Source organism: Candidatus Methylomirabilota bacterium, assembly GCA_035936835.1.
Taxonomy (GTDB): Bacteria; Methylomirabilota; Methylomirabilia; order Rokubacteriales; family CSP1-6; genus AR37.
Window position 1 is genome coordinate 1 of the sequence record DASYVT010000069.1, and the last position, 56948, is coordinate 56948.

Consider the following 56948-nt stretch of genomic DNA (forward strand, 5'->3'; position numbering starts at 1 on the left):
GCTCGGCCAGGACGAGCCACTCGAGCCCGCGGCGGCGCTCGGGCGAGACCGGGGGAGGCCCCGCTTCGACGATCTCGAAGAAGGGATCGAGGGCGGTCTCGATGCCCGGCCGGGAGACCGGGAAGGGCGGGCCGTCCGTACCATCCTTTAAAGGGTAGAAGCAGGCGAGGAGCGTGCCCCCCGGCTTGAGGATGTCGTGAAGCGTGCGCGCGTACTCCGCCCTGCGGTCGGGGTCGATGGCGCAGAAGCAGGTGTACTCCCAGACCGCGTCAAAGAGACCGCCGTGGTCGGACGCGAGCGTGAAGACGTCGCGCCGCTCGAAGGCGGCCGCAAGTCGCTCGCGCGAAGCCAGCTGCCGCGCTTCCGTCACGGCGGCCTCGGCGAAATCGAAGCCCGTGACGGCAAAGCCGTGCCGCGCGAGCAGCCTCGCGTCATGGCCGCGCCCGCACCCGGGGACGGCGACGCGCGCGCCGGGCGTGAACGGGCGGCCCGAGGCGAGGCAGGCCTGGAGCGAGGGAGCGGCTTCGCCGAGCTCCCAGCCGTCCTGCCGCTCGGCGTAGAGCCCTTCCCAGTAGGCGGCCGCGCTTACCCGGCTGCGAGGCTCTTCCATTCGAGACCCTCGAAATCGGCGATGGCTCGCTCGGCCCCGGCCTCCCGCAGCTCCGTCTCGCTGTGGGCGGTGGTGACACCGACCGCGCGCATGCCCGCGCGCCGCGCCGCCTCGACGCCGACCAGCGAGTCCTCGAAGACGATGCAGGCGTCGGGCGGGACCCTGAGCCGCGCGGCCGCCAGCTCGTAGACCTCCGGATCGGGCTTTCCCAGCGTTACGTCGTCGGCCGTCACGATGACGTCGAAGTGGCGGCGGAGCCCCACTCCCACGAGCAGCCGATCCAGGTCGAAGCGCGAGGCCGAGGTGCCGACCGCGCGCGGGATGCCGAGTCGCGAGAGCGCCGCGACGAAATCCCGGACGCCGGGCACCGAGACGACACCGCCGCGCGAAAAGTCCACGTAAAGGTCGCGCTTGCGCCGCGCGAGCCGCCGGGCCTCGTGCTTCGGGACGCGGCGGCCGAGGAGCAGGGGCACGGCCTCCTCGCTCGGGCGCCCGATGGTGAGGCGCCAGTACTCCGGGTGCGCCGGCTCCTCGCCGAGCTCGGCGAGCAGCGCCTGCCACGCGGCGCGGTGGTGGACGCCCGAGTCGATCAGGACGCCATCCATATCGAAAATGGCGGCCTCACTCATCTGCCTGGGTCGCGGATGACATCACTTGAGCCGGTACAGCGGCGCGAGCAGTTGGAACGTCTCGCGCGCGGCGCGGACGTAGTCGCGGGGCTTCCACCCTGCGGCCTCCTGGGCCGGCACCGCGCGCCCCAGCACCACCTGGCCGTCGCGCGTGCGCGTGAGCTCGTCGCCCAGCCGCGCGACGTGCTCGGGCGGCAGGTCGGCCAGAACGGCCGCCGGCGCCTCGTCGTGCTCGTTCTTGAACCACGCGAGGCCCTTGGCGCGCCTCAGGACGGGCGCGAGCTTGGGCCCCTGGCGCTTCCACGCCGCCGCCCAGCGCTTCTTGCCGGCGTGCTCGGGACCCGCTTCGAAGAGGAAGCGCACCGCGCCGCGGGAGACCGCCACCTTGAAGTGGCAGTGCTTCTTGTAGCCCCGCTTGTCGAGCGCGAAGGCGACCCACGTGTCATTTGGAGGATTGACGGTCCGGCGCGCGTGTCTGGCGACGTGGGCGAAGGCCTGATCGCCCGCGATGCGCGCCACGTCGGGTAAGAGGTCACGGCCGATCGCCTCGAGCTTGGGGCGGATGCGCGACTTGATGGCCTCCATGCGCGGCTTGATGCCCTCGATGTCGAAGACCTTGAAGTCGGTCGGGGTGAAGCCTGGGAACGCCATGCCGGGGCCTCCTCAGCGGTACGTCGTGTCCGGATCCAGCGGGAAGATCGGCCGCCGGATCCGCTTGAAGTCGAAGCGCGCGAGGTTGGAGGAGGACAGTCCCGGGGCGTCCACCTCGATGATCTCGCTGGCGATGGGCTCGAAGGCGGCCCGGTAGTGGATCGTGGACTTGACGACGAGGAGCTTGTGATCGAGCGGGTCGATCCCGACGAAGCGGATCATCTCGGGGTCGAGCGTCTGCCAGCGGTACGAGATCAGGATGACCTTGACGTCGTTGACGTCGAGGACGGCCGTCGTGCCCAGCCGGCCGGGCAGGCCGCGCGCCATGGGCCCCTTGTGGACGAAGCGGCCGTCGGAGAGCGTGCGGACCCCGCCCGTCACGCGGAGCGGCGCGCCGTGCCTGTCGTCCACCTTGCCTCCAACGTCGAGCGTCACCGAGGCGCCGACACCCGCCTTGGCGCACAGGGCGACGGCCTTCGGGTCCCAGAGGCAGGCGACGACCGCCGAGCGGGCGCCGACGCGCACGAGCTCCCGCAGGATTTCCGTGCCGTCGCCGGCGGCGCCCCCGCCGGTGTTGTCGGCCATGTCGGCCAGCACGATCGGCTTGCCGGGGGCGGCGAGCGCCTTGGCGACGGCCTCGCGCACGGGCAGCGCCGTGTGGATGAACTCGTGCCGGTGCGTCCATGCGGTGTCCGCGAGCCGGTCCGCCAGGCGGTCCGCCAGCGCCTGGTCGTCGTCGGTGAGGACGTAGACGCCGAAGCCCGCGTCCGGGATGTCGGCGTGCGGGAACCCGGCGAAGATGGAGATCGAGATGACCTTCGGGTCCTTCTCCATCTCGGCCGCCAGGTCATAGAGGCGTCGCATCGGCCCGCGCGCCGTCCCCTGGTTGCCGAGCGGCGGCAGGAGGGGCGGCTTGCGGAGCGCGGCCGTGGGCTTCAAGCGCTTGCCGATGATGTCGATCAGCTGTTCGGTCGCCTCGACCCCGCGCTCGGCCATGTCCACGTGCGGGTAGGTCTTGTAGCCGTTGAGCAGGTCGGCGCCGCGCACCATGCTCTCCGAGAGGTTGCCGTGGAAATCGAGGGTGACGGCGATCGGCACGGCCGGACCGACGGCAGCGCGCACGGCCTCGATGAGGTCGCCCTCGCCGTCATCCATCCCCTCCGGCACCATGGCGCCGTGGAGATCGAGCAGGACGCCGTCCACCTTCCCGGCCGCCTTGAGGTCACGGAGCATCCGTTCTTTGACGTGCCCGTAGATGTCCTTCGTGACGAGCCCGGCCGGCGAAGCGGCCGCGGCGACCGACGGGATCAGCGTCGCCCCGCGGCGGGCGGCCGCGTCGATCATGCCGCCGATGCAGGTGCCCGTGTCGCGGAACGCCTCCAGGATCTCGCCGCCGTAGTGGAGGTTGCGCGCCTCGAACTGCGCGCGGTCGGTCGGGAGGTTGCTGAAGGTGTTCGTCTCGTGGGACATCATCGCCAAGAACAGTCTCACCGGGCTCTCCTGTACAATGTCTGCCTCTGGCGTCGCAACCTATCCGACAAGGAGCGTGTCATGGCCGACAGCGAGCACTTTCACAACCTCAAGCGGGGCGGCATCCCGCGCCAGCTGGCCGAAGGACTCTCGGCGCGCGTCTTTCCCGGCGAGCACCTGATGCTCTCCGTGGTCGAAATCTCGCCGGGCTCCGTCTCCCCCGTGCACGCGCACCCCAACGAGCAGTGGGGCGTCTGCCTCGAGGGCGAGTGGGTCCGCATCCAGGACGGCGCCGAGCATCACGTCAAGGCCGGCGACTTCTGGCAGACGCCCCCGAACGTGCCGCACGGCGGGCGCGCGCTGCCGGACAAACGGGCCGTGGTGCTCGACATCTTTTCACCGCCTCGCGAAGAGTACAAGAAGGCAGGGTCTGGGTACAAGTGAGCATACGCGCCCGCGATCCGGCGCGTTTGACAACTTCCCCGGGCGGCCACCATAATCGGGCGCTCGCTATGCCGTCATCCTCTATCTACCTCGTTACCGGCGGAGCAGGCTTCATCGGCTCGCACGTGGTCGAGCGCCTGCTCGCGCAGGGGCACCGCGTCCGCGTGCTCGACAACTTCTCGACGGGCAGCCGGGCCACGCTCGCCTTCGCGAAGGGGAACGGGCGGCTCGAGATCATCCGCGGCGATCTCACGAGCCTCGCGACCGTCGAGCGGGCCGTGCGCGGCGTGACGGCGGTGTTCCACCAGGCTGCGATGCGCTCGGTCCCGCGCTCCGTCGCCGACCCGCTCGGCGCCAACGCCTCGAACGTCACCGGGACGCTCCACGTCCTCGTCGCCGCGGCGCGCCAGAAGAAGAAGCCGCGCGTGGTGTACGCGTCCTCGTCCTCCGTGTATGGCGAGAGGACCGATCTCCCCAAGCGGGAAGACCAGGCGACCGCGCCCATCTCGCCCTACGCCGCGTCCAAGGTCGCGGGTGAGCTCTACGCGTCCGTCTGGAGCCGGCTCTTCGGTGTCGAGACGGTGGGCCTGCGCTACTTCAACGTCTTCGGCCCGCGACAGGACCCCAAGAGCGAGTACGCGGCGGTCATCCCGCGCTTCATCCTGTGGGGCAGGCAGGGCAAGCCGCTCCAGGTCCACGGAGACGGGACGCAGTCGCGCGACTTCACGTACATCGACAACGTGGTCTCGGCCAACCTCCTGGCGGCCGCGGCGCCTGCGGCGGCGGTCTCGGGCAACTCCTACAACGTCGGCTGTGGCAGCCGGACAAGCCTGCTCGAGATCATCGCCTCGTTAGCACGTCTCCTCGGGCGCCCGCTGACGACGAAACACCAGCCGACGCGGGTCGGCGACGTGCCGCACACGCTGGCCGACATCAGCGCGGCCAAGCGCGACATGGGCTACGAACCCCTCGTGGATTTCGGCGAGGGCCTGAGGCGGACGGTGGACTACTTCACGGAGGGGACACGATGACAATGCTGCGCGGCCTCGCATTGACCCTGCTGGCGCTCCTGTTCGCGGCGGCGCCGGCGGCGGCCCAGGGCGCACTCACGGTGCAGGTGACGACCGAGCCGCCGGGGCTCGACCTCACCACCAACCCGTCCTCGGCGATCGCCACGGTCGTCTTCTACAACGTCCAGGAAGGGCTGGTGAAGGTGGACCGGCACGGCAAGCTCGTGCCGTGGCTCGCCGAGCGCTGGTACACGACCGACAGCAGAAACTACACTTTCTTTCTTCGCAAAGGCGTCCGTTTCCACAATGGCCGCGAGATGAAGGCCGCGGACGTCAAGTTCGCGCTGGACCGCGCGGTTAACCCGGAGACCAAGCACCCCTACCGCGTCCAGTACGAGAACATCCAGGACGTCATCGTCAAGGACGACTACACGATCAGCGTGACGCTCAAGCGGGTCGAGGCGAACTTCCTCTGGACCGTGGCGCGGCAGGGATCGGTCATCTATCCGAGGGAAGCGGTGGACAGTCTCAAGGCCCAGCCGGTCGGCACGGGCCCCTTCACGGTCGCCGATTGGGCGCGCGGCGACCGCATCGTGCTCGTGAAGAACAAGGACTACTGGCAGAAGGGGCTGCCCCGCCTCGACAAGGTCACGTACCGCTTCATCCCCGACCCCAACTCGGCGCTCGCGGCGCTCAAGTCGGGCGACATCGACGTCTCGGCCTTCGGCCTGGGCCCGGAGAACGTGGATGCGCTCAAGAAGGACGGACGCTTCCAGGTCATCCTGGGCGACACCACCAACGACGTCACGCTCAGCATGAACAACTCCAAGAAGCCCTACTCCGACAAGCGCGTGAGGCTCGCCATCACCCACGCGATCAACAAGGAGGAGGTGCTCAAGGGAGCCATGTTCGGGTACGGCAAGATCCTCGGCTCCAACGTGGACCCGCTGAACCCGTACTACGTGGACGTCTCCAAGCGGGAGCCGTACGACCCGGCCAAGGCCAAGAAGCTCCTCGACGACGCCGGCTACCCGAACGGCTTCGAGGCGACGTTCAAGGTTGCGCCGCAGTACTACTACACGGTGCGGAGCGCCGAGGTCGTCGTCAACCAGCTCGCCAAGGTCGGGATCCGGGCCAAGATCCAGCAGATCGAGTGGGGCCAGTGGCTCGCCCAGGTCTTCTGCCTCAAGCCCTGCGAGAACCCCGACTACGACATGTCCATCATTGGCCACGCGGAAGCCTGGGACATCGGGAACTTCGCCAACCCGAAGTACTACTTCCGCTGGGACAACGCCGACTTCCAGGCGCTGTTCAAGGAGTCCGAGGTGACGGTGGACGACAAGAAGCGGCGGGAGCTGTACGTCAAGATGCAGCAGATGCTGGCCGACGAGGCGCCGGCCGTGTGGCTGTACATGCACCCGCGCCTGGTCGTCACCAAGAAGGGCGTCACGGGCATCTGGAAGGACCTGCCGATCCCGTCCCTCGACCTCTCCGAGGTCGGCTGGCAGAAGTAAGAAGAGCGGGTTGCGCCGCTACGTCCTGAGGAGGGTGGCCGCGATGCTGCTCACCCTCCTTTTCGTGTCGCTGCTGGTCTTCATGGTCGTGCGCGTGCTACCGGGCGACCCCGCGCTGATCATGCTGGGCATCGAGGCCAGCCCGGACTCCGTCGCGAAGCTTCGCGAGGGCCTCGGCCTCAACCGGCCCGTGCCGGTCCAGTATGCGGAGTGGGCGGGCCGGGCCGTCCTGGGCGACCTTGGCCGCTCGATCCAGTACGACGTCCCAGTGGCCGGACTCATCGTGTCGCGCCTCTCGGTGACGCTGCCGCTCACCCTGATGGCGGCGGCGCTCATGGTCGCGGCCGCCATTCCCCTCGGCGTCTTCGCCGCCACGCGCCACCGCCGCTGGGGCGACTACGCGGCGATGACGCTCTCCCAGCTCGGCATCGCCGTGCCGGGCTTCTGGGCGGGGCTCCTGCTGATCCTGCTCTTCTCGGTGAAGCTCGGCTGGTTCCAGGCCGGCGGCTTCGACGGCTGGGGGCGGGGCGTGGGCCACGCGCTCAAGTCGCTCCTCCTGCCGGCCGTGGCGCTCGGGCTCTTCCAGTTCGCCGTCCTCGCGCGCACCACCCGTTCCGCGCTCTTGGAGGTGCTCCGCGAGGAGTACGTCAAGACGGCGCGCGCCAAGGGCGTCGCCGAGCGCGCCGTGATCTTCCGCCACGCGCTCAAGAACGCCATGATCCCCATCCTGACCGTAGCCGGCGTCCAGCTGGGCCAGCTCATGGCGGGCAGCATCATCCTGGAGTCCGTGTTCTATCTGCCGGGGCTGGGCCGGCTGGCCCTGGGTGCCATTAGCGCGCGCGACCTGCCGGTGGTCCAAGGTGTCGTGCTCTTCGTCGCCTCGGCAATCGTCGTGATCAATGCCGCCGTCGACATGCTGTACGGGGTACTGGACCCCCGCATTCGCTATGAGTAGGCCCCTGCGGCGCGCCCTGAGACACGTCACGTTCAGCGTGGGCTTTGCGATCACGGCGCTCTTGCTGCTCACGGCGGCGCTGAGCCTGGGCTACACGCCGCGCGACCCGCTCGAGATGTCCATGGAGGCGCGGCTCCAGGGCCCGTCGGAGGCGCATCCGCTCGGCACGGACCAGTTCGGCCGCGACCTCCTCTCGCGGATCATGGTGGGAGCCGTCACGGCCATCCTGGTGGGTGTCATCGCCGTCGGTATCGGCGTGGGGCTGGGCGCATTCCTGGGAATGCTTTCCGGCTATTTCGGCGGCTGGCTCGACGAGGTCTTCATGCGGCTTATGGACGCGGTCCAGGGCTTCCCGGCCATCCTGTCGGCCCTGCTCATCGCCGCCGTGTTCACGCCGGGGCTCGCCATCACCATGGTCGCCATCGGCGTCAGCTTCCTGCCGATTTTCGCGCGGCTCACGCGCGCCGCCTTCCTCGAGCTGAGGGGCCGGGAGTTCGTTCTGGCCGCCCGCGCGCTGGGGGCGGGAGATGCCGCCGTCATCGGGCGCCACATCCTGCCGAACACGCTCGCTCCGCTGATCGTCCAGGCGTCCATCAGCTTCCCGATCGCGATCCTGGCCGAAGCGGCGCTGTCCTATCTCGGACTCGGCACCCAGCCGCCGAACCCTTCGTGGGGGCTCATGCTCAGGGAGGCCCAGGCCTTCCTCGGCATGTCCCCCTGGTTCGCCGTGTTTCCGGGTACCGCAATAGCTTTGACTGTGCTAGGGTTGAACCTGCTTGGCGACGGGCTCAGGGATCTCCTCGATCCAAAGATGATGAGCTAGCGCAGGCTCTTGACCTCATTGCAAAAGGAGCCCCTTCGTGCTGAAAGCGATGCTGGCAGTAGCTCTCACGGTGGTCGTGACCCAGGCCGCCGTGCTGGCGACCTCGATCTACCTGCACCGGGGATTGGCGCATCGCGCGCTGACCCTGCACCCGATCGCTGACTTCTTCTTCCGGATCATCCTGTGGATCACCACCGGCCAGGATCGCCGCCAGTGGGTCGCCGTCCACCGCAAGCACCACGCCTTCACCGACACGGAGAAGGACCCGCACAGCCCGCTCGTCCACGGCTTCTGGAAGATCCAGCTCGGCAACGTCTACTACTACATCCGCGAGGCGCGGAACGCGGAGACGCTGGCGCGCTGGGCGAAGGACATCCGCGAGGACTGGTGGGACCGCCGGATCTTCTCCAAGGGAACGCTTGGCGGCATCCTCGGACTGATCCTGGCGATGCTGGTCCTCGGTCCCGCGTGGGGCATCTTCGTGGTCGCCGTCCACCTCGTCCTCTACGTCTTCGTGCTGGCGCCCTCGATCAACGGGCTCGGTCACTGGTGGGGGCGGAGGAACTTCCTGGGCAACTCCGCCACCAATATCCGGCTGCTCGCCTGGCTCACCGGCGGCGAGAGCCTGCACAACAACCACCACGCCTACCCATCGAGCCCGAAGTTCAGCGTGCGGCGCTCGGAGTTCGATCCTTCGTGGTTGGTGATCAAGGTGTTGACGGCCGTGCGGCTCGTCACCCTCGTGGGCGACAAGGTCAAGCTGACGTAGGTCGCGACCCCGTTCGAATACCCAAGGTCCGAATATCCAAGAGGCCCCGGTAACGCCGGGGCCCTTGCTTTTTCACCGACACGCGGTGCCGGCTCACTGCATTCCGGCGAGGGCAGGCCCACCAATCTCGATGCGGCCCGGTCTGATCCTGATCGGTTCCACCGTCACCGGCACCGGCAGTCGCTTGAGCGCCAGGGTCGGATCGAAATGCCGGACGACCCAGTTCGCGAGGACGTCAGGGACAGGCAGGGGGCCCACGCGCACGTCTGCGACCTCCATACCTAGCGGCCGGTCTCCCGCCGGCGCGACGAACCTTACACGCGCCGAGACCCTCAGGCCCCCCCGTTGAATGGTGGCCTCCGCGAATCCATCGCGCAGGCGGAGCGTCACGCCTTGGCCGGCCGGCTGCCCCTGGAGCAATTCCCGGAGGTCGTCTTCCGTAATCGTAAGCTGACGGATCCTGATGACTCCGACATCCAGAAGCTGAAGCTCGCCATTCTCCACGAAGCGCCGAGGATCGAAGAGCAGGCCCTCGATGTCGATGCGGATGTTCCGCACGCGCAGGGGAGCACGATCGCGCCGGGCCATCTCTCCCACCAGCGCCGAGTCCGCCAGGATCTCCAGCCGCTCCGCTTCACCCCTGAGAAGCGCTTCGGGCTTGTAACCGACACGGGTGCGGAAGTCGACTGCCTCGGCGAAGTTGGCGGCCAGGAGCTTCTCAGGCGCGCTCTGGAGCAGCGATGCCACGCGCGCCGCCGGCACCCCCGTCAGCGGCTGGATGCGTCGGGCTCTCAGAATGCCGCGGCTGCCGTCCGGCAGCGCGTATTCACCGATCACGGGATAGATCGCCGCCAGGTACGGATCGCCGCCGGCGATGGCGCCGCTGAGCCTCTCGAGCTTCTCGGCGGTCCAGCTCGGACCCTGCGAGCCCGTCTTGAGGATGACGAAGTCCACGCCGAGCGGCGGCCCGTTCCAGGCGCGCGTCATGCGTAGGGGCAGCCCAAGGCGGGCCGCCTCGTAGCGGAAGTTCGAGACCGAGAAGAAGTTGTAGTTCGGGACGACCGCGACAGTGGCGGGTTGTCCACCCGAAGCGCGAACGAGATCGGCGATGACGGCCTCGTGGCGCCAGTCGGCCCGGTTCGGAGGATGGTAGAGGGCCACCGAGATCCCGACACCGGGCACGCGGGGCGGGACAGGCACGCCGAAGGCTGTCATGGAAATCTGGAGGAGCCCGACGAGCACGCAGGTCCAGAGGCCGCCGCGCCGCCACGCGGGCGGCAGGCTGCGGGCACCGACCGCCGCCAGGAGCGCCGCCGCGGGGAGAATGGGCAGCGTGTAGCGAAGGTTCCGGTTCTGGATCAACGAAAACATCACGAAGGGCACGACGCCGGCAAGCCAGAGGAACGCCCGCGATTTCCGGTACCGGCGGGCGGCCCAGGCGCCCGCCACGAACAGCAGGCTCGCGAGCGCGCCGAACTGCATGGGCAGGACGCGCGGGTAGTAGAGGAGGGATTCGGCGGACAGGTACCCGGCCTGTCCCGCCTCTGCGGCCTGCTTGAACGACCGGTTGGCCGCTTGCATCGGGAGGCCCACGATGCGCGGCCCGTACCAGGGCAGCGCGATGACGACGCCGACGACCAGGGCGACCCCAAGCCACGCGAGTCGCCGCCGGCGGTCGACCGAACGGAGCGCCTGCCAGAGCGTCCAGCAGAACGCCGGCAGCACGTAGCCGGCGAACGGCGGCTTCGTCACCATGCCGAGTCCGAGCGTCACCCCCAGCGCCACGCACCAGCCGGGGCGCGAGAAGCCCTTGCTGCGCACCAGCGCATAAAGAGCCGCCGCGACCATGGATGCCAGCGGGAGGTCGAGCTGGAAGTTCGTCAGCGAGAAGATGACGAATGGCGCGGTGGCGAAGAAGAAGGCGGCGAGGAGACCCGTCTCCGAATCGAAGAGCTGGCGGCCGAGGGCGAAGACCGCCGCGAGCCCCAGGGCCATGAAGCCCAGCATGACCGCCTGCGCCGTGAGGGGCACGATCGGGAAGACGAAGTAGAGGAGCCCTGCCGCGCATGCCGTGATGGGCGGGTAGAATGACGACACGTCGAGGATCTCCCGCAGCCGGTCGTGACCGGGCTCGGAGAGGATGCGGTAGCACTCGACGGCGCGCTCGAGATGGTTGGCGTGGTCCCACTCGGGCGGGCGCCGGTCGACCGAGACCCACACGGCCGTCACCGCGCACAGCAGGGCGAAGAGCGCGCCCACGGCCAGCCAGGGGTGCCTTGGCATCGCCGCATTATATATAAGGAGGGGGCCAGGTCCCCCCACACCAGATCAACACCGCCTCGGAATATCTCCAAGGAATCCTGTTAAATTAGACAGTTGGAACGATCTCTGGCGTTAGGATTTCGCTTGACCGTCGGGGTCCATCCATGTTCAACTCTTGAACATTAATAAACCCATGGAAAAGAACCTCGAAAGAGACCTCGAGATCCTCACCGCTATCAGCGAGGGCCACCCGCTCACCCAGCGGGACCTGGCTGAGCGCATGGGGGTCGCCCTCGGCTTGGCCAATCTCTATCTCAAGCGCCTGGCCCGGAAGGGTTTCATCAAGATCACCGACTTCCCGCGCAAGCCCGCTGCGCGGAAGCGTCTCCGCTACCTCCTGACGCCGCAGGGCATCAGCGAGAAGACCCGGCTGACCTACGAGCACGTCGCCTACTCGCTGAGCCTCTACCGGCGCGCACGGCAGACGCTGCGCGAGTCGCTGAGCCAGCTGCCTGAGGGCGGCATGAAGCGTATCGCGCTGTACGGAACGGGCGAGGCCGCTGAGCTCGCCTACCTCACGCTCAAGGAGCTCGGGCTCGAGCCCGTCGGGGTCTTCTCGCGGGATGGCGCCGACGCCTTCCTGGGCTTTCCGGTTCGGCGGCTGGCAGAAATTACCGGCGAGGAGATCGACGGCGTGGTGGTCGCGACCTTCGAGCCGCCGGAGGGACAGGTCGCCGAGCTCCTGACCATCGGTGTGCCGGCGGAAAAGGTCCTCACGCTCCGGCGCAGCAGCGTGCTCGCGACCTCCGAAGGGGAGCAGCCGTGACGCGCGCCCGGGATCTCAGCCGTTTCGCCTGGCTGCTCCGCACCTACCTCGCGCCGCACTGGGCGGCCGTCCTTCTGCTCGTGATCACGAGCTTTCTCGCCATGGCGCTGGCCGCCCTCTTCCCCGTGCTGATGGCGCCGATCCTGGACCTGGCCCTGGGCGCCCCGGCCACGGGCGCCTCCGGCACCTCCGGCGGCTTGAGCCTGAGCAACCTGGGCGCTCTCGTGCTCCAGTGGCTCGGCACGGGCGCCGGCGACGACCGCTTCCGCGCCATCGTATGGCTCTGCGCCGCATACGTCGGCGTCGGGTTCGCTAAAGGGTGGCTCGACTTCGGCAACTTCATCCTGGCCCTGTGGATACGGGTGCGGGCCGGCGCGGCGCTCCAGATGGACCTCTTCCGCCATCTGCTCGGACTCTCGATGCGGTTCTTCACCACACACCGCACGGGCGAGCTGGTCTCGCGCCTCGAGTCCGACACGCGCGCCGCCACGGGCGGGCTCGAGACCATCGTCGGTACCGTCCTGACCGCCCCGCTCCTCATCGCCTTCTACGGCTGGCTGATGGTCCGCACGAGCCCGAAGCTGGTCCTGGCCGCGCTCGGGGCCGCGGTTCTGCATTTCGGCACCGTGCGCCTGCTGCGCGGACCCATCCGGCGCCTGGCGATGGACCAGTTCTCGAGCTTCGCTGAGCTTGCGGCGCGGCTTCAGGAAGCCATCCTGAGCATCCGCATCGTCAAGTCGTTCGGCGCCGAGGCCTTCGAAATCGGGCGCGTCGCCCGCACGGTGCGCGAAGTCCTGCGCGTCAACGTCAAGTTCGGGGTCTACAAGCACGTCGAGGAGCCCGCGCGCGCGTTCGTCAACTACCTCGTCGAGGCGAGCATCCTGCTCCTCGCGGCCTGGGAGCTCCTGGCCGGGCGGCTCGGCGCGCCGGCCTTCTTCCTCTTCCTCTACGTCGGGCGCGCGGTGATGATGCAGATTGGTCTCCTGGCCGGGGCCTACACGCAGATCCAGGCGACGCTGGCCGCCTCGAGCCGGGTGATCCAGCTGCTGGCCCTTGCGCCCGAAGTCCGCGACGGAGCCGGGACGGTCGGGTCCTTCGAAGACCGGATCGCCGTCCGCGACGTCTCCTTCAGCTACGGCGGCGAACCCGTTCTCGAGCAGGTGAACCTCGAGATCCGCAAGGGTGAGGTCGTGGCGCTGGTGGGCCCGAGCGGTGTCGGCAAGTCCACGCTCGCCGACCTGATCCTGCGCCTCTACGATCCGGTCCAGGGCGTGATTACCATCGACGGGCGGGATCTGCGCACGCTCCGGCAGGACAGCTATCGCAAGCTCTTCGGCGTGGTGTCCCAGGAGGCCCTGCTCTTCAACGCCACCATCCGCGACAACATCACGTACGGGCGGGAGGGCATCGCGGAAGCCGAGGTCGTCCGCGCTGCGCGCGTGGCCAACGCCCATGACTTCATTCAGGAATTCCTTGGCGGCTACGAGACCGTCGTGGGTGACCGCGGCATCCGGCTCTCCGGCGGCCAACGCCAGCGCATCGCGATCGCGCGCGCCGTGGTGGGCCGCCCGCCGATCCTCATCCTCGACGAGGCGACGAGCTCGCTCGACAGCGAGTCCGAGCGGCTGGTGCAGCAGGCCATCGACCGCGCCGTCCAGGGCGCCACGTCCGTGGTCATCGCCCATCGCCTGTCGACGGTTCTGCACGCCGACAAGATCGTGGTGCTCGGCCGCGGCGGGGTCGAGGCCATCGGTCGCCACGCGGAGCTCCTTGCGGGCAACGAGACGTACGGCAGGCTCTATCGGCTCCAATTCGCGGAGGTGGGGGCCCTTGGGGATCTCTGACCGCGATCACTTCAAGTGGCTCACCGGCGCCCTCGGGCGGTTCGAGGCCCAGCAGGGGAAGCTCGCGGCCCTCGCCCATGACCCGGGTCCCCACGCGATCTGGTGCATGGCGGGCCAGCAGGAGATTCCGCCGATCGCCTTTCTCCGGGACTCGCTGGGGACCGCGTGTCCGGAGGTCGTCTTTTTCGACAAGTTCCCAACCGAGCCCGGGGTCCACGCGCTCGACCTGAACGCCCTCGAGGGTCTGCCGGACGCCGCGTGCGACGTCCTGGCCTTGTTCCGCGCTTCGTACTTCATCAACGATCCTCCGCGCTTCCTGGCCCAGGCCCGTCGGGTCCTGCGGCCCGGTGGGCTCGCGGTCATCGACTGGCTGCACGGCGTCTCGGACGCCCCAGTGCTCGGCGTTCAGGGCGACGAAGGATACGGAGGCGGACCCACCCCTCGCATCACGACCTACTGTGACTCGCAGTTCCCGCGCGAGTTCACGGACGAGTTCGAGCGTTTCCTTCGCCATGTCAATCGCCCGCCGGCGTGGGCTAACGTCGAGAAGCCCGGGACGCCCGTGCCATTTCGTGAGCGCGTGCGGCGAGTCCTCGGGGGCGGGCCGCGCGGCCGTGTCGCCGTGGCGGGTTACGTCGAGGCGGTCCGAGAGGCGCTCGAGCGCGAGGGCAAGCATCTGATCGGTCCCGGGCTGATGGAGCAATACTTCAAGGTTCTCTTCCGCGACGCTCGGTACTTCTACCGGCACGTCGGGAAGTTCAACCTCTTCCTCCTGACCGTGCTGAGCCCGGTCGGCAAGTAGAGCGGGGGAGACATCGTGACGACGCGTGTGGACGGCGGGCTCGAGTGGGCGGAGATGTCCGTGCTGGTGACCGGCGGTACGGGATCCTTCGGCAACAAGTTCGTCGAGATCATGCTGCAGAAGTACCACCCGAAGCGGCTCGTGATCTTCAGCCGCGACGAGCTCAAGCAGTCGGAGATGATGGCGCGGTTCAGCGACCCGTCGCTCCGCTTCTTCATCGGCGACGTGCGGGACAAGGAGCGGCTCGAGCGCGCCATGCACGGCATCGACATCGTCGTGCACGCGGCGGCGCTGAAGCAGATCCCGACGTGCGAGTACAATCCCTTTGAGGCGATCCAGACCAACGTCATCGGGACTAAGAACGTCATCGACGCCGCCATCGACCAGGGCGTCAAGCGGGTCATCGCCATCAGCAGCGACAAGGCGGTCAACCCGATCAACGTCTACGGCGCGACCAAGCTCTGCGCCGAGAAGCTCGTTGTCCAGGCCAACGTGTACGGCCATCCGCGCGGCACCGTGTGCGCGGTGGTGCGCTACGGCAACGTCATCGGCAGCCGGGGCAGCGTCATCCCGCTCTTCAGGGCACAGCGGGAGACCGGCAAGGTGACGGTGACCGACCGCGGCATGACGCGCTTTTGGATCCGGCTCGAGCAGGGCGTGGAATTCGCTATCCGCTGCGCCGGGATCGCGCAGGGAGGCGAGATATTCGTGCCCAAGATTCCGAGCATGCGGATGATGGACCTGGTGGAGACCATCGCGCCCGGCTGCCAGGTCGAGTTCATCGGCATCCGCCCGGGCGAAAAGCTCCACGAGATCCTGATCTCGGAGGACGAGAGCCGCCAGGCCATCGAGTACGACAGCATGTTCGTGCTCGAGCCGCTCTACCCGTCCTGGCCCTTCGGGAGCCGCGACGGCGGCAAGCGGCCCGCGGCAGGCTTCCGCTACTCGAGCGACACGAACCAGACGTGGTTCACCCGGCCCGAGATGCAGGAGATGGGCGATGGCTGACGCGCTCGCCATCCACGGCGGTACGCCTGTCCGCGCGACGCTGCTGCCCTATGCGCGCCAGACGATCGAGGACGACGATGTCCAGGCGGTCGTCGCGGCGCTCCGCTCGGACTGGCTCACGACCGGTCCGACCGTCGAGGCCTTCGAGCGGGCCGTGGCCTCGGTGGTGGAAGCACGGCACGCCGTCGCGGTGAGCTCCGGGACCGCGGCGCTCCACGCCGCCGTCTTCGCCGCGGGGATCGGGCCTGGTGACGAGGTCATCACCTCGCCACTCACCTTTGCGGCCTCCGCCAACGTCGTGCTCTATCTGGGCGGCACGCCGGTCTTCGCGGACATCCGGCCCGACACGCTCAACGTGGACCCGGCCGAGGTGGCCGTGCGCGTGACCCCCAAGACCCGGGCCATCCTGCCGGTGGACTTCGCGGGGCAGCCGTGCGATCTCGATGGGCTGAGTGAGATCTCACGCGCCCGCGGGCTGGCCATGATCGAAGATGCGGCGCATGCGCTCGGCGCCAGCCACAAGGGGCGCCCCGTCGGGGCCATTGCCGATCTCACGACCTTCAGCTTCCACCCCGCCAAGCTCATCACGACGGGCGAGGGCGGCATGGTTACGACGAACCGCGACGACCTGGCGGCGCGCCTCCGGCGCTTCCGCAACCACGGACTCGAAACCGACTTCCGCGAGCGGACCGCGCGCGGGGCGCCCTATTCGCCCATGGTCGATCTCGGCTACAACTATCGGCTGACCGACCTCCAGTGCGCGCTCGGCCTCTCGCAGCTGGCCAAGCTCGAGTCGCTCCTCAAGCGCCGGGTCCGTGTCGCCGAGCGCTATTCGGCCGCGCTCGGCCGGGTGGACGCCGTGAAGGTCCCCGCTGTCCTGCCGCACGGCCGGCACGCCTGGCACATCTTCCCCGTCCTGCTGGAGACCGAGCGGATCAGCGCCGACCGTGACACCATCCTGGCCGCACTGCGCGCCGAAGGCATCGGGGCGGCCGTGCACTATGTCCCGGCTTACTGGCACCCGTACTACGAGGGGCTCGGCTACCGCCGGGGCCTCTGCCCGCAGGCCGAGGCCGCCTATGAGCGTCTCCTGACCCTGCCACTCTTCCCCGCCATGACCGACGCCGACGTGGATGATGTCTTGACGGCTCTCCGCAAGGTTCTGGGGTACTACGCGCGATGAGCGCCGCACCGCGCGTCGCCTTCCTCACCCACGGCGGGCCGGCCATCGGATTGGGCCACGTGGCCCGATGCCTGTCCCTGGCTCGGGCCCTCGCCGGGGACGGCGCCCGTGTCGTCTTTCTGGTCGGCCGGGCAGCCCGGGTGACGAGCGCCGTCGAGGCGGCCGGCTTCGACGCCGTGGAGACGGACTGGGAGAGCGCCGGGGCAGCGGCGCGCGACCTCGTGTCCGCCCTGCGCCCCGAAGCGCTCGTCGTGGATTCCTATGCGGTCTCGGGCGCGCTGCTCGACTTGCTCCGGCCGCTGGTGGGCCAGCTGGTCGTCATCGACGACCTCGCCGACCGCCCGCTGCCGGTTCACACGGTCGTCAACGGCGGTATCGACGCCGAGCATCTCGAGTACCGTGGCGGGCTGCCCGAGACGGTCTATCTGCTGGGGCCGCGCTACGCGCTTCTCGATCCCGCCTACGCAGCGGCGCCGGAGCGGAGGACGCGGGCCTCCGTGGAGCGCGTGCTTGTTACCCTCGGCGGCGGCTCGCATCCGGGGGCGCTCCGAGCGGTCGTGCAGGCGGCATTGTCCCTCGGCACGGCCGCGGTCGATGTGCCAGTGGGGCCGTTCGCCGGCGAGGGAGTGGCCGACGCCATCGAGGACGCCCGGGTGATCGTCCATCGGGGCGTCTCGGCGCTCAGGTCCCTGATGCTCGCCGCGGACGTCGCCATCTCCGGCGCCGGGATGACGCTCTACGAGCTGGCGGCGACCGCAACACCCATCGTCTCCCTGACCATGGCGCCGAACCAGAGGCCGAACGCTGCAGCCTTCGAGCGTGCCGGCGCCGCGCTGGCGGCCGGCTCAGCCGATCATCCTGATCTCGGCGCGACCGTGGCAAGGCACCTCGGGTGCCTGGCCGCCGACGCGGCGCTGCGGGAGAAGCTCGGCGCGGCGGGGCGGAGGCTGGTGGACGGGCAGGGGGCGAGCCGCGTCGCCCGGGAGCTCGCCTCCATGCCGAGCCCGCGGAGATGAGCATGGGCATCCTCAAGGTCAAGATCGGTGAGCGGTGGGTCGGAGACGGCGAGCCCTGCTTCGTCGTGGCCGAGGCCGGCGCCAACCACAATCGCGACCTCGCCATGGGCAAGGAGCTGATCGACGTGGCGGCCGAGGCCGGCGCCGACGCCGTCAAGTTCCAGACCTACTCGGCCGAGACGCTCTACTCGAAGAAGACGCCGAAATTCTCCTACCTCGAGAAGCTGACGTCGAAGGACACCTGGCAGCTTATCAAGGAAATCGAGCTGCCGCGCGAGTGGCAGGCCGAGCTCCAGGCCTGGGCGTACAAGCGCGGCATCATGTTCTTCTCGGCGCCCTTCGACTACCGCGCGGTGGACGAGCTCGATGCCCTCGGCGTGCCGGCCTTCAAGATCGCCTCTTTCGAGATCGTGGACCTTCCGTTGATCGGATATGCCGCCGGGAAGGGGCGGCCCATGATCCTCTCTACGGGGCTCGCGACCTACGAGGACATCCAGGACGCGGTCGAGACGTGCCGGAGCGCCGGCAACCGGGACATCGTCCTGCTCCAGTGCGCCTCGCTCTACCCCGCGCCGCCGGCCCGCATCAACTTGCACGCGATGGAGACGATGCGGCGCGCCTTCGGCGTGCCGGTGGGGCTCTCGGACCACACCCTGGGCATCCACGTGGCAGGCGCCGCTGTGGCGCTCGGCGCCTGCGTGGTCGAGAAGCACTTCACGCTGAGCCGGGCGCTGCCTGGCCCGGATCACCCCTTCGCGATCGAGCCCGCCGAGCTCAAGGCTATGGTCCGGCAGATCCGCGACATCGAGGCCGCGCTCGGCGACGGCCGGAAGGCCGGCCCCGCACCCGAGGAGCAGGAGATGCATCAGAAGGCCCGGAGGAGTCTCATCGCCGCGCGGGCCATCCCCATGGGCACGCGCATCGAGCGGGACATGATCACCATCAAGCGCCCAGGCTTCGGTATCCGGCCCAAGCTGCTCGACCTCGTGGTCGGGCGCGTGGCGCAGGTGGACATCGAGGAAGACACCGTGCTGACGTGGGAGATGCTGTGAGCCGTCTCGACGCCACGCGCGTGGGAGACGTAGCGCTGAGGCCGGCGCAGCTCGAGGACTGCGCGCGGACCTGGGAATGGCGGAACGACCCGGAGACGAGGCAGGCCTCGTTCGACGCGGCGCCGATCCCGCTCGAGACGCACGAGGCCTGGTTCCGCGCGAGCCTCGGGCGGGTGGACCGGAGGCTCTACGTGATCCTGGCCCAGGGGCGAGAGTGCGGTTCAGCGCGCCTGGACTTCGCCGGAGGCGAGGCCGAGGTGAGCATCCATCTCGCGCCCGAGTACCGGGGACGCGGGGTCGGCCCCGCTGCGCTCGAGCGCCTGGTAGAGACGGCGTTTGGCGAGCTCGAGCTCGGGCGGCTCGTGGCGCGGGTCAAGGCCGACAACGCGGCCTCGCTGGCCGCCTTCGAGCGGGCGGGTTTCACGCGTGTCGTCGATGGCGCCGCCGTCACCCTTGTCCGCGCCCGCGAAGAGCGAGCCTGATGCGCTTTCTCGTGGTCGGCACGGGCTCGATCGGCACGCGGCACGCCCGCAACCTCCTGGCATTGGGCCACGAGGTCTCGGGTTGGGACGCGCTCCCCGAGCAGCTCGACCTGGCGCTGCGGACCGTGCCTGGGCTCATCGCGGTAGCGGGGCTCGAGCAGGGCCTGGCGGCGCGGCCCGAGGCCGTGCTGGTGTGCACCCCGCCGGCGACCCACATGACCGTGGCAAGGCAGGCGGTCGAAGCCGGCTGCCACGTCTTCGTGGAGAAGCCCGTGGCACACCTCTCGGACGAGGTGCCGGCCCTCCTCGACACGGCCAAGCGTGCCGACAGGCTCTTCGCGGTGGGCTTCAACTTGCGCTTCCTGCCGAGTCTCCGCCGCGTGAAGGCGCTGCTCGATGCCGGGCGTATCGGACGCGTCCACTCGGCAAGCGCCCGCTTCGGCTTCTTCCTGCCGGCCTGGCGCGCCGGGCGTGACTACAAAGATAACTACGCGGTGAGCGCCGAGCAGGGGGGTGGCGTGCTGCTCGACGCGATCCACGAGCTCGACTATCTGGGCTGGTTCTTCGGGGAGGCGGCGGAGCTCTGTTGTGCCGCCGGCCACGTGAGCGCCCTCGCGGGCGACACGGAAGACCTCGCCGAAGTGACTGTGCGCTTCTCCTCGGGCGTGCTCGCCCAGGTCCACCTCGACTATCTGCGCCGCGCCTATCGGCGAGACCTGGAGGTCATCGGCGCCGACGGCGTCATCACTTGGGACTACGCATCGCGAGCCGTGACCGTGCTTGGTCCGGAGCCCGATCGCGTCGAGGCGCACGACGCATCGGGCGACGCGCCGAACGAATCCATGTACGTCGCGGAAATGCGACACTTCATCGCCTGCCTCGAAGGGCGCGAGGAGCCGCTCGCGGACGGCTGGGAGGCGCTCCGGTCCCTGCGCATGGTCGAAGCTGCGAAGCGTTCGGACGCCGAGCGGCGCTGGGTGAGCCTCTGATGGCAGAGCGGGCCGTTGTGGTGATCCAGGCGCGGCTCGGCTCAACGCGCCTGCCCGGCAAGGCGCTGGCCGACGTCGCAGGGCGTCCCATGCTGGCCCACGTGGCCGAGCGGGCGGCGGCGATTCCCGGCATCGCTGGGATGGTGATCGCGACGACGGTGAGCCCGGCAGACGAGGCGCTGGAGCACTTCGCGCGGCAGGCCGGCCTTCACTGTATCCGCGGCAGCGAGGCGGATGTCCTCGACCGGTTCTGCCTGGCGGCCCGCGAGACGAAGGCCGAGGCGGTCGTCCGAGTCACGGCGGACTGCCCGCTGCTCGATCCCGAGGTTTCCGGGCGTGTGCTGGTCGAATACCTGGGTCGCCGCCCGGGCGTGGACTACGTGAGCAACGTGCACCCGCCGACCTATCCCGACGGCCTCGACACCGAGGTCGTCTCGGTCGAGGCGTTGGAGACGGCGGCGCGCGAGACGCAGTTGCCCTCCGACCGCGAGCACGTGACGGCCTACCTCTGGCGCCGGCCGGAGCGCTTCCGCTTGGCCAATGTCACTCACGGTGAAGATCTCTCGGCGCACCGCTGGACCGTGGACACCGGGGCCGACCTCACGTTCGTTCGGGCGGTGTTCCAGACGCTCGGGCCCGCCGCAGCCCGCGCGGGCATGGCCGAGGTGCTGCGGCTTCTCGCCGAGCGTCCGGCGCTCCGCGCCCTCGATGCGGGCCTTCGCCGCAATGAGGGGTTCGAGCAGTCACTCGCGGCCGACCATCAGACCGTCACCACAACGCCGAGGACCACCGCGCCATGACCGCGTCGCGCCGCAGCTTCGACCGCTCGATGGCCATGCTGGCCCGCGCGCGCCGCTCCATCCCGGGCGCCTCGCAGACGCTCTCGAAGGGCGCCAATATGTTCGTCGAGGGCGCCTACCCGGTATTCCTCCAGCGGGGGGAGGGCTGCCGCGTCTGGGACGTGGACGGCGGCGAGTACATCGACTACATCCTGGGTCTGGCCTCGATCACCCTGGGCTATGCCTATCCGGCCGTGACGGAAGCCGTCGCCCGCCAGCTCGGCGAAGGGAGCATCTTCTCGCTGCCCCATCCGCTCGAGGTCGAGGTGGCCGAGCGGCTCATCGAGGTGATCCCCTGCGCCGAGCAGGTGCGCTTCCTCAAGACAGGCTCCGAGGCGAATTCGGCGGCAATACGTGTGGCGCGAGCGACCACCGGGCGCGACGTCATCGTGTACTGCGGTTACTCAGGCTGGCACGACTGGTACGCGATTACCACCCCGCGATCCAAGGGAATTCCGAAGGACTTCGCGCGCTTCATCGTGCCGTTCAACTACAATGACCTGCCTTCGCTCGATCGGGCGCTGGATGAGCACTACGGCAAGGTCGCTGCGGTGATCATGGAAGCCGTGCTGCTCGATGCTCCAGGGCCGGGCTTCCTCGAGGGCGCCAGGAAGGCCGCGCACGACCACGGCGCGCTTCTGATCTTCGACGAGATCGTGAGCGGCTTCCGCTGGGCTGTCGGCGGAGCGCAGGAATACTTCGGCGTTGCCCCGGACCTGGCGACTTTTGGAAAGGGCATGGCCAATGGCCTCCCGCTCTCGGCGGTTGTGGGGCGCGCCGAGCTCATGCGTGAGTTCGAGGACGTGTTCGTGTCGAGCACCTTCGGCGGCGACACGCTGGCGCTCGCAGCGGCGGCTGCGACGATAGACGAGTACCGGCAGAAGCCAGTCATCGCGCACCTGTGGGCCGCCGGGCGACGCTTCCAGGACGGCTTCAAGCGGGCCGCCACGAGGACGGGGCTGCCCGTCGACTGCGTCGGCTTCCCGGTCCATCCCAAGATCGTCTTCCGCCACGCGCGTGAGGAGACCAACCGGCTGCTCATGAGCCTATTCCTCCAGGAGACGGGGCGGCGAGGCGTCATCTTCCACTTCGCGGGCTTCAACATCTCCTTTTCGCATTCCGACGCCGACGTGGCCCAGAGTCTCGAGGCCTGTGAGGCTGCGCTCCGGATCGTGGGCGAGGCGCTGGCCGATGGTCGCGTGGTCGAGAGGCTCGAGGGGCGGCCCTACGAGGAGGTCTTCAAGCGCTCGTGATGCGGATCGCCTTCATCATCCGCAGGAAGAACTACTACCGCCTGCTCGGACCGGCGGTCGAGGAGGGGCTCCGGCGCGGCTGGCGCGTCGAGTGCTGGCACGACTGGAGCCAGCCTCGGGGCGGCGCCAAGGGCTCGGAGTTCCCGGACACGGCGCCCGCCATGGCTGGGGGCGCGCCCGAGGTGCGCACGTTCCTCGGGTTCGAAGACCTCGCTGCGCAATTTCGCGCAGACTCGCCGGACGTCGCCGTCACGCTCGATCCGCCGGATCCCGCCACCCGGACCGGCAGCACGGCACGGTGGCTATGGCTCCAGTACTCGGCCGATATCCTGTTCGAGCCGACGCCCCAGGGTTTTTTAGACGCCGATGCGGTGGGCGCCTACAGCGCGTACTGGACAGAGCGGCTCGAGGAACGGTACTGGGAAACTGGGGCTGCCCAAGAGATTCGCCGCAAGATGCGGCCGGTCGGCATGCCCGAACTGGATGCGGCGCGCCGCATTGACCCGGACGAGGTCCGCCGGCGGCTCGGGCTGCCCCGCGATCGTCCCATCGTGCTGTACCTGTCCTTTCCGCTCCGGTCGAACCCGCCGACGTTCTGGCTGCGCGGAGTGTTCACGCCGTCCACCCGGCTCGGCCAGGCCGCGCGCACCCTGGTGGCGCGGCGCATGGAGTACTGGCCGGACGTGCGGGAGGGCTTGAACGACCGGCGTCTAGTCGAGGCCGTGCGCCGCTTCTGCGACAGGGCCGGAGCGGCGCTCGTGATGAAGTCGCGGCTCAAGGATCCGATTCCGCGCTACGCCTTGAGGCGCGCGGATCGCGCGTTCTATGACCTCTCCCATTACCCCGCGACCATCCTCGATCTCCTCAGCGTTGCCTCGCTCTGCATCCACGCGTACAGCACGACGGTGCTCGAGGCCGGCTACTGTGGCGTGCCGAGCCTCTGCCTTGCGCCGACTGACGCCGCCATGGGCCAGCCTGCCTTTGCCTCGGAGTTTGTCCACAACCTCAAGCCCGGCTGGATTTACAACTGGCCGGGCGTCGCCTATGGTGTGCCGCTGAGGGAGGCCTACGGCGGCTTCGGCCGCTGGAGCCTCGCCGACTTCCCCTTGGACCGGAGGGCCCGCAGCGACTACATCGATCGCTTCCTCGGCTTCGACGACGGCAGGAGCTCGGGACGCCTGCTCGATCTGGTCGAAGGATTGGCCCCGGAGGGCCGATGAGCGCCTCGACCGCTCACGCCGCCGGCGCCCGTCTGAGGACCCTCCTCGCGGCGTACTACACGCGCTACTACCGGGACACGCTCGGCCTGCCTGACTGGCAGACGAAGGTCTTGGGCCGGCTCACCGAGGAAGACGTGGAGACGACCCGCATCCAGATCGTGGCCGAGGCCTTGGGCCGGCCGCTCCACGGCCTGCGCGTGCTGAACGTGGGATGCGGCACTGGCGGCTTCAACGTGGCGGCCCAGCGGGCGGGCGCCAGCACGTGGGGGATCGATGCGAGCGACGATGCCATCCGCATCTGCGAGCTCCGGCGAGCGCTCGGCGCGGGCGGCCGGTACGCCCTTGCGGCCGCCGAGGCGCTGCCGTTCCCGGACGACTCCTTCGATCTCGTCTACTGCCTCTCGACTCTCGAGCACGTGGAGGGCGTTGAGGCCGCGGTCGGCGAGATGGTTCGTGTGCTCCGCCCCGGAGGCGCCGTGCTGCTCTACGCTCCGAACGCCTGGGCGCTCTACGAGAACCACTACAAGATCTTCTGGCCCCCGCGCTGCCCCAAGCCGCTGGCGCGCTTGTACCTGCGCCTGCGGCGTCGGCCCCCGGGCTTCGTGGACACGCTGAACTATCTCTCGGCCCGCCGCTGTGCAAGGCTCTTCCGGCGCGCGGGCGCCACGGTCGCGCCCTTCGGGCTGGTCAAGACGGACGGGCCCGTCGCGGGGTGGAGCGCGCGGCTGGCGCGCCTCTACTACCGCATGTTCAGGGTCCAGCCCGCCATCCAGCTCGTCGCTCGGAAGGGTGCGGCGGCACGGCCATGAGGGTGTGCAGCCCTCACTGCGGCCTCGACCCCGAGACGACCTCGGGCGGCGAGACTTACGAGCGGGAGCTCTTGATCCACCTCGCAGGTCTCGGCGTGGTGAACGAGCTGATCCTCGCGCGGCACAAGCGCGTGCCGGCGGGGGTGGCGAACCTCGTCGTCCACCGCCTGCCGATCGCACGGGGCCTGCGCTGGCCCGTGGCGGCCCTGGCCTTCCCGCCGGCGATCGCGCGGGTGTACCGGAAGACGCTGTTCGATCTTCTGCGCGTCCACTCGCTGCGCTACGTCGGGCCCGCGGCGCTCCTCGCGAGGTGGCTCTACCGCCTGGACGTGCCCATCGTGTCGCACCACCACCACCTCGACCCGAGTCCGCTCAACCCGTTGATCGAGCGTCGCGTGCTCCAGGCCTCCGAGCGGATTGTCACGGTGAGCGAGTTCTCCAAGCGTCAGCTGGCGAGCGCCCTCGGCATCCCCGCCGAGCGCATCGAGGTGGTGCCGAACGGTGTAGACGAGAAGTTCGTCCCCGCGCCGGGGGGCGCCGCGCTCAAGGCCCGCTACGGGCTCGGCGACGGGCCAGTAGCCCTCTTCCTCGGCGGGCTCAAGCCGAGGAAGAACCTGCCCTTCCTGCTCCACGTCTGGCGCGACGTCGCGGCCGCCCGTCCCGAGGCGACCCTCGTGATCGCGGGGGACGGCCCGCTCGGTGGCGCGGTGAGGCGCCAGGCTGAGGCCATGGGGCTGGGCCTACGCGTCGTCTTCACGGGCCGGCTGCCGGAGGCGGACAAGGTGGCCCACTACAATCTGGCCGACATCTTCCTTTTCCCCTCGGCGCTCGAAGGTTTCGGCCTCGCCGTGGGGGAGGCGATGTCCTGCGGGTTGCCCGTGATCGCCTCCGATGAGGGTGCGCTCCCCGAGCTGGTCGCTCACGGGCAGGGCGGCTTCGTGTGTCGGGGCGGCGACCGCGCGGCCTTCGTCGAGGCGACGCTCCGTCTGCTTGACCAGCCGGAGCTCCGGCGCCGCCTCGGCGCCTTCAACCGCGAGCGGGTGGACCGGCACTTCCGGTGGCCGCGCGCGGCGCGGCGCGTGCTCGACATCTACGTAGAGGTCGTGGGCGACTGGAAGCGCGACGTGCGTCGGGCATGACAACCGCCGCTGAGCGCTTTTTCCGCAACAGCGAGTACTGGCGGGCCTGGTCGCAGGTGCCGGACATGACCGCGGACATCCCCTACGCGCTCGCCGCGCTCCACCCAGGTTACCGCCGCGTCCTCGACGTGCCCTGCGGCCGCGGGCGGCTCCTCAAGGCCGTGCGCGCCGCGCTGCCCGAGGCCGAGATCCACGGGCTCGACATCAATGCCGGGATGATCGAGCAGGTCCGCCGCGAGTGCCTGGGCGTCCGGACGCACGTGGGCTCGGTCTATGCGCTACCGTTCCCGGACCGCCACTTCGACGCCGTGCTCTGCCACGAATCCTTCATGCACTTCGAGGAGCCGCGGCACGCACTGGCCGAGCTCGCGAGGGTCGCGTGGCGGAGGCTCTATCTGAGCATCACGACCCGGCGCCAGCTCAATACCTTGCTGCGACGGCTCGGGCTGATGCCGTCCTCGGACGTCCCGCACTGGACGTACGACCGCGAGGAGATCCTGCCGCTTCTGCCGCGCGAGTTCGCGTGGGAGGTCCGCGGGGCTTTTCTGCTGGGCAGGAAGGCGCTCGGCCTCGGCCACGCGCGCCACGTGCGGCTCCACCGGCTGCTGGGCCGCCGCGTGCCCCAGTGGCTCCTCTGCCGCTTCGGCCAGACGCTTTTTCTCTACGGCACGCGCCGGGAGGAGCGATGAGCCCGGCATTCGCTCAGGCGCTGAGGCTCGACGACGTCGGGGCGGCCTCGAAGCAGCATGAGGTGTACGGGGTGACGCGCATCAAGCTCGGTCCGCTGGCACTGCCGTTCCCCGGCAACTTCCTCTTCCTCAAGTACCTCCCGCCGGTGAAGCGGTGGGGCCCCTACCGCGAGCTCACGGCCGCAGAGTGGGAGGGCGTCCTGGCCGAGCTCGAGGCCCGCGGGGCGCGGATGACCGTCGGCGTCACCGCCGGGTGGGTCGAGACCGACGGCCGGATCGTGCCCTTCCCGCGGAAGTTCCCGGACGCCGCGGCCGTGATCCGGCGCGGGGTGGATCGCGGGCTGCTCGAAGTCGCCAATCACGGCTATACGCACTGCGTGCTCGAGAACGGGAGATTCAGGCCGCGGCTCTTCTCGGGCAACCGGCCGGAGCATCGCGAGTTCCACGACTGGCTGCCGGCAGACCTCCACCGAGAGCACGTCACCCGCGCCCAAGGCATCCTCCAGGACTTCTTGAGATCACCGGTGCTCACCTTCGTCCCGCCCGGCAACGTGTTCTCTCGGGCGACGCTCGCCGCCGCGGCGGCCGCGGGGCTGCGCTACGTCTCATGCCTCGAGCCGGCGCGATGGGGCGCGGTGGAGGGGATCACCTTTGTCGGCGACCGGGACGTGGTCTCGATACACGACCGCGACCTCGTGCTTCGCGGCGTCAAGTTTTTGAAGCGTCTCTTGGACGAGCGGAACGGCGAGCCATTCGTGACGGTACGCGAGGTGGGCGCGCGCCTCGAGGGCGCGCGGCGGTGACAAGCTGGCCGTGGCCGCTGGTCGCCGGCCTCGACCTCCTGAACCGCCGAGGCAAGGCCGTGGGCGTGCGTCTCGTGAAGTACACGGGCAAGAGCCCGCACTTCATCCACCCCAAGCACCTGGTCGAGACGCCGGGCCACGACTGGTACGTGGCGCATCTCGGGCCCGGCGACATCGTTTTCGACGTGGGCTGTGCCAACGGCGCCCACACGCTGAAGGCCGCGGCGCGCGTCAAGCGCGTCGTCGGCATGGACTACGACGTCGCGCAGCTGCGCGTGGGCGCCGAGACCGCGCGGAACCGTGGACTCGACAATGTCCATTTCTTCGCCTGGGATCTCGCCCGGCCCTTCCCGTTTCCCGACGCGACCTTCGACGCGGCGCTCTTCCTCGACGTGATCGAGCACCTCGACGAGCGCCAGCCCGTGCTGCGCGAGATCCGGCGGGTGCTCAAGCCGGGCGGGCGCCTCCTCGTCTCGGGTCCCAACCGCGAGAGCCGCTGGCGCGAGCGTCTGCGCAGGGCCGGGCTCTTCGCCTTCCAGGATGAAGACCACAAGGTCGAGTACACGCGCGGAGAGTTTCTGGCCGAGGTCGAGGCGGCGGGTTTCGTGGTGGAGGGTCCGCTCGAGCCCGTCGTGTACGACACCCCCTGGGCCGGCCTCATTGACGCGGTCGGCGGCCTCTCGCTCGGCATCTATGCGCGCCTGGCCCGGTGGAAGCGCCGCCGCGCCCTCGCGGAGCCCGGCGAGAGCACGGGCTTCCGCGCTCTGGCCCGGAAGCCTGTATGAGGGTCTGCCTCGTCAACGAGTATTTCCCGCCCTTCGCGCCGGGCGGCGCCGAGTGGAGCATGCAGGCGTTGGCGCGGGCGCTGGTCGGACGCGGCCACGAGGTCGTCGTGGTCACGCCCAACTACGGCGCCGCCGCGCTCGAGGAGCAGGCGGGCGTCCGTATCGTGCGCTTTCCCTTTCCGCGCCGACTGCCCCCGGGCCGCACGCCGCTGTCGGCCAAGTGGCTCGCCAATCCGCTCTTCTACCTGTACGCGGCCTGGGCCGTGCGCCGGGCGGCCCGGCGGGAGCGGGTCGATCTGATCCACGTCCAGAACAAGCACATGCTGATCCCGGGCACGCTGGCGGCGCGCTCGTTGGGCCTCCCCGTCGCGCTCACGATCCGCGACGGCAGCATCATCGACGCCGCACCCATGTGCCTGCACCACGGCGATCGGATGCCGACCGATTGCGGCGTGAGGAAGCTCTGGCGAGAATGCTCGGAGGAGTATTTTTCCCTTTACACCAAGGGCAGGCGGAGCAGGCTGCGCACCAAGCTTGCCTTTCTCTACTTCTGGCTGGACTGTCGGCTCAAGCAGCAATTCCTTCGGCGGGTGGACGCGGTCGTCGGCGTCAGCGGGGGCATCCTCGAGATCTATCGCCGCTCCGGGCTCTTGGAGGGCGTGCGGCGCGTGCAACCCGTCTACACCATCCCGCCGCCGTCTCCTGCGCCCGATCCGTCGGCCGTTGAGGCGCTCCGCGGCCGCCTGGGTCTCAGCGGCGGACCGCTGGTGCTCTATGTCGGCAAGCTCTCGCCCGGCAAGGGCTCGGCCGATCTCGCCGCAGCGTCGCGGGAGGTCGTCGGAGAATTTCCGGACACGCGCTTCGCCTTCGCCGGCGAAGGCGAGGTCGAGGACGCCGGGCCTCACCTGCGCCGGCTGGGCGCCATGCCGAACGCGGACGTGCTCGCGCTCTACCCGCTGGCGGACGTGGTCGTCGTGCCGTCCGTCGTTCCGGACGCGTTGAGCCGCGTCATCATCGAAGCCATGGCGGCGGGGCGCGCGATCGTCGCCACTCGCGTCGGCGGCACGCCCGAGCTGATCCTTCACGAGAAGACCGGACTGCTCGTCGAGCGCGCGGATCCGCACGGGCTGGCGCTGGCGCTCAGGCGCCTCCTCGGCGACGCGGGCCTGCGGGCCAGCCTGGGCGCCGCGTCGCGGCGGCACCTCGACGAGCTGACGGGCCGGGGGAGCAGCGTCGACCAGCACCTCGAGCTCTACGCCGCCCTGCGCGCCGCCTCGTGAGCCCCCCTCGACGCGCCTTCGGCGAGCTCCTGCGCCGCGCGGTTCCCCCCGCCCTCAAGGCGCAGGTCGGGAAGCGGTTCAAGGCGCGGGTTCGCGCGCTGCTCGGCATCGAGCCCTGGCCCGATCTGGCCGTGCGGCTGCCGCTCTTTAGGACTCGGGAGTACCAAAGCCTCCGCGCCGCCGCGCGGGCGTTCGATATCGAGAAGCCGAGCAAGCCGGTGCTCGAGCGCGGGCACCAGGCCTCGTACCTCGTGGCGAAGTGGTTCGTGGAGGGCGGCGTTCGGTCGGCCTTCCACATCGGCTTCGCCAACGGCCGATATCTTTTCTATCTCCAGAAGCTCGGCATCGCGTGCGGGGGCGTGGACCTTCCCGCCGAAGACACACGCTGGGCGGACATCTCCCAGGGCGCCCTCGACGACGCGACGATGCGCCGGCTGGTGCGACGCGATTTCCTCGCGCTGACCGAGGCGGACGTGCGCCCGCTCTGGGGCCCGGGCGCGACGGTGGACGTACTCTTCTCCGAGGCAACCTTCGAGACGATGCTGCCGTGGCGGGCGCAAGGAGCCTCAGTGCCGCGCTACCTCGCGCTCAGCGCAGACGAGCGGCGCGCGCTGCTCGAACACGAGCTTCCCGATGCGGTTGCCCGCATGAAGGACTGGGCGCGGAACATGGCCTTCATCGAGCCGGAGCCGGGTGCGGGCGACAGCGGCGCGGTCTTTGCCGCTTGCGCAGCTCGGCTTGCGGACTTCCAGTACAGCATCTGGGCTTTTCGGCCGCCGCTCGACCAGCTGTTCCGGCTGTCCCATCGCTATCCCACGCGACAGACGGTCTATGCCTTTACCCGCGACGCGCGCCTGCTCGATGCGCTCGCCCCATACGCGGAGCGGGTGCGATGACGCATCCCGGACTTGTCCTCGGGCTCCTGCCGTCGATTCGCGGAGGGTTGGGCGAGCTCGCGAAGACGGGGCAGGATTCGCGGCTCATCGACGGCTATCTCCGAGCGTACGCCTCGGCATTCGAAGAGGTCCGGTACTTCAGCTACCTCGACGAGAGCCTCGACGCCTACGTGGCTGACCCGGATCTCCTCGCGAGGGTCAGGGTCATGCGCGGCGGGATGCTCCACCCGTGGCTCTACGCCATCCTCATGCCGTGGAGGTACCGGCGGGAGATGCGGGGCTGTTCGGTGCTCCGCGTCTTTCAGATCACTGGAGTCATCCCCGCGCTCATCGCCAAGCGGCTCTTCGGCGTGCCGTTCGTGACGACGTACGGGTTCTGGTATTCGCGGCTGGCTCGCTCGGGGCTGACCGGGACGCTGCGCGCCCTGCTGCGCACCAGGGTCGAGCGGGCCGGGTTGGCCGCGGCCGATGCCGTAATCGTCACCACGCCTGAGCTCGGTCGACACGTCGGTGAGCGCGTCGGCTCGGAGCGGATCCACCTGATCCCCAACGGCGTGGACACCATGCTCTTCCGGCCGGTGCCGCGAGCGGTTGGGGAACCCAAGACGGTGCTGTACGCCGGCCGGCTCTCCGAGGAGAAGAACCTCGGCGCGATTCTCGAGGCCGCGGCCGAGCTCGCCCCGCGCGTAAAGCTCCAGGTGACCTTCATCGGCGACGGGCCTGAGCGCCCGCGACTCGAGGCCCGGGCCCGCCAGCTCCAAGTGTCGGTTACCTTCCTGCCCTTCGTCGAGCATGCCCGGCTCGCCGAGCTGATGGCCCAGGCCGATGTCTTCGTGCTTCCGTCCTTCACGGAGGGACACCCGAAGGTCCTCCTCGAAGCGATGTCCTGCGGCCTACCCTGCATCGCCTCGGCCGTGGGCGGCAATCTCTCGATCATCGAAGATGGCCGGACCGGCCTCCTCTTCGATCCCGCCGTCCCGGGCGCCCTGGCCGCATGCCTCCTCCGCGTCTTAGTGAGCGAGGACTTCGCGCACGCGCTGGGGCGGGGAGCGCGAGCGGAGATCGCCGCGCGCTACGACCTGCGCGTGCTGGTCGCGCGCGAGATCGAGCTCCTGCGCCGGATCGCCCGGAGCCGGTGAGCGCCGTGACGCGGCAGGGTCGGCCTGGGCCGGAGAGAGGGTACGAGCTGGTGGACCTCGGCGACCGCCGGGTCCTCACGGTCGAGGGCCGCCGCTACGAGACGGGGTACAGCGAGCGCGTCGTCCGCATGCTCATCGAGCGTAAGGGCGCCCGGCGCGCGCCGCCGTACTTCGGCTACAAGGAGACGCGGGGGCGCCACTTCCTGGGCCCGCTGCTGGGCTACCTGCGGAGGCTGGGCGCGGCGAATCTGTCCGTCCTCGAGATCGGCTGCTCCTTCGGCCACATGACCGAGTACCTGGCCGAGCAGCCGGAGGTGGGCGGGATCTGGACCTTCGACACCGACCCGGCCTTCGTGGCCATCGGCAGGACCAAGGTCGAGGAGCTGGGTCTCCACAAGGTCCGGGAGGTCAGCCTGTTCGGGAACGACGAGACCCGCCGCCTGCCGTACCCGGACGGCCGCTTCGACCTCGTGCTGGCTCTCGGGGTGGTGGAGCACCTGCCGGCGCGGAACCAGCGGGCGCAGGTGGACGAGTACTACCGTGTGCTGGCGCCGGGTGGCCACATCGCGATCCTCGACACGCCGAACCGCCTCTTCCCGCTCGAGACGCACTCGGTCGGACTGCCGCTCGTCCAGTGGCTGCCGCCGCGCGTGGCCCATGCGTACGCGCGCGCCTGTCGTCCCGACCGCTACCGTGGAGTCGGCTTCGAGGAGTTCACCGCCGACGGCACGGGATGGCGGAACGCGACACTCGGCGACTGCCTGCCGTCATCCGGCTGGGCCGGGCTCGTGGACGTCACGGAGGAGGCGGGCTACGGGTGGCGCTTCTTTCGGGACACGGCGCGCTCCCGCACGCGGCGGTCGCTACTGCCAGTTTTCGGGCTCATGGCGACCTTCCTGCGCGGTCTCGGGGCGGCGCCGTCCCACTGCCTGCCGTACCTGAACCTGCTATTCAGGAGGAAGGAGGCGCCCTAACCTCGACTCGAGGCCCGCCGCCGGGGCTTTTTCGAGCTCAGGATCCTATGATTCCGGGCGTGGACGTCCTCCCTGAGGGGGCCGGGCGTTGGCCCAATTCGTGCTACCGTAGACACACGGCCATGATCACCCTGATCAATCCGCCGGGCATCAAAACCTTCTCGGGCCTGCAGATGCACACGCCCAACCCGCCGTTGGGGCTTGCCTACATCGCGGCCGCGATCAAGGACGCGGGCCTGCCCTACCAGGTCGTCGACGGCACTGGGGAGGCCCTCGACGTCGTGCGCCCCTATCCCGACCGCGACGACTTCATGATCCAGGGGCTGTCCTTCGACGAGATCACAGCACGCATCCATCCGGACGCCGAGGTGATCGGCGTCGCCTGCATGTTCTCCACAAGTCTCTCCTGGAGCGCGTGGGGTTGCGGCACGCTGCCGCCGTCATTGCCACGACCGAGGCGCTCCGTGCTCGGGCGGCGCGCTTCGCCCGGCGGGTCGAGCTGATCCCGAACGGCGTGGATACGTGCCGGTTCGCGCCGCCGGTGCGCGAGGGCGGGCGAGCCGCCCGCAAGCCGCACCAAGTGCTCAACGTCGGTCGCTGTCGAAGGAGAAGAACCTCTCGGCGCTCGTCCGGGCCGCCGCCTCGCTCCGAGGCCGGTTTCCCCTCCGTCTCGTCTTGATCGGAAACGGCCCACTCCGGGAAAGCCTGGCCGCCGAAGCCCGGGATGCTGGCGTCGCAATCGATTTCCCAGGAGTCGTTGATCAGGGCACGCTCCCGCAGCGGTACGCCGCGGCCGATGCCTTCGTCCTCGCGTCCTTTACCGAAGGGCTTCCTAGGGTTCTGATCGAGGCCATGAGCACGGGGTGCCCTGCGTGGCCTCGGAGTGCGCCGGCAACCGCTCGCTCGTGACTCCGGAGCGGACCGGTCTCCTCTTCGACCCGAACCGCCCAGCCGATCTGGCGGCCTGCCCTGAGCGGGTGCCGACGGACCACGCCCTGGCCGAATCCCTCGGCCGCGCCGCGCGCGAGCTGGCCGTGGCCCGGTACGATCTTGGGCGGCGGGTCCAGCAGGAGATCGCCGTCCTGAAAAGCGTGGCGCGCACCTGAGATTCGTATCGCTATTTCTCGTCGCCCTGGGAATCCTCGGCATGGCTTTCGTCGCCCTCGGCCGCGTGGTCGATCCGCGGGACGATTTTGGCGGTGGCATCTGCCCGCAGGTGACGATGGACTCTCGCCGCGACAAGATGCGGCTCTTCAAGAACTACGTGTCCTCCGGCGGCGTCGGCGGGCTCATTCTGGGATCGAGCCGTTCCATGAAGCTCGACCCCAAGCAGCTCGAATCCAGGCTGGGTGTTCGGTTCTTCAACTTCAGCGTGGACAGCGCGCGCGCCGAGGACCTCCTTGCCATCTACCGGTGGGTCCGGCGCCAGGGTGTCACACCCCACTACCTCGTGCTCGGTCTCGACGTCGAGGCGTTGCACGACGACGACCAGGCCGACCACCGTCTTCAGGGGAATGTCGAGCTCCTCGCCGGGCTGCGAGGTCGCGTCGGAGCAGCGGCCGCGCTCGATCGGGTGGCCGCCGACGCCGCAAAGTACAAGGACCTGTTCACCGCCGCATACGTCGCGGACGCGGCCCGCTCGGTCGCCCGCTGTCTGCGGCCGTCTAGGCACTCGGGGGCCGCCACCGAGTTCGACCCGGACGGCTACCTTCGCTACGTGGAGCTCGAGCGGGCGCGCGCCGCCGGCACCTTCGATCTCGACCGGCAGATCTCGGACAGTCTCGAGGGTTATGTGCTCCGGTTCCGGGGCATGCACGACCTGTCGCCGAGGCGACGGCAGGACCTCGAGCAGCTCATCCACGAAGCGAGGGCGGACCGGGTGGTCGTCAAGGTGTGGATCACCGCGCTTCACCCGAGGACGGCCCGGTACCTTGGCGAGAGGACGGCCTATGCGGAGCTCTTGTCCCGGACCAGGGTGCTTCTGGCCCGTCTCCGAGACACCTGGGGCATCGACGCCTACGACTACAGCGCCCCGGAGCGCTTTGCCGGTTCGCTGACGGCGTGGTACGACGGTGGGCACATCGACGAGAAGAACGCGGAGCTGGTCGCCGCGGGCCTTGCCGCGCCGAGCCGGGACGCCGGCCGACCGTAATGGTCTTCAATTCGAATATCTTTCTCTTTGCCTTCCTGCCGGTTGTCTTCGGTCTCTTCTGGCTCTTGAAGGGGAGGCAGGCGCGCTACGTCCTGCTGACTGTCAGCGGGTACGTTTTCTACGGGTACTGGGACTGGCGCTTCTGCTTCCTGCTTCTCTTCTCGAGCTTGTTGAGCTTCTACGCGGCACTGCTGATCGAGCGCTCGGCGAGCCTGCGGGCCAGGCGGGCGTGGATGACGCTGTCGATCTCGGCGGACCTGACGCTCCTTGGGTTCTTCAAGTACTACAACTTCTTTGCCTCGTCGCTGCACGCGGCAATTCCCGGGATCGCCCCGCCCCTGCTGCACATCATCCTGCCGGTCGGGATCAGCTTCTACACGTTCCACACGATGTCGTACATCCTCGACGTCGCCGAGGGGCGGATCAGGGCGACCAGCAACCTGTTCGAATACCTCACATACGTCAGCCTGTTCTCCCAGCTCGTCGCGGGACCGATCGTCCGGTTCCGGCAGATCGAGCAGGACCTGGAGCACATCGAGGGGCCACCGCGGGAGGACTTCATGGCGCGCGGGATCGGCTTCTTTTTGGTCGGCCTGATCAAGAAGGCGGTCGTCGCCGACTCTATCGCCATGTATCTCGATCCTGCCCTCGCCTCCTACTCGACGCTGTCGACTGCGGGCGCGTGGCTCGCCGCCCTGGGCTACACCTTTCAGATCTACTACGACTTCAGCGGGTACTCGGATATGGCGGTCGGTCTCGGATACCTGTTCGGGCTCCACATCCCTCAGAACTTCAACGCTCCCTACCGGGCCCTCGGCCCGCGGGATTTCTGGCGCCGCTGGCATATCAGCCTGTCGACCTGGCTGCGCGATTACCTCTACATCCCCTTGGGCGGTAGCCGGTTCGGCGAAACCCGGATGATGATCAACCTGCTGGTGACGATGCTGCTCGGCGGCTTGTGGCACGGCGCGAACTGGACCTTCGTCGTCTGGGGCGCATACCACGGCATGTTGCTGATTGTGGAGCGGGTGCTCGACCGGTGGCTGACCCGGGTGCCGACGGCGATGCGGCGAGCGGGTACCTTCGTGCTGGTCGTCTTCTCCTGGGTGCTGTTCCGCTCGGACAGCTTGGACATGGCGGGGCAGTGGATGGCCAGGATGTTGGGGATCGGCGCGGGGACCCAGAGCGCGCCTCCCTCGCTGATCGTGCTGGTGGCGCTGTGCCTGGTGGCGGTCAATACGGTGCCCGAGACCTGGGACATACGATTTGGGATCCGCTATCGCTGGGCTCCGGTCTATGCCCTCGGGTTCCTCTTAGCGTATCTCTTCGTCAATGGCCGGCACAGCGTATTTCTCTATTATCAGTTCTGATGGAAGACAGCCGCCCGGAGCCCTCGGCCGCGTCGGTTGCTTCACGTTTACGGGGGCTCGTTTGCAGGGGATAGTCTGGTGGCTGCCCTACGGGCAGGTGTGCCCCGTCTGCCCGGCCCCATGATTCGGGGCTTTACCTTCCGCCCTCAAGGCACCCGGGCGTTGGCCCGATTCGTGCTACCGTAGACACACGGCCATGATCACCCTGATCAATCCGCCGGGTATCAAAACCTTCTCGGGGCTGCAGATGCACACGCCCAACCCGCCGCTGGGGCTTGCCTACATCGCAGCCGCGATCAAGGACGCGGGACTGCCCTACCAGGTCATCGACGGCACCGGCCTAGCCCTCGACGTCGTGCGTCCCTATCCCGACCGCGACGACTTCATGATCCAGGGGCTGTCCTTCGACGAGATCACGGCCCGCATCCATCCCGACGCCGAGGTGATCGGCGTCGCCTGCATGTTCTCCACGCTGTGGCCGCTCGTGAACAAGATGGCCTGGGCGGTGCGGGAGAAGTTCCCCAACGCCTGGATGGTCCTGGGCGGCGAGCACGGCACCGCGGTGCCCGAGAACGTGCTGAAGGTCAGCCCCTTCGACGCGGTGGTGCTGGGCGAGGGCGAGGACACCGTGGTCGAGCTGCTCCGCGCGAGGCGCGAGGGGCGGCCGCTGGCGCAGGTCAGGGGCATCGCGTTCAAGGACGGCGACCGGGTCGTCAAGACCGGGCTCTCGGCGCGGAAGAAGGACGTGGACAAGATCGCGCCGCCCGACTGGGATTCGTTCCCCATCGAGGAGTACATCGCGCGGCACCAGATCAACGGCGCCAACATGGGGCGCTCCATGCCGCTCCTGGCGACGCGCGGCTGCCCGTTTCAGTGCACCTTCTGCTCCAATCCCGGCATGTGGACCCAGCGCTGGATTCCGCGCGACCCCAAGCTCGTCGCCGACGAGATGGAGCTCTACGCCCGCAAGTACCGGGTGACGAACTTCGACTTCCAGGACCTGACCTCGATCATCAAGCGGCAGTGGATCGTGGACTTCTGCCAGGAGTTGATCGCGCGCGACCTGTTCATCACCTGGCAGATGCCGAGCGGCACGCGTGCCGACGTGTTCGACGCGGAGGTCGCGGACCTCCTGTACCGCTCGGGCTGCCGGGCGCTCGCCTTCGCGCCCGAGAGCGGCTCGCCCGAGATCCTCAAGGTCATCAAGAAGCAGGTGGACCTCCCGCGGATGCTCGAGTCCATGAGGATCGCCGTCAACCGCGGGCTCAAGCTCTCCTGCTTCATCGTCATCGGCTTCCCCGACGACACGCCGGACACGCTCAGGCAAACGACCCGGCTCATCTGCAAGATGGCCTGGCTCGGGGTCTACGACGTCGCCGTGTCGAAATTCGTGCCGTACCCGGGCTCGGAGCTCTTCACGCGGCTCCAGCGCGAGGGCAAGATCGAGCTCGACGACGACTTCTTCGTCTCCCCGATGGATTTCTACACCCAGAAGGCGCCCTCGTACGCCGTCGCCATCAGCACGCGCCGGCTGTACCGGACCATGATGTGGATGTTCTGGAACTTCTACCTGCTGTCGTTCCTGTTCCGCCCGCTCCGGGTGATCCGGACCCTCGTCAAGGCCGTCACCACGGGCACCGAGGACACGCGGTACGCGAAGTGGTTCGTGGACCGCGTCTACACCCGCCGCCGCTGGCGCAAGCTGGCGGAAACCGCGCAGCGCTGAGCGCCGTGGCCGACCGCGCGCCGTTCTGGTCCGCGCGCCGCGTGATGATCACCGGCGGCGCGGGATTCTTCGGATCCTTCGTGGTCGACCGCCTCCGGGCCGTGGGCGCGAAGGAGATCTTCGTGCCGCGGAGCCGGGACTACGATCTGGTGGACCCCGTGGCGGTGCGGCGCGCCTACCGCGACGCGAGCCCGGACATCGTGATCCACCTGGCGGCCGTCGTGGGCGGCATCGGCGCCAATCAGAAGCATCCCGGCGACTTCTTCTACAAGAACCTGATGATGGGCGCCCAGATGATGGAGCAGGGGCGGCTCGCGGGCATCGAGAAGCTCGTCGCCATCGGCACCGTCTGCTCCTATCCGAAGTTCACGCCGGTGCCGTTCAAGGAGTCGGACCTCTGGATCGGCTACCCGGAAGAGACCAATGCGCCCTACGGGCTGGCGAAGAAGATGCTGATGGTCCAGTCCCACGCCTACCGTCAGGAGTACGGCTTCAACTCGATCAACCTGCTGCCGGTCAACCTCTACGGGCCGCGCGACAACTTCGACGTCGAGAGCTCGCACGTCATCCCCGCGCTCATCCGCAAGTGCCTCGAGGCCAAGCGCGCCGGGGCGCCGTCGGTCGCGTGCTGGGGCACGGGCCGGCCGACGCGCGAGTTCCTCTACGTTGAGGACGCGGCGGAAGCCGTCGTGCTGGCCGCCGAGCGCTACAATACGAGCGAGCCGGTCAACCTGGGCTCCGGCTCTGAGATCTCCACGCTCGAGCTGGCCGAGCTGATCAAGGCGATCACGGGATACGCGGGGCCGCTCGTCTGGGACGCCAGCCGCCCCGACGGCCAACCGCGGCGGGCGCTGGACACCTCCCGGGCCGCCGAGGCGTTCGGATTCAAGGCGCGGACGCCGTTCAAGGTCGGCCTCGAGCGCACCGTCGAGTGGTACCTCGGCCAGGGAGGCGGCCGCTCCTAGCGTGACAGCCAGCGACGCGATCCGCTGGGCGCGCCGGGTGCGGAGCGAGCGGCCGCCGGCCGCGCTGGACGAGTACCTCGCCGGCTTCGAAGCCTTCTTCAACGACTACGCGGGGCGCGTCGAATACTGGCGCGCCCGCAACCCCGGCTACCACGAGTCCATCGCGTCGCTGGCGCGCTTCTACGTGCCTCGCGGCGCCCGCGTGCTCGAGGTCGGCTGCGGCACGGGCGACCTCCTGGCCTCCCTCGCGCCTTCGGAAGGCGTCGGCATCGACCTCTCCGCCGCCATGGTGGCCCGCGCGTCGGAGCGCCACCCCCATCTCGAGTTCCGCCACGAGGCGGCCGAACGCCTCGACCTGCCCGGCCGCGAGTTCGACTACATTATCCTGTCCGATCTCGTCGGCTACCTCTTCGACATCCGGGGCGCGCTCGAGCGCCTGAGGGCCGTCTCGCACCCCGGGACGCGCATCATCATCAACTGGTACAGCCGTGTCTGGCAGCCCGTGGTACATCTCCTCGAAGCCCTCCGGCTCAAGTACCCGCTCCCGCTCCTCAACTGGACGACCGTCGGCGACGTCGAGAACCTGCTGCGGCTCGCCGGCTTCGAAACGGTGCGCGCGCGCGGCCACATCCTCCTGCCGCTCCGGCTCGGGCCGATCAGCCGCTGGGCCAACCGCTTCCTCGCGCACCTGCCCATCGTCCGCTGGTTCGTGTGGACCAACTGGGTGGTCGCCAGGCCGATCCCGCGCGCCACGTCGGACCCGCCAAGCGTGACGGTCGTCTGCCCGTGCCGCAACGAGAAGGGCAACATCGAGCAGGCCGTGCGCCGGCTCCCGGCCCTCGGCTCCCGGACGGAGCTCATCTTCGTCGAGGGGCACTCGAAGGACGACACACTCGAGGAGTGCCGGCGCGTGGCGGCGGCCCATCCGGAGCTGGACATCAAGGTCATGGTCCAGAGCGGCAAGGGCAAGGGCGACGCGGTGCGGCTCGGCTTCGCGCACGCGACGGGGGACATGCTCATCATTCTCGACGCCGACCTCTCGGTCGCGCCCGAGGACCTGCCGCAGTTCTACGAGGCCATGGTGTCGGGAGCGGGGGAGTTCGCGATGGGCTCGCGCCTCGTCTACACCATGGACCCCAGGGCCATGCGCTTCCTGAACCTGCTCGGCAACCGCTTCTTCGGCCTCCTGCTGAGCGTCCTGATCGGCCAGCCCATCAAGGACACGCTCTGCGGCACCAAGGTCATCTGGCGCGAGGACTACACCCATCTCGCGGCCGGCCGGACCCACTTCGGCGACTTCGATCCGTACGGCGACTTCGACCTGATCTTCGGAGCCGCCAAGCTCAACCTGCGCATCGTGGAGATCCCCGTGCGCTACCGCGAGCGCACGTACGGGGCGCCGAATATCAGCCGCTTCGCCGACGGGTGGCTGCTCCTGCGTATGTCCGCGCTGGCGGCGGGGCGCCTCTTCTTCGCGGCATGAGCGATGCCGCGACCCTGGCGCGGCATCGCGCCGCGTGGCAGGCGCGCCCCGAGCTCCGCTCCGTGTACCGCGAGTGGTTCGACCGGCTGCTGGCGGCGGTGGCCGCCCGCCGCCCGGTGGTCGAGGTCGGCTCCGGCCCAGGCTTCTTCAAGGAGCGCGCGCCATCGCTCGTCGCCACCGACGTCGTCTCGGGGCTCTCCGTCGACGTCCGCTGCGACGCCGACATCCTGCCTTTCCGCTCGGACAGCGTGGGAGCCATCGTAATGGTGGACACGCTCCATCATCTGCCGCGGCCGCTCGACTTCCTCTCCGAGGCCGCGCGCGTGCTCAAGCCGGGCGGCAGGCTCGCGATGGTCGAGCCATGGATCACGGCGCCGTCCTGGGTGCTCTATAGGTTCTTCCACCACGAGGAGTGCCGGCTGGGCGTGGACGTGGCGCGGCCCTTCGGCTCGGACCCCAAGGCCGCCCTCGACGGTAACGCCGCGATCCCGTACCTGCTTCTGGCCAGGCTCCGCGGGGCCGGCCTGCCGCTTCACCTCGTGAGGGCGGAGCCTTTCGTCGGCCTGCCCTACCTGGCGACCTTCGGCTTCAAGGTCGGGAGGCCGCTGCCGGGCTTCTTCCAGGCCCTGGCCCGCGCGGGCGAGGCGGCGCTCCGCCCGCTGGCGCGCTGGGTGGCCACGCGCATCTTCGTGGTCCTGGAGAAGCCGGCGTAAGCAGACGCCCGGGCGCGCTGTTATCCTCCAGGAGATGAGCGAGCCCCCATACTGTCTTCGGGAACGGCTCCGAGTGTGAAGAGCGGCCCCTGGCGTTTCCTGCTGTACCTCGTGCTGCCCCAGCCGGCCAAGCTGGCGCTCCTGCCAGATGAGCTCCGGGGACAGCTCGACCGGATCAACCTCGCGGCCAACGTCGGGATGTATTCGGGCCAGGGCGCCACCGCGTACGATGCGACCCATCGGTATGCCGAGGCGGAGCACCACGAGTACCCGGCACAGCAGCTGGTGGAGGATGTCTGGCCGGGGCGAGGCTATGGCCGCGCGCTCGAGCTTGGCGCCGGCAGCGGGTATTTCACACGCATGATCGCGCGCCGGGCCGACGCCGTGACGGCTGTCGAGCCCGTGCCCGACATGCGGCGCGTGCTCCGGGAGGGGTGTGAGGCGCACGGCATCGGCAATGTCGAGATCCTGGAGGCGTCCGCGGCCGAGCTTCCCGATCGCCTGCCGCCGCACTCGGTCGACTCGGCGATCGTGATCCAGTCGCTGCACCATATGCATCGGCGGCGAGAGGTGTTCGAGGCGCTGGGGCAGGTGGTGCGCCCGGGCGGCCGACTCCTCATGGTCGAGCCTCACCATAACCTTCGGCGCATCGTGCGGCTTGCGCGCAAGTGGCTCAAGTACTACCGCGCGCGCGAGTACTGGTCGCGCGAGATCAACTGGGGGACCCACGACTTCCTCACCTGCGGGGAGCTTAGGGTCCTGTGTCGAGGCGGAGGCTTCGAGCGACCCCGCATCACGGGGTACTGGTTCCCCTACATGAGTCGGCTCGTGCCGGATCCGACGCGGCGGTTTCGTCTCGAGTCCCGTCTCGGCCGCCTCCCCGGGCTGCGCCACATGGCGGGAGTGCTGGCCATTGAAACTCGCCGGCGCGGCCCGGCGCCGCCGTGACGTACCCGGCAGTATCGGTGCTGATGGGGGTCTGGAACGGGGCGCCCCAGGTGCGGGAGGCCATCGAGAGCGTCCTCTCCCAGACGGCGGCCGACCTCGAGCTGGTCGTGGTCGACGACGACTCCACGGATGCGACGCCAGCGATCCTCGGGTCCTTCCGCGATCCCAGGCTCCAGGTGATCCGGCGCGCGCGCGGCGGCCTCACCTCGGCGCTGAACGCCGCGCTCCGGCTCTCGCGGGCTCCCCTCGTGGCGCGCCTCGACGCCGACGACCTGGCGCTGCCCGAGCGCCTGGAGCGGCAGCTGACCTTTCTCTCGGCGCATCCGGATGTCGGGCTGGTCGGCACGGCAGCGCGCGAGGTCGACGCCTCCGGACGCGAGGTCGCGATCGTGCGTCCCCCAGCGGACGATGCGGGGATCCGGCGCGCCCTCATCCGCCGTAATCCGTTCGTCCACTCCTCGGTCGTGATGAGACGGGCCGCCGTGGAGCAGGCGGGCGGGTACGACGAAGCCTTCCCTGTCGCCCAGGACTACGACCTGTGGATGCGGATGAGCCGCGTGACGCGCATGGCGAACCTGTCGGACCCGCTGATCGTCCGCCGGCTCCGCCCCGGGCGGGTATCCGAGGCGCGCGACACCGAGCGCCTCAGGGCGGAGGCGAGCGTCAGGTGGCGGGCGGTGCGGAGCGGGGCATACCCGCCCTGGTGCGCGCTCTTCGTCCTCCGCCCGATCCTCGCCCAGGCTGTCCCGCCCGGCGCGCGCCGTGTCCTCCGCCGCCTCGGCGGCCGGTGACCCGGCTGCGGGGCGCCGTTTTGCTGGGGGCCGGGTCTGGACCCCTAGCGTATAATCAATCTAACTGCGTGAAAGAGTGAATCTTCTCCAGGAGCGTCGCAGATGCGAGTGCTGATCACCGGCATCACCGGGTTCGTCGGGAGCCACATGGCCGAGTACGCCCTGGCCAAGGGCGCCCAGGTCTTCGGCTCGAACCGGTGGCGCAGCAAGACGGAGAACATCGAGCACCTGCGCTCGAAGGTGACCTTCATCGAGTCCGACCTCAGGGACCTGTCCTCGGTCCGGGCCCTGCTCGAGACCTCGGTCCCCGACTACGTCGTGCACCTGGCGGCCCAGAGCTTCGTGGGCGTGTCCTGGCACGCGCCGGCGGAGACGCTGACGACCAACATCCTGTCCCAGCTCAACCTGCTGGAGGCCCTCCGCGGCCTCAAGATGTCGCCGCGCCTCCTGGCGGTGGGCTCGAGCGAGGAGTACGGGCTGGTCCTCGAGGGCGAGGTGCCCATCACGGAGACCAATCCGCTCCGGCCGCTGTCGCCGTACGCCGTCAGCAAGGTCACGCAGGACATGATGGCCTACCAGTACTTCAAGAGCTACGGTCTGCCGATCATTCGCACGCGGGCCTTCAACCACGAAGGGCCCCGGCGCGGCGACGTCTTCGTCACGTCGAACTTCGCCCGGCAGGTGGCCGAGATCGAGGCCGGGCTGCGCGAGCCCGTGGTCTATGTCGGCGATCTCACCCCGCGCCGCGACTACTCCGACGTGCGCGACATCGTGCGCGGCTACTGGCTCCTGCTCGAGCGCGGGGAGCCCGGCGAAGTCTACAACCTCTGTTCGGGGCGGTCGTGGTCCATCCAGCAGGTGCTCGACTTCGTGCTGAATCTCTCCACGGTCAAGGGGATCACGGTCAAGACCGACCCGGCGCGGCTGCGCCCCTCCGACGTCATGATCCTCGAGGGGGACCCGACCAAGATGCACACGGCCACCGGCTGGAAGGTGGAGATTCCCTTCGAGCGCACGCTCACGGAGCTCCTGGACTACTGGCGGCAGCGGACCCGCGCGTCCCGCTGAGGGACGCCTCGCGAGCCGGAATGGCCACCGGCCGGACGCCCGGACATCGCCCCTCGGGCGCTCGTCCACGAGTCGCGCTGGTCCACGACTGGCTCACCGGCATGCGGGGTGGCGAGCGCTGCCTCGAGGTCTTCTGCGAGCTCTTCCCCGAGGCCGACCTGTTCACTCTCCTCCACGTGCCCGGCTCCGTGTCGCCCGCCATCGAGAGTCGGCGCATCGTGACGTCCTTCATCCAGCGGATGCCCGGCGCCCGGCGCCACTACCGCCACTACCTGCCGCTCTTCCCGGCCGCGATACGCGCGCTGGATCTCGCCGGGCATGATCTGGTGCTCTCCTCGAGCCACGCGGTCGCCAAGGGCGCGCGCGTGCCCCCGGGGGCGCTCCACGTCTGCTATTGCTTCACGCCCATGCGCTACGTCTGGGATCTCTACGACGAGTACTTCGGCCCGCGGTCGGGGCTCGCGACCCGGCTGCTCATGCCGCCGGTGGCGGCGGCACTGCGCCGCTGGGACCGGCGCACGGCGGCGGGGGTGCACCATTTCGTCGCCATCTCGCGCTTCGTGGCCGACCGCATTCGGCGCGCCTACGGCCGCCAGGCCGACGTGATCTACCCGCCGGTGGACGTCGCGCGCTTCCGCCTGGACGACTCACCGGGCGACTTCTACCTCGTGGTCTCCGCGCTGACGCCCTACAAGCGCGTCGATCTCGTGGTCAAGACCGCGAACCGCCTCGGGCGGCGCCTCGTCGTCGTCGGCACCGGGCCGGAGGAGGCGAGGCTTCGCGCCATGGCGGGCCCCACGGTCGAGTTTCTCGGGTGGCGTGACGACGCCGAGACCGCGGAGCTGTACACGCGCTGTCGCGCGCTGATCTTCCCGACGCTCGAGGACTTCGGCATCACGCCGCTCGAGGCCATGGCCGCGGGGCGTCCGGTGATCGCGCTGGGGCAGGGGGGCGTGCTCGAGACCGTGGTGCCGCCGGGCGGCAGCGAGCCCGCGACGGGCCTCTTCTTCGAGCGCCAGAGCGCCGAGAGCCTCGCCGCCGCCATCCGGCACTTCGAGTCTGGGTCGATCCGCTTCGAGCCCAAGGCCCTGCGCCGTCGCGCCGAGGCCTTCGACCGGCCGCTCTTCCTGGAGCGGATGGAGAGCTACCTGGCGGCCCGCTGGCAGGAGCACGCCCGGTGCTGAGGGCCTACTCCCGGCTCCTCGAGCAGGTGATGCTCGTGGGGGACCTCCTGCTGGTCGCCGGCTCCTGGCTCCTCGCGTACCTCGCGCGCTTCTACGTCATTGGCCCGCAGTCCCGCCACGGCATCCCGCCGCTCGAGCCCTATCTCCTCATGCTGCTGCCCATCCTGATCGTCTGGGGCATCGCCTTCCGCGCCTTCGACCTCTACCACCCACGGCGCATCGGCTCACGCCTGTCGGAGGTGGCCGGCATCGCGAAGGCTTCGACCGTCGGCGCCCTCGTCCTCGTGAGCGTGATGACGTTCTTCTTCCGCGAGTACGACTACTCGCGCGTGGTCATCGTGTACTTCTGGATCTTCTCGATCGCGGGCGTGTCCTTCGCGCGCTACGCCTTCCGCGAGGCCCTGCGCGTCGCCCGCCGGCGGGGGTACAACCTGCGCTACGCCCTCGTGGTGGGCGGGGGTGAGCTGGCGGCCGGCGTCGTCCGGAGGCTTCGGGCGCGGCCGGACACGGGCATCCAGATCCTCGGTCTGGTGGGAGACGACAAGCGGGCGGCGGCGGGGGTCCAGTCGCTCGGCGGCTTCGCGGACCTTCGCGCGGTGCTTGACACCCACGAGGTGGACCACGTCATCCTGGCGCTTGCCCACGAGGAGTACGGCCGGCTGGGCGGGCTCCTCGAGGCCATCGGCGACGAGCCGGTGACCATCCACGTGGTGCCCGACCTCGGCCGCTTCACGTCGCTCCGCGGCGGCGTCGAGGAGTTCGAAGGCCTGCCCTTCGTTCACCTGCGGGAGTCGCCCCTCTACGGCTGGAGCCGGGTCGCGAAGCGCGTCTTCGACGTCGCCTTCTCGCTGGCCGTGCTGGCGCTCCTGTCGCCCGTCTTGTTAGCGCTCGCCGCCGCCGTCAAGCTGACGTCGCGCGGCCCCGTCCTATACGGGCAGGAGCGGATGGGGCTCGACGGCCAGCGCTTCCGCATGATGAAGCTCCGCACCATGCGCGTGGACGCCGAGCGCGAGACGGGGCCCGTGTGGGCCGCGACGGGCGACGACCGGCGGACTCCGATCGGCGCTTTCCTCCGGCGCTTCAGCCTGGACGAGCTGCCCCAGTTCGTCAACGTCTTCCGCGGGGAGATGAGCGTCGTGGGGCCGCGGCCCGAGCGCCCCGTGTTCGTGGAGCGATTTAGGCGGACGGTGCCGGGCTATATGCTGCGGCACAAGGTCAAGTCCGGCGTGACCGGCTGGGCGCAGGTCCACGGGCTGCGCGGCAATACCTCGCTCGAGAAGCGCATCGAATACGACATCGAGTACATCGAGCGCTGGTCGTTCTGGCTCGACCTCAAGATCATCGGCCTGACGCTCGTCCGCGTGCTCTTCGACCGGAACGCCTACTGAGGTGATCGCCCTCCGTCGCGGACTCCTCGCGGCGTTCGTCGTGGGCCTCGGCGTCTCGATCACGCTGGCGGAAGGCGCGCTCATCGGCCTGACGCTCCTGTGGCTCTGGCGCCTCCGCGATCCCGAGGTTCGCCGCGGCCAGCCGTGGCCGCTCTGGCGGCCCGTGCTGGCCTTCACAGGAGCCACCCTTCTCTCGGTCCTCGCCTCCGGCCACGTAGAGGCGAGCCTCGCCGCCTCCAAGGGGCTCCTGCTGATGGCCGCGCTCTACGTCACTGCCGACGCCCTCGAGGACGCGCGGGAGGGCGACCGCTTCCTCTCGTGGCTTGCCTTGGCCGCCGGCGGCGCCGCGCTGGCGGGCCTCGTTCAGTTCGGGGCGTGCCCGCCCCAGGAGCCCGCGGCCGGGCTCGCCCGCTGGTTCTTCCACCGCTGCGATCGCGCCCGCGCGTTCTTCAGCATCTACATGACGCTGGCAGGCGTGCTCAACATCGCGCTGCTCGCCACGCTCCCGCGTGTCCTGCCGGGCGGGTTCCGCGCGTGGAGCGCGCCCGTGTGGCTCTTGACCGCGATCGGTCTCGCCATGACGTACACGCGCGGGGCGTGGATCGGGCTCGGCGCCGGCGCGGCTGCGCTCCTACCCATGAGCCGGCGGGGCCGCCTCGCCGTGCTGGCGGGCCTCGTGCTCCTGCCGGTGATCTTCCTCGCCGGGCCGCGCGATCTGAGCCACCGCTTCCGCAGCATGTTCGACCCCGACGAGGCGGGGATCAAGGAGCGCGTCTACATGTGGCGGAGCGGCACGGCCATGTGGCGCGAACGCCCGCTGCTCGGCTGGGGCCCCGGCGGCGTCAAGCGTGAGTATTCCCGCTACGCCCTGCCCGAGGCCTTCAAGCAGCGCACGGGGCACGTGCACAACACGCCGCTCCAGATTCTGGTCGAGCGTGGGGTGCTGGGGCTCGCGGCGTGGCTCGCGATCTGGATCGCCTTCTACTGGCGCGCCATCGGTCTCTTGCGCGTGCTCGATGCGAGCCGCATGCGCGAGAGGGCGCTCGTGGCGGGCAGCGTGGCGGCGGTGACGGGCTTTCTCGTGGCGGGGCTGTCCGAATACAACTTCGGCGACTCCGAGGTGGTGATGGTCGCCTGGGCCGTCATGGCCCTGCCGTGGGCGGCGGCTACCGGCCTTGCAGGGCCTCGGTCGCGCAGGCATACAGGGCCAGCCGGCGATCGGTGTTGATGAGGCCCGCAGGCACACGGGCCGCCATCGCGCGCAGCCGCTCCGTCTCGCCCAGGTGCCACCAGCGCCGCCACCCCGTCGCCAGCGCCTCGACATCGGCGCTGGTCGCCGACTCCGGCGAGACTGCGAGCGCCTCACAGCGCCGCACCCGCGCCGCTTCAGCCGGAGTCGGCAGGTGAGGGAGCCGCAGGCAGAGCGCACGGAGGGCCGAGACCTTGCGAATCGCCGCTGAGGCGTCCAGCGTCGTCGTCACGCTTCGGGCCCCAGCGCTTCCAGGTCCGCCAGGTCCTGCGCCGATCCTCGGAGCCGCTTGAGCGCCCGAAGACCCGCGAGGCTCACGATCGAGAGACGCCCTCCCTCCCACGCGACGGCCTCCCGGCCGGCTAGGAGGGCGGCGAGCGCCGGGTCATTCGGGATGAGGAGATCCACAGGTACAAGGTCCGAGCCATCGATCTTGATCAACCGCTGGATCTCGAGCCGTCCCCCGGCAACCGACATGGGCGTGCCCGCACGGCGGAACCCCAGCGATGCCAGCCGTTCGATAGCCGGCAGCAAGTGCTCCCGCCCAAGCAGAAGGTCCACGTCTTCAGTGGCGCGCGGGACGGCATAGATGGACACCGCGAGCCCTCCGACGAGAGCGTAGGCGATCCCGGCCGCGTCGAGCGCTTCCACGATGCCGCGCAGCTCGGTGTGGAGATCAAGCGTCACGGGGCAAATATATCACCCCACACCCCGCGCGGTGGGGCTTGGCGGGATCGGCGCCTCGCGATACCATCGTGTCGGTGGCGAGCGACATCCCCCGCATCTCTCCCAACGAACGGTCTGCATGGGCGGCCGCCGACGCCTATGGCTGCGACATGTCCTTGCTGGAAAGCAGTCTCCACAGGACGCCGTCGGAACGACTCAGGGTGCTCGGCCGGGCCCTGGCGGCCGCGCTCGCGTTGAGAGAGGCCACGGAGCGCCGCGCTGTCGGATCTTGTGGGGGATTATTAGTCCCGAAGATGTGAACTCATGCCTAGATCACTCACTCGGAAAGGAGAAGAGTCTCAATTCCTCAATCTCTAGGATCGGCTCAAGCCGGCTCTGCAAGGAAGTGCGCAGACGGACTACTACTGGGACGACTACTGGGACGACGACCCGACACATTTCAACGTCGCGGGGAACCGGCCGTGAGCTGAAGAGTTGATTCGATTTCTCGTAAACGAGCACCGGGAACCGCTCAGCCGTTGTCTAGCCTCTGTCGGCGCAGAGTGCGCGCCCTGCCTTGGCCGCGATGGCCTCCGCGTCGGAGACACTTATCGCCGATCCGACGAAGTCAAGATCGAGCAAGGCATACGCAAAGCCACTTGAAAGGCGAGGGACACAGCCCGTCTGCCGAGCCGCGAGAACTTCGGACCTCTCACGGGCCAGCATCCCCTCGACGGACGCCATGGGTCCTTCGGTTACGGAACGTGCCATGAGCAAGGACACAGTCATGAACACCACGCCCAGCGCCGCACTGACCCCCAAAATGAGGACCAACCTTCGCGCAAGTGTCCTGGAAACTTCCGTGCGCAGGAGTTCAAATACCATGCCGGCGGACACGGCCGCCAGAGCCGGGGCGACGTAGCGGTACTCGGGAACCCACGTCGACATCAAAAACGGCGCGGTCAGCGCTATCGAAAACGACAAGCCGAAGGCAGAACGGATTTCAGCCCGACGCCACCCGCGACGAAGAACCAACCAAGCCTGGGTGGCCAACCCCAACGTCAGGGCCCCCAGAAATGGAGCGAGCCGCAAGAGATTGTAGAACCAGGATCCAAGACTCGACGGCGTGGACAGCACGGTGTGCTCAGCCGCGATGCTGAGCATGACATCGGCCCCTTCGCTCCAGTTCACTGGGTCAAACGTCCAACTCGAGAAGGACCCTGCCAGTGCCGCCAGGACCACCAGTCCCAGAGGACCCGCTGAGCGCCGCTGGCCCATGAACAGGCCCCAGCCCAGAGTCATGGCCGCGGCCAGAGCCAGACATATGCTCCACTCCTGCTTACCGACGAAGCCGAGGACAAGGCCCGAAAGCGCCCACGCTGAAACACCGCCGGCCTGGACCGCGATTGCCAGAATTCCACAAGCCAACCACCCGACCGTGGTGTCTACCTGCAAGTAGAGAGATCCCCCTACGGCCAGCGGACTGATCAACATGGCCAAATAGGCGGCGATCGCAATCCCCTGCGTACGCTCTCGCCGCCAGGGAACGGTGACTGCCAGGGTCACCCAAAAAGCCAGTTGAAAGAGGCTGTTCAAACTCCGGATCGCCATGTCAGACGACATGCTTGGGACGGGCGTCCAGCCATACCTTCGGGCCAGGCTTCCCAAGTGGGTCATGGATTCGTAGAGCGGAGCCGGATGGCTCAGCGGCGCGCGCAGGGGGATGCCGTTGATCCGTGCCATGAGCCCGTAGTCGGGGCCCGGGGGAGAATTGAGGTAGAGATCCGCGAAGATCCCCTCCTCACCCACCAGTGGTTGCGCGAGGAAGGGGGCACGGAACACCCAGAACACCAGGATGGTCAACGCCACCATCGCTGGTCTAGTCGGCATTAACCGGGATTTCCGATATGGACCGATTTCCGCCCCCCTTAGCGGCGTCCACCGGGCAGACCGTCCCCGGCGGTCAGCTCATTCAGCCCTCCCGACAGGTTGATCACAGTCCTTCTGGTGAACCCTGGGGCCTGTGCGACTTAGTGCTTCCGGGTTTGGTCACTCCGCTGTGTGTTTCAGGGACACCACCGTTACATCGCCGTTCACCGCTCATTCCCTCGCCCCCGGTCGTGCGCTCCGGATCACGTCGGGTGCCACGCAAGGCGTTCAATGTGCCCGAGAATCTGCCCAAACAGACTTCGCGTCAAGTGGCTTTCGGCCAGTTGGAGTATGAGGTACCGGGCATGCCGGATCAGGCGCCCGCCGTCTTGACGAGCCGCTGTTGGAGGCTCGTCAGGGACCAGCGCTGGATGGCGAGGGGCAGGACGAGCCGCCGCAGAAGATTGCCGAGATTGTACGCGATGATCCCCAGGAGCAACCGCACCTCATCGGCCCGGAGGCGGTGGCAGGAGAGGCAGATCCAATGAGTGGCTTCTTTACCCTCCTTGATCCACTTCTCCACCGTCCCGCGCTGGTTGTGGAAGCAGCCGACGGCGCGGTTCGTCCCGGTCAAGGTGGTGACACGGTGGTGACGATGAGCAAGTCCTCGACGGCCCGCTCCAGCACGTCATTGGCCGGGAGCCGGACGGCATACGCCACGCCGCTCCAGCGCCTCGTCCACGACGGGGAGGGTAAAGGCCGCGTCGGCGCGGAGGACGACGGCCTGCCCTGGAGCCTGGCACCGGTCTATGACGGGGAGGAGGATCTGCTCCCAGCCGTTCGCACTGTGGCCGTTGCTTGGCCGGAGCGTGGCGGCCAGGCAGTCGCCGTGCTGATTGAACACAAACAGCGGGTGATAGCAAGCGGACTCGACGTGATCGTTTTAGGCTGACTGCTCTTGCGCGCCGTGGACCGAACTCTCGGAGCTGTTGATATCGAGCGTCACGCGGCGGGTGCACGGCCGGGTGGCATCGTGCTGCACCAGGTCCGTATTGAAGCGCGCGAGTCCCTGATAGTTCCACTCCCCGCTCAGGACTTCCGTCTCGAACCAGTGGAGCGTCGAGGTGAGCGCGATGCTCGCCTCCCTCCGCTTGCGCGAGGCCAGCATCCGACAGGTCGGATCTTCGGCCAGCCGTTCAGCATCGTTGGTATCCTGGTACCCTGCCAGACGGCTATAGATGGACTATTGGAACAGGTCCGCCAGAGGGAATTGGCGGTTACGTCCCGTGCGGGGATCGGTGAGGTGTCGCTCGATCAGGGCCCTCAGGCCGAGCCGCTCGTCCAACTCGCGTGGCAACAGCAGCCCGGCGTCGGAGGTCACCGTCGCGCCATGGAACTCGACGCGGAGTTGGGGGTTGAACCAGAGGCGAACCGGGCCCGGTTTCGCGTCACCTGTTGGGTGGTGCCCTCCGCACCAGCGAGGAGCCACCGAGAGCCGCGTTTCATGCGGGTGTTGAGCGATTGTCGCCCGGTCCGTTCACCTTTCAAATCCAAAATGTGGGCTTGAGTCCCTCCTTGATCGGCAGATACGCCACGCGGTCGAGTTCGTCGTGGTCGGAGGGTTTGCGGCCGTCGCCCATGGCGTCACGCTGCTCACACAGGATATCGACGTCTGCTGCCCAGTCACTCCCGACAACCTCATGCGCCTCCAGGCCGCGCTCGCCGACCTCCACCCGGTTCACCGGAAGCCACCCGCGAGACCGCCACTGCGCCTCACCCTGGAGACCGCGACCGAGTTCCGGAACCTGTACCTGGAGACGGACTGGGGGCAGCTCGACTGCCTTGGCGAGATCCTGGGCGTGGGCGACTACGATCGCGCTCTCGCTCAGAGCCTCGAGATCCAGCTCGCGGGTGGTCCCTGCCGGATTCTCCCCATTGATGCCCTCGTCCAAGCGAAGCAGGCGATGGGGCGGGACAAGGATCGCGAGACCATTCTCCAGCTCCGTGCGATCCAGGAGCGGACCCGTGGTCGGTGACCAGGTGGAATCGGGGGTCAGGTTGAGGTAGCCCGGGCCGTCAGGGCCCGCCTTCCTCGGAGATGCTGTCCCCCTTTTCGGTGTCCACCAAACCCGGGCCACCTCACACCGACCCCGCCTAGTAGCTTTGCGACAGCTCCGTCGCCGAGCGGACTTTGACGAAGTACTCCTTGAAGCGACCGAGGTCGTCCTCGGAGACGAGGTCCGACACCATCACGCAGACGAGCCCTGACTGCTTCCAGACGATCAGCGTGAATCCGTCGTCCTTGGTCACCAGCGGGCGCCACTTCGCGATCTGGACCCTGCCGCGCTCCGGGATCGCGACGTTGGGGCCGCGCGCGATGATGTAGCTGACCGAGTGGCCGTCGCGGTCCTGGTAGGTCAGCGCGAGGGCGCGGCGCCCTTCGAGGAAGGTCGGCTGAGCGTTGACGAGCTGGAGATCCTGGTCGCCCGTGAAGACCCAGTTGAGCAGCACGCCGCTCTCCGCCATCACGCGGGGCAGGGCGCCCGGCACCGCGTCCGGCCGCGTCTCGCCCCAGAGCACCGCGCGCGCGTGCTCGGTCATGACGGCGCGCGAGAGCAGCTGGAGCGGGTCGTTGCCCGAGCGCGGCAGCGCGGGCGCCAGCCAGAGCAGCATGACCATGGCGGTGGCGAGCGCGGAGAGCGCGGGCGGCAGCCAGAGCGACGGCCGGCGGCGGCCCTCGGGCGGGCTCAGAGTCTCGACGACGGACACGCGCAGGCGCGCGGGCGCTTCGTGCCGTGTCAGGCGCTCGCGCAGGAGCCGCGCGATCTCGTCCGGTTCGCCGCCGTGGTCGTCGATGTTGGTCGTCATGTCCTCAGACCCTGTCCGGCCCGCCGTAGTCCTTGAGAAGCCCCCGCAACCTGTCCTTGGCCCGGAAGATCCGCGACTTCACCGTGCCGACCGGGCAGTCCATGATGCGGGCCACCTCCTCGAGCGACAGCCCCTCGACCTCGGCCAGCAGGAGCGGAGTCCGGAACTCTTCCGGCACCAGCGCCAGCGCCCGCTCCAGATCCATGTGGGCGCCCGCGCTCTCGCCGTCCTCGACCGGGGCGTGGTGGAACATCGGAGCCTCGCCGTCCGGCACGCCCGCCTCGCTGATCGCGGGCTCGCGCTCGCGGAGGCGGTAAAAGGTCAAGAAGGTGTTCCTCAGGATTTGAAACATCCAGGCGCGCATGTAGGTTCCCGGCTGGAATCGGTGCGAGAAGCGGAGCGCCCGGGCGTACGTCTCCTGCACCAGGTCCTCGGCTTCCGACCCGTTGCGGGTCAGGTAGACGGCGAGGTTGTAGAGCGCGTCGAGGTGCTTGAGCGCCTGCTGCCTGAACTCGTCGTCAGCCACAGCGGGCTCCGACGGCCGGCTACTCGAACCACCGGGCCGGCAGGTCGGACGGGCGCACCTCGCGCTCGTCCGCCAGGGCCTCGAGCAGCTCGCGGATGGTCTGGTAGAGCACCGGGTGCTCGAGCTCGGGCGCGAGGTCGGCGAGCGGCCGCAGGACGAACGCGCGCTCGTGCATCAGGAGATGCGGGATGTGCAGGTGGTCGGGGCCGCTGATCACCTGGTCGTCGTAGAGGAGGATGTCGATGTCGAGCGTGCGCGGCTCGTAGCGCTGGTCCTCGGGCCTGCCGGCGCCGCGCGTGCGGCCCATCACGCGCTCCACGTCCTGGACCTGCTCGAGGAGCGCCGGTGGCTCGAGCGTCGTCTCGATCGAGACGACGCAATTGAAGAACCAGGATTCCTGGTTCCGGGCGCTCTGCCCCGGCCGACGCTCCCACGGCTCGGTCCAGTACACGGGCGAGGCGTCGAGGAACTGCACCTCGGGCAGCGTCCGGAGGCGCGCCACGGCCTGGCGCAGCAGCGCGGCGCGGTCGCCCAGATTGGAGCCGACGGAGAGGAACACCTTGGCCATGCCGTGCCCCATGCCTTGCCGGTGTCGGCGCTCAGCGCCGGCGGGTGAGCTCCACGCCCGGAATGCCCTGGAGCCCCTCCATGGGAGGCGTCAGCTTCCGCACGCGCACGCGCACCTCGGAGCACGGGAACTCGCCCAGCAGCATGGTCGCGAGCCGCCCGGCCAGCCGCTCGAGTAGATTCACGCGCTCCTTGGTCGACTCTTCCACGATGCGCGCCGCCACGAGCCCGTAGTCCACGGTCGTCCTGAGATCGTCCGAGGCCGCGGCCGGGGCCAAGTCGACGTGGAGCTCGGCGTCCACCGAGAACCACGCGCCGACCGTCTGCTGGGCTTTCGTCACGCCGTGGTGGCCGTAGAAGCGCACGTCTTCGAGGAAGACCTTGTCGGCGCTCAGAGCTTGACCCCCTTGAGTCGCTCCATGGCCTCGGCCAGACGCTTGGCGTCGATCGTCAGCGCGATCCGATAGAATCCTTCGCCGGACGGGCCGAAGCCCACGCCCGGGGTGACGACGCACCCGACCTCGTCGAGAAGGCGGGAGGCGAAGGCGCGCGACTCGAGGCCCTTGGGCACGGGCGCCCAGACGAAGAAGGCCGCCTTGGGCACGTCCACCTCCCAGCCGAGCGCCTTGAGCCCCGCGACCACCACGTCGCGCCGCTCCTGGTAGATCCGCCGGTACTGCTCTGGAATATCCTGCGGCCCCGTAAGCGCGGCGATGCCGGCTTCCTGCACCGCCTGGAAGACGCCCGAGTCCACGTTGGTCTTGATCTTGCCGAGGCCGGCAAGGTAGCGCGCGTTGCCGACGCAGAAGCCGATGCGCCAGCCGGTCATGGAGTAGGTCTTGGACAGCGAGTGGAATTCGACGCCGACTTCCTTGGCGCCCGGCGTCTCGAGGAAGGAGGGCGGCTTGTAGCCGTCGAAGCGGAGCTCGGTGTACATGGCGTCGTGGCAGACGATGACGCCGTGGCGGCGCGCGAACGCGACTACCATGGCGAAGAACTCGGAGCTCGCCACCGCGGCCGTCGGATTGTTCGGGTAGTTGAGGTACATGAGCTTGGCCCGGCGCGCCACGTCGTCGGGGATGGCGTCGAGGTCGGGCATGAAGCCGTTCTGCCGCAGGAGCGGCATGAAGTGGACTTCCCCGCCCGCGAACCACGTCCCCGCCGCGTAGACCGGGTAGCCGGGGTCCGGCACCAGCACCACGTCGCCCGGATTGACCCAGGCGAGCGGCATGTGCGCCGTGCCTTCCTTGGAGCCGACCAGCGTCAGCGCCTCGGTCTCGGGGTCGAGCGTCACGCCGAAGCGCCGCTTGTACCACTGCGCGACGGCCGCGCGGAAGGTCAGCAGCCCTTCGTAGTCGGGGTAGCGATGGTTGGCGGCGTTGTCGGCGGCGCGCTTGAGCGCCTCGATGATGTGCGGCGGCGTCGGCAGGTCGGGGTCGCCGATGCCCATGTCGATCAGGTCCGCGCCGCGGGCGCGCGCCTCGCGCTTCTTCTTGTCGATCTCTGCGAAGAGATAGGGGGGCAGCTTCCGTAGCCGCTCGGCCATCTCGAAGGTTTTGGGTGTCTCGGCCACTGGGACGATCTCCTAGAGCTTGATGACGGGGTTCTTGAGGCTGCCGATGCCGTCGATGCGCACCTCGACGCGGTCGCCGGGCTCGAGCGGGCCCACGCCGGCGGGCGTCCCGGTGGCGATGACGTCGCCCGGCAGGAGCGTCATGACCGCCGAGACGCGGGCGATGACGTCCTCGACGGGGAAAATGAAGGCCTTGGTGCTGCCGGCCTGGCGCCGCTCGCCGTTGACCCACGTCTCGACCTCGACGGCGTTGGGGTCGATGTCGGTCGCGATGCACGGCCCGACGGGGCAGAAGCTGTCGAAGGCCTTTGCCCGCGTCGGCTGGCCGTCGCGCAGCTGGAGGTCCCGCGCCGTGACGTCGTTGAGACAGGTGTAGCCGAGCACGTACTCGCGCGCCCGCTCGGCCGGGACGTGGCGGCAGCGCTTGCGGATCACGATGGCCAGCTCGCCCTCGTAGTCCACCCGACTCGACTGGGACGGGTAGATGATCGGGTCGTCCGGCCCGCAGAGCGCCGACAGCGGCTTGAGGAAGATGACGGGCTCCTCGGGCACCGCGAGACGCATCTCTTCGGCGTGGTCGCGGTAGTTGAGCCCGACCGCCACGATCTTGGATGGCACCACGGGCGCCAGCAGCACCGCCTGCTTGACCGGGTAGCGCTTTCGCCCCTTCTTGAAGGTGCCGTACGGCGTGCCCGAGTACTCGACGATGTGGGTGCCGTCGAGGACGCCGTAGCGCGTCTTGCCCGCCGCCTTGAACCGGACGATCTTCATGCGCCAGCCTTCCGACCCCCTCTCCCCGGAAGGGAGAGGGCGGGGGTAAGGGTGGGTGGGTGCCCGTGCAACGTCCCCTCACGCTGGCCCTCTCCCCAGAGGGGAGAGGGATATGATGTGCGGCCTCCGGCCGTCATGCGAGGCCGAGGACGTCCTGCATCGAGTAGAGTCCCGGCTTGGCCTGGGCGATGAACCGCGCCGCGCGGAGCGCACCGCGGACGAAGGTGTCGCGGCTCTGCGAGCGGTGCGTGAGCTCCAGGCGCTCGCCCAGGCTGCCGAAGCTGACCGTGTGCTCGCCGACCACGTCACCCGAGCGGATCGAGTGGATGCCGATCTCCTGCTTCGTGCGCTCGCCGGGCAGACCGTGGCGGCCGTGCACGCCCACCTTGGTCAGGTCTCGGCCGAGGGCCTCAGCCACGATCTCGGCCATGCGGGCGGCCGTGCCGCTGGGAGCATCCTTCTTGAAGCGGTGGTGGACCTCGGTGATCTCGACGTCGTAGTCCTCGCCCAGCAGGCGCGCCATGTCGGCCAGCACGCGGAAAGCGACGTTGACGGCCACGCTCATGTTGGGCGAGAGCATGATGGGGATCTGGCTCGCGAGCCGTTCGATTTCTTCACGTTGGGCGGCGGCGAAGCCGGTGGTGCCGATCACGGCGCGGCCGCCCCCGCGCGCGGCCAGGCGCAGGTGGCCCAGGGTCGCGTCGGGGATGGAGAACTCGATGAGGATGCGGTCGCGGCCGAGCATACCCTCGGGATCGGCGGTGATGGGAACGCCGATCTTGCCCACGCCCGCCACCTCGCCGGCGTCCTTGAGGAGCGCCGGGTGGCCGGGCGCCTCGAGGGCGCCCACCAGGCGGAGGTCTTTCTCCTCCTGGACGAGCGCGACGAGACGACAGCCCATCCGGC

At 69.1% G+C, this 56948-nt stretch carries 57 protein-coding genes and 2 pseudogenes (1 of these 59 running past the window's edge); 42 read left to right on the plus strand and 17 right to left on the minus strand.

What is annotated here, in order from left to right; translation table 11 throughout:
* The 4 genes from VGV06_05830 to VGV06_05845 all read right to left on the minus strand — a co-directional run.
* On the minus strand, nt 1–610 hold a 610-nt coding region (locus tag VGV06_05830), incomplete at its 3' end, for a methyltransferase domain-containing protein (GenBank protein ID HEV2054679.1).
* Nucleotides 586–1239, minus strand: a complete 654-nt coding sequence (locus VGV06_05835) for an HAD family phosphatase (protein HEV2054680.1) — start codon at nt 1237–1239, stop codon at nt 586–588. The genes VGV06_05830 and VGV06_05835, both read right to left, overlap by 25 nt.
* A gap of 21 nt (nt 1240–1260) precedes the next feature.
* Nucleotides 1261–1890: a DUF1054 family protein gene (locus VGV06_05840; protein ID HEV2054681.1), complete on the minus strand. Its 630-nt coding sequence runs from the start codon at nt 1888–1890 to the stop codon at nt 1261–1263.
* A gap of 12 nt (nt 1891–1902) precedes the next feature.
* A complete protein-coding gene (locus VGV06_05845) occupies nt 1903–3381 on the minus strand; it encodes a M81 family metallopeptidase (protein HEV2054682.1) in 1479 nt (492 codons plus the stop codon).
* Nucleotides 3382–3441: 60 nt separating this feature from the next.
* Between VGV06_05845 and VGV06_05850 the strand changes: the two genes are divergently transcribed.
* The 6 genes from VGV06_05850 (at nt 3442) to VGV06_05875 (ending at nt 8875) form a co-directional block, all read left to right on the plus strand.
* Complete coding sequence (locus VGV06_05850) at nt 3442–3804, plus strand: cupin domain-containing protein (GenBank protein ID HEV2054683.1); 363 nt, start codon at nt 3442–3444, stop codon at nt 3802–3804.
* Between the two features lie 68 nt (nt 3805–3872).
* On the plus strand, nt 3873–4835 hold the full coding sequence (locus tag VGV06_05855; GenBank protein HEV2054684.1) for an NAD-dependent epimerase/dehydratase family protein: 963 nt from the start codon (nt 3873–3875) through the stop codon (nt 4833–4835).
* The gene (locus VGV06_05860; GenBank protein ID HEV2054685.1) at nt 4832–6328 is read left to right on the plus strand and encodes an ABC transporter substrate-binding protein; all 1497 of its coding nucleotides are present in this window, start codon (nt 4832–4834) and stop codon (nt 6326–6328) included. Before VGV06_05855 ends, VGV06_05860 begins: the two co-directional genes overlap by 4 nt.
* Nucleotides 6329–6338: 10 nt before the next feature.
* Nucleotides 6339–7283, plus strand: coding sequence for an ABC transporter permease (locus VGV06_05865; protein ID HEV2054686.1), 945 nt, complete (start codon nt 6339–6341; stop codon nt 7281–7283).
* The gene (locus VGV06_05870) at nt 7276–8106 is read left to right on the plus strand and encodes an ABC transporter permease (protein HEV2054687.1); all 831 of its coding nucleotides are present in this window, start codon (nt 7276–7278) and stop codon (nt 8104–8106) included. Before VGV06_05865 ends, VGV06_05870 begins: the two co-directional genes overlap by 8 nt.
* 37 nt (nt 8107–8143) lie before the next feature.
* The gene (locus VGV06_05875; GenBank protein ID HEV2054688.1) at nt 8144–8875 is read left to right on the plus strand and encodes a fatty acid desaturase; all 732 of its coding nucleotides are present in this window, start codon (nt 8144–8146) and stop codon (nt 8873–8875) included.
* A 93-nt stretch (nt 8876–8968) separates the two neighbouring features.
* On the opposite strand, the gene VGV06_05880 is transcribed toward VGV06_05875, so the two are convergent.
* Nucleotides 8969–11158: an LmeA family phospholipid-binding protein gene (locus VGV06_05880; GenBank protein HEV2054689.1), complete on the minus strand. Its 2190-nt coding sequence runs from the start codon at nt 11156–11158 to the stop codon at nt 8969–8971.
* A 172-nt stretch (nt 11159–11330) separates the two neighbouring features.
* Between VGV06_05880 and VGV06_05885 the strand changes: the two genes are divergently transcribed.
* The 35 genes and pseudogenes from VGV06_05885 to VGV06_06055 all read left to right on the plus strand — a co-directional run bounded on the left by VGV06_05885 (nt 11331) and on the right by VGV06_06055 (nt 47181).
* On the plus strand, nt 11331–11963 hold the full coding sequence (locus VGV06_05885; GenBank protein ID HEV2054690.1) for a winged helix-turn-helix transcriptional regulator: 633 nt from the start codon (nt 11331–11333) through the stop codon (nt 11961–11963).
* Nucleotides 11960–13807, plus strand: coding sequence for an ABC transporter ATP-binding protein (locus VGV06_05890; protein ID HEV2054691.1), 1848 nt, complete (start codon nt 11960–11962; stop codon nt 13805–13807). Before VGV06_05885 ends, VGV06_05890 begins: the two co-directional genes overlap by 4 nt.
* The gene (locus VGV06_05895; GenBank protein HEV2054692.1) at nt 13794–14609 is read left to right on the plus strand and encodes a methyltransferase domain-containing protein; all 816 of its coding nucleotides are present in this window, start codon (nt 13794–13796) and stop codon (nt 14607–14609) included. The genes VGV06_05890 and VGV06_05895 overlap by 14 nt, the downstream gene beginning before the upstream one ends.
* Before the next feature lie 54 nt (nt 14610–14663).
* Nucleotides 14664–15617: a UDP-N-acetylglucosamine 4,6-dehydratase (inverting) gene (pseB, locus tag VGV06_05900; GenBank protein HEV2054693.1), complete on the plus strand. Its 954-nt coding sequence runs from the start codon at nt 14664–14666 to the stop codon at nt 15615–15617.
* On the plus strand, nt 15610–16800 hold the full coding sequence (gene pseC / locus VGV06_05905; protein ID HEV2054694.1) for a UDP-4-amino-4,6-dideoxy-N-acetyl-beta-L-altrosamine transaminase: 1191 nt from the start codon (nt 15610–15612) through the stop codon (nt 16798–16800). Before pseB ends, pseC begins: the two co-directional genes overlap by 8 nt.
* Nucleotides 16797–17816, plus strand: coding sequence for a hypothetical protein (locus tag VGV06_05910; GenBank protein ID HEV2054695.1), 1020 nt, complete (start codon nt 16797–16799; stop codon nt 17814–17816). Before pseC ends, VGV06_05910 begins: the two co-directional genes overlap by 4 nt.
* A 2-nt stretch (nt 17817–17818) precedes the next feature.
* Nucleotides 17819–18868 carry a pseudaminic acid synthase gene (gene pseI, locus VGV06_05915; protein ID HEV2054696.1) on the plus strand — a complete coding sequence of 350 codons (1050 nt, stop codon included), beginning with the start codon at nt 17819–17821 and terminating at the stop codon, nt 18866–18868.
* Nucleotides 18865–19350, plus strand: a complete 486-nt coding sequence (locus VGV06_05920) for a GNAT family N-acetyltransferase (GenBank protein ID HEV2054697.1) — start codon at nt 18865–18867, stop codon at nt 19348–19350. The genes pseI and VGV06_05920 overlap by 4 nt, the downstream gene beginning before the upstream one ends.
* Complete coding sequence (locus VGV06_05925; protein HEV2054698.1) at nt 19350–20339, plus strand: Gfo/Idh/MocA family oxidoreductase; 990 nt, start codon at nt 19350–19352, stop codon at nt 20337–20339. Before VGV06_05920 ends, VGV06_05925 begins: the two co-directional genes overlap by 1 nt.
* Nucleotides 20339–21139 carry a glycosyltransferase family protein gene (locus tag VGV06_05930; protein ID HEV2054699.1) on the plus strand — a complete coding sequence of 267 codons (801 nt, stop codon included), beginning with the start codon at nt 20339–20341 and terminating at the stop codon, nt 21137–21139. The genes VGV06_05925 and VGV06_05930 overlap by 1 nt, the downstream gene beginning before the upstream one ends.
* Nucleotides 21136–22431, plus strand: a complete 1296-nt coding sequence (locus VGV06_05935) for an aminotransferase class III-fold pyridoxal phosphate-dependent enzyme (protein HEV2054700.1) — start codon at nt 21136–21138, stop codon at nt 22429–22431. Before VGV06_05930 ends, VGV06_05935 begins: the two co-directional genes overlap by 4 nt.
* Entirely contained in the window at nt 22428–23651 is a 1224-nt protein-coding gene (locus tag VGV06_05940) for a hypothetical protein (protein ID HEV2054701.1), read from the plus strand. Before VGV06_05935 ends, VGV06_05940 begins: the two co-directional genes overlap by 4 nt.
* Complete coding sequence (locus VGV06_05945) at nt 23648–24460, plus strand: class I SAM-dependent methyltransferase (protein ID HEV2054702.1); 813 nt, start codon at nt 23648–23650, stop codon at nt 24458–24460. The genes VGV06_05940 and VGV06_05945 overlap by 4 nt, the downstream gene beginning before the upstream one ends.
* The gene (locus VGV06_05950) at nt 24457–25599 is read left to right on the plus strand and encodes a glycosyltransferase family 4 protein (protein ID HEV2054703.1); all 1143 of its coding nucleotides are present in this window, start codon (nt 24457–24459) and stop codon (nt 25597–25599) included. Before VGV06_05945 ends, VGV06_05950 begins: the two co-directional genes overlap by 4 nt.
* Nucleotides 25596–26288, plus strand: coding sequence for a class I SAM-dependent methyltransferase (locus VGV06_05955; GenBank protein ID HEV2054704.1), 693 nt, complete (start codon nt 25596–25598; stop codon nt 26286–26288). The genes VGV06_05950 and VGV06_05955 overlap by 4 nt, the downstream gene beginning before the upstream one ends.
* Complete coding sequence (locus tag VGV06_05960) at nt 26285–27091, plus strand: polysaccharide deacetylase family protein (GenBank protein ID HEV2054705.1); 807 nt, start codon at nt 26285–26287, stop codon at nt 27089–27091. The genes VGV06_05955 and VGV06_05960 overlap by 4 nt, the downstream gene beginning before the upstream one ends.
* Nucleotides 27088–27876, plus strand: a complete 789-nt coding sequence (locus tag VGV06_05965; protein ID HEV2054706.1) for a class I SAM-dependent methyltransferase — start codon at nt 27088–27090, stop codon at nt 27874–27876. Before VGV06_05960 ends, VGV06_05965 begins: the two co-directional genes overlap by 4 nt.
* Complete coding sequence (locus VGV06_05970; GenBank protein HEV2054707.1) at nt 27873–29156, plus strand: glycosyltransferase family 4 protein; 1284 nt, start codon at nt 27873–27875, stop codon at nt 29154–29156. The genes VGV06_05965 and VGV06_05970 overlap by 4 nt, the downstream gene beginning before the upstream one ends.
* Nucleotides 29153–30052, plus strand: coding sequence for a hypothetical protein (locus tag VGV06_05975; protein ID HEV2054708.1), 900 nt, complete (start codon nt 29153–29155; stop codon nt 30050–30052). The genes VGV06_05970 and VGV06_05975 overlap by 4 nt, the downstream gene beginning before the upstream one ends.
* Nucleotides 30049–31191, plus strand: coding sequence for a glycosyltransferase family 4 protein (locus tag VGV06_05980; protein ID HEV2054709.1), 1143 nt, complete (start codon nt 30049–30051; stop codon nt 31189–31191). Before VGV06_05975 ends, VGV06_05980 begins: the two co-directional genes overlap by 4 nt.
* Nucleotides 31192–31241: 50 nt before the next feature.
* Nucleotides 31242–32165 (plus strand): class I SAM-dependent methyltransferase, encoded by a 924-nt coding sequence (locus VGV06_05985; protein ID HEV2054710.1) that lies wholly within the window; start codon nt 31242–31244, stop codon nt 32163–32165.
* A 122-nt stretch (nt 32166–32287) separates the two neighbouring features.
* A complete protein-coding gene (locus VGV06_05990) occupies nt 32288–32668 on the plus strand; it encodes a hypothetical protein (protein HEV2054711.1) in 381 nt (126 codons plus the stop codon).
* A gap of 19 nt (nt 32669–32687) precedes the next feature.
* A pseudogene (locus VGV06_05995) lies at nt 32688–33271 on the plus strand (glycosyltransferase family 4 protein).
* Nucleotides 33272–33312: 41 nt separating this feature from the next.
* Complete coding sequence (locus VGV06_06000) at nt 33313–34317, plus strand: hypothetical protein (GenBank protein ID HEV2054712.1); 1005 nt, start codon at nt 33313–33315, stop codon at nt 34315–34317.
* On the plus strand, nt 34317–35687 hold the full coding sequence (locus VGV06_06005; protein HEV2054713.1) for an MBOAT family protein: 1371 nt from the start codon (nt 34317–34319) through the stop codon (nt 35685–35687). Before VGV06_06000 ends, VGV06_06005 begins: the two co-directional genes overlap by 1 nt.
* A 196-nt stretch (nt 35688–35883) precedes the next feature.
* Nucleotides 35884–37413 (plus strand): radical SAM protein, encoded by a 1530-nt coding sequence (locus VGV06_06010; GenBank protein ID HEV2054714.1) that lies wholly within the window; start codon nt 35884–35886, stop codon nt 37411–37413.
* Between the two features lie 44 nt (nt 37414–37457).
* On the plus strand, nt 37458–38378 hold the full coding sequence (locus VGV06_06015; GenBank protein ID HEV2054715.1) for a GDP-L-fucose synthase: 921 nt from the start codon (nt 37458–37460) through the stop codon (nt 38376–38378).
* Between the two features lies 1 nt (nt 38379).
* A complete protein-coding gene (locus VGV06_06020; protein ID HEV2054716.1) occupies nt 38380–39861 on the plus strand; it encodes a glycosyltransferase in 1482 nt (493 codons plus the stop codon).
* Entirely contained in the window at nt 39858–40574 is a 717-nt protein-coding gene (locus tag VGV06_06025) for a class I SAM-dependent methyltransferase (protein HEV2054717.1), read from the plus strand. Before VGV06_06020 ends, VGV06_06025 begins: the two co-directional genes overlap by 4 nt.
* Before the next feature lie 75 nt (nt 40575–40649).
* Nucleotides 40650–41522 (plus strand): class I SAM-dependent methyltransferase, encoded by an 873-nt coding sequence (locus tag VGV06_06030; GenBank protein HEV2054718.1) that lies wholly within the window; start codon nt 40650–40652, stop codon nt 41520–41522.
* A 17-nt stretch (nt 41523–41539) separates the two neighbouring features.
* Entirely contained in the window at nt 41540–42313 is a 774-nt protein-coding gene (locus tag VGV06_06035; protein HEV2054719.1) for a glycosyltransferase, read from the plus strand.
* 102 nt (nt 42314–42415) lie between these two features.
* A complete protein-coding gene (locus tag VGV06_06040) occupies nt 42416–43381 on the plus strand; it encodes a GDP-mannose 4,6-dehydratase (protein ID HEV2054720.1) in 966 nt (321 codons plus the stop codon).
* A gap of 20 nt (nt 43382–43401) precedes the next feature.
* Nucleotides 43402–44565, plus strand: a complete 1164-nt coding sequence (locus VGV06_06045; protein HEV2054721.1) for a glycosyltransferase — start codon at nt 43402–43404, stop codon at nt 44563–44565.
* Nucleotides 44559–45953 carry an undecaprenyl-phosphate glucose phosphotransferase gene (locus VGV06_06050; GenBank protein ID HEV2054722.1) on the plus strand — a complete coding sequence of 465 codons (1395 nt, stop codon included), beginning with the start codon at nt 44559–44561 and terminating at the stop codon, nt 45951–45953. Before VGV06_06045 ends, VGV06_06050 begins: the two co-directional genes overlap by 7 nt.
* Before the next feature lies 1 nt (nt 45954).
* The gene (locus tag VGV06_06055) at nt 45955–47181 is read left to right on the plus strand and encodes an O-antigen ligase family protein (GenBank protein ID HEV2054723.1); all 1227 of its coding nucleotides are present in this window, start codon (nt 45955–45957) and stop codon (nt 47179–47181) included.
* Here VGV06_06055 and VGV06_06060 read toward each other — a convergent pair.
* From VGV06_06060 to VGV06_06080, 5 genes and pseudogenes are all read right to left on the minus strand, one after another.
* Nucleotides 47120–47434, minus strand: coding sequence for a hypothetical protein (locus VGV06_06060; protein HEV2054724.1), 315 nt, complete (start codon nt 47432–47434; stop codon nt 47120–47122). The two genes, VGV06_06055 and VGV06_06060, sit on opposite strands and share 62 nt — an antisense overlap.
* A complete protein-coding gene (locus VGV06_06065; GenBank protein HEV2054725.1) occupies nt 47431–47889 on the minus strand; it encodes a hypothetical protein in 459 nt (152 codons plus the stop codon). Before VGV06_06065 ends, VGV06_06060 begins: the two co-directional genes overlap by 4 nt.
* 522 nt (nt 47890–48411) lie before the next feature.
* On the minus strand, nt 48412–49740 hold the full coding sequence (locus VGV06_06070; GenBank protein ID HEV2054726.1) for a hypothetical protein: 1329 nt from the start codon (nt 49738–49740) through the stop codon (nt 48412–48414).
* A gap of 370 nt (nt 49741–50110) precedes the next feature.
* Nucleotides 50111–50371, minus strand: coding sequence for a transposase (locus VGV06_06075; protein HEV2054727.1), 261 nt, complete (start codon nt 50369–50371; stop codon nt 50111–50113).
* A 54-nt stretch (nt 50372–50425) separates the two neighbouring features.
* Nucleotides 50426–51226 (minus strand): annotated as a pseudogene (locus VGV06_06080) (transposase).
* Between the two features lie 121 nt (nt 51227–51347).
* Between VGV06_06080 and VGV06_06085 the strand changes: the two are divergent.
* Nucleotides 51348–51773, plus strand: a complete 426-nt coding sequence (locus VGV06_06085) for a nucleotidyltransferase (GenBank protein ID HEV2054728.1) — start codon at nt 51348–51350, stop codon at nt 51771–51773.
* A 118-nt stretch (nt 51774–51891) separates the two neighbouring features.
* Here VGV06_06085 and VGV06_06090 read toward each other — a convergent pair whose 3' ends face one another.
* The 7 genes from VGV06_06090 to dapB all read right to left on the minus strand — a co-directional run.
* Nucleotides 51892–52605: a hypothetical protein gene (locus tag VGV06_06090; GenBank protein HEV2054729.1), complete on the minus strand. Its 714-nt coding sequence runs from the start codon at nt 52603–52605 to the stop codon at nt 51892–51894.
* A 4-nt stretch (nt 52606–52609) separates the two neighbouring features.
* The gene (locus VGV06_06095) at nt 52610–53131 is read right to left on the minus strand and encodes a sigma-70 family RNA polymerase sigma factor (GenBank protein ID HEV2054730.1); all 522 of its coding nucleotides are present in this window, start codon (nt 53129–53131) and stop codon (nt 52610–52612) included.
* A 19-nt stretch (nt 53132–53150) separates the two neighbouring features.
* The gene (gene folK, locus VGV06_06100) at nt 53151–53699 is read right to left on the minus strand and encodes a 2-amino-4-hydroxy-6-hydroxymethyldihydropteridine diphosphokinase (GenBank protein ID HEV2054731.1); all 549 of its coding nucleotides are present in this window, start codon (nt 53697–53699) and stop codon (nt 53151–53153) included.
* Between the two features lie 31 nt (nt 53700–53730).
* Nucleotides 53731–54168, minus strand: coding sequence for a dihydroneopterin aldolase (gene folB / locus VGV06_06105; protein ID HEV2054732.1), 438 nt, complete (start codon nt 54166–54168; stop codon nt 53731–53733).
* Nucleotides 54090–55244 (minus strand): LL-diaminopimelate aminotransferase, encoded by a 1155-nt coding sequence (locus VGV06_06110; protein ID HEV2054733.1) that lies wholly within the window; start codon nt 55242–55244, stop codon nt 54090–54092. Before VGV06_06110 ends, folB begins: the two co-directional genes overlap by 79 nt.
* Nucleotides 55245–55283: 39 nt before the next feature.
* Nucleotides 55284–56042, minus strand: a complete 759-nt coding sequence (locus VGV06_06115; GenBank protein HEV2054734.1) for a fumarylacetoacetate hydrolase family protein — start codon at nt 56040–56042, stop codon at nt 55284–55286.
* A gap of 133 nt (nt 56043–56175) precedes the next feature.
* Nucleotides 56176–56948: the 3' portion of a 4-hydroxy-tetrahydrodipicolinate reductase gene (gene dapB / locus VGV06_06120; protein HEV2054735.1), read on the minus strand. It continues 31 nt past the right edge of the window; 773 of the gene's 804 nt are visible here — the last part of the coding sequence; its start codon lies off the right edge, out of view — the gene reads right to left on this strand; the stop codon is at nt 56176–56178.

Coding starts and splice junctions, on each gene's coding strand:
- VGV06_05835 (HEV2054680.1), bottom strand. CDS start 1,239: ATGAGTGAGGCCGCCATTTTCGATATGGATGGCGTCCTGATCGACTCG.
- VGV06_05840 (HEV2054681.1), bottom strand. CDS start 1,890: ATGGCGTTCCCAGGCTTCACCCCGACCGACTTCAAGGTCTTCGACATC.
- VGV06_05850 (HEV2054683.1), top strand. CDS start 3,442: ATGGCCGACAGCGAGCACTTTCACAACCTCAAGCGGGGCGGCATCCCG.
- VGV06_05855 (HEV2054684.1), top strand. CDS start 3,873: ATGCCGTCATCCTCTATCTACCTCGTTACCGGCGGAGCAGGCTTCATC.
- VGV06_05860 (HEV2054685.1), top strand. CDS start 4,832: ATGACAATGCTGCGCGGCCTCGCATTGACCCTGCTGGCGCTCCTGTTC.
- VGV06_05870 (HEV2054687.1), top strand. CDS start 7,276: ATGAGTAGGCCCCTGCGGCGCGCCCTGAGACACGTCACGTTCAGCGTG.
- VGV06_05880 (HEV2054689.1), bottom strand. CDS start 11,158: ATGCCAAGGCACCCCTGGCTGGCCGTGGGCGCGCTCTTCGCCCTGCTG.
- VGV06_05885 (HEV2054690.1), top strand. CDS start 11,331: ATGGAAAAGAACCTCGAAAGAGACCTCGAGATCCTCACCGCTATCAGC.
- pseB (HEV2054693.1), top strand. CDS start 14,664: ATGTCCGTGCTGGTGACCGGCGGTACGGGATCCTTCGGCAACAAGTTC.
- pseC (HEV2054694.1), top strand. CDS start 15,610: ATGGCTGACGCGCTCGCCATCCACGGCGGTACGCCTGTCCGCGCGACG.
- VGV06_05910 (HEV2054695.1), top strand. CDS start 16,797: ATGAGCGCCGCACCGCGCGTCGCCTTCCTCACCCACGGCGGGCCGGCC.
- pseI (HEV2054696.1), top strand. CDS start 17,819: ATGGGCATCCTCAAGGTCAAGATCGGTGAGCGGTGGGTCGGAGACGGC.
- VGV06_05925 (HEV2054698.1), top strand. CDS start 19,350: ATGCGCTTTCTCGTGGTCGGCACGGGCTCGATCGGCACGCGGCACGCC.
- VGV06_05930 (HEV2054699.1), top strand. CDS start 20,339: ATGGCAGAGCGGGCCGTTGTGGTGATCCAGGCGCGGCTCGGCTCAACG.
- VGV06_05935 (HEV2054700.1), top strand. CDS start 21,136: ATGACCGCGTCGCGCCGCAGCTTCGACCGCTCGATGGCCATGCTGGCC.
- VGV06_05945 (HEV2054702.1), top strand. CDS start 23,648: ATGAGCGCCTCGACCGCTCACGCCGCCGGCGCCCGTCTGAGGACCCTC.
- VGV06_05950 (HEV2054703.1), top strand. CDS start 24,457: ATGAGGGTGTGCAGCCCTCACTGCGGCCTCGACCCCGAGACGACCTCG.
- VGV06_05955 (HEV2054704.1), top strand. CDS start 25,596: ATGACAACCGCCGCTGAGCGCTTTTTCCGCAACAGCGAGTACTGGCGG.
- VGV06_05960 (HEV2054705.1), top strand. CDS start 26,285: ATGAGCCCGGCATTCGCTCAGGCGCTGAGGCTCGACGACGTCGGGGCG.
- VGV06_05970 (HEV2054707.1), top strand. CDS start 27,873: ATGAGGGTCTGCCTCGTCAACGAGTATTTCCCGCCCTTCGCGCCGGGC.
- VGV06_05980 (HEV2054709.1), top strand. CDS start 30,049: ATGACGCATCCCGGACTTGTCCTCGGGCTCCTGCCGTCGATTCGCGGA.
- VGV06_05990 (HEV2054711.1), top strand. CDS start 32,288: ATGATCACCCTGATCAATCCGCCGGGCATCAAAACCTTCTCGGGCCTG.
- VGV06_06000 (HEV2054712.1), top strand. CDS start 33,313: ATGGCTTTCGTCGCCCTCGGCCGCGTGGTCGATCCGCGGGACGATTTT.
- VGV06_06005 (HEV2054713.1), top strand. CDS start 34,317: ATGGTCTTCAATTCGAATATCTTTCTCTTTGCCTTCCTGCCGGTTGTC.
- VGV06_06010 (HEV2054714.1), top strand. CDS start 35,884: ATGATCACCCTGATCAATCCGCCGGGTATCAAAACCTTCTCGGGGCTG.
- VGV06_06015 (HEV2054715.1), top strand. CDS start 37,458: ATGATCACCGGCGGCGCGGGATTCTTCGGATCCTTCGTGGTCGACCGC.
- VGV06_06025 (HEV2054717.1), top strand. CDS start 39,858: ATGAGCGATGCCGCGACCCTGGCGCGGCATCGCGCCGCGTGGCAGGCG.
- VGV06_06040 (HEV2054720.1), top strand. CDS start 42,416: ATGCGAGTGCTGATCACCGGCATCACCGGGTTCGTCGGGAGCCACATG.
- VGV06_06045 (HEV2054721.1), top strand. CDS start 43,402: ATGGCCACCGGCCGGACGCCCGGACATCGCCCCTCGGGCGCTCGTCCA.
- VGV06_06070 (HEV2054726.1), bottom strand. CDS start 49,740: ATGGTGGCGTTGACCATCCTGGTGTTCTGGGTGTTCCGTGCCCCCTTC.
- VGV06_06090 (HEV2054729.1), bottom strand. CDS start 52,605: ATGACGACCAACATCGACGACCACGGCGGCGAACCGGACGAGATCGCG.
- folK (HEV2054731.1), bottom strand. CDS start 53,699: ATGGCCAAGGTGTTCCTCTCCGTCGGCTCCAATCTGGGCGACCGCGCC.
- VGV06_06110 (HEV2054733.1), bottom strand. CDS start 55,244: ATGGCCGAGCGGCTACGGAAGCTGCCCCCCTATCTCTTCGCAGAGATC.
- VGV06_06115 (HEV2054734.1), bottom strand. CDS start 56,042: ATGAAGATCGTCCGGTTCAAGGCGGCGGGCAAGACGCGCTACGGCGTC.